The 57,671-nt window shown below is 42.3% G+C and carries 50 protein-coding genes and 5 tRNA genes (1 of these 55 running past the window's edge); 27 read left to right on the plus strand and 28 right to left on the minus strand.

From position 1 onward, the window contains the following. Together cas1 and cas9 are read right to left on the minus strand one after the other, a co-directional pair. Positions 1 to 622, minus strand: a 622-nt coding sequence (gene cas1, locus BKH46_RS03260; RefSeq protein WP_095225412.1) for a type II CRISPR-associated endonuclease Cas1, incomplete at its 3' end; no start/stop codon positions are given. Positions 623 to 628: 6 nt separating this feature from the next. Next, entirely contained in the window at positions 629 to 3,835 is a 3,207-nt protein-coding gene (gene cas9 / locus BKH46_RS03265) for a type II CRISPR RNA-guided endonuclease Cas9 (RefSeq protein WP_172402544.1), read from the minus strand. Positions 3,836 to 4,058: 223 nt separating this feature from the next. On the opposite strand from cas9, the gene BKH46_RS09450 reads away from it, so the two are divergent. The 3 genes from BKH46_RS09450 to BKH46_RS03275 all read left to right on the plus strand — a co-directional run bounded on the left by BKH46_RS09450 (position 4,059) and on the right by BKH46_RS03275 (position 7,342). After that, the gene (locus tag BKH46_RS09450) at positions 4,059 to 4,217 is read left to right on the plus strand and encodes a hypothetical protein (protein WP_172402545.1); all 159 of its coding nucleotides are present in this window, start codon (positions 4,059 to 4,061) and stop codon (positions 4,215 to 4,217) included. A 737-nt stretch (positions 4,218 to 4,954) separates the two neighbouring features. Continuing rightward, positions 4,955 to 6,559, plus strand: a complete 1,605-nt coding sequence (locus BKH46_RS03270) for an ATP-binding cassette domain-containing protein (protein ID WP_095225414.1) — start codon at positions 4,955 to 4,957, stop codon at positions 6,557 to 6,559. A 24-nt stretch (positions 6,560 to 6,583) separates the two neighbouring features. Next, positions 6,584 to 7,342, plus strand: a complete 759-nt coding sequence (locus BKH46_RS03275) for a DUF815 domain-containing protein (protein ID WP_095225415.1) — start codon at positions 6,584 to 6,586, stop codon at positions 7,340 to 7,342. A 23-nt stretch (positions 7,343 to 7,365) separates the two neighbouring features. On the opposite strand, the gene BKH46_RS03280 is transcribed toward BKH46_RS03275, so the two are convergent. The 5 genes from BKH46_RS03280 to BKH46_RS03305 form a co-directional block, all read right to left on the minus strand. Next, positions 7,366 to 8,412, minus strand: coding sequence for a hypothetical protein (locus BKH46_RS03280; RefSeq protein WP_095225416.1), 1,047 nt, complete (start codon positions 8,410 to 8,412; stop codon positions 7,366 to 7,368). Further along, a complete protein-coding gene (selB, locus tag BKH46_RS03285; protein WP_095225417.1) occupies positions 8,403 to 10,331 on the minus strand; it encodes a selenocysteine-specific translation elongation factor in 1,929 nt (642 codons plus the stop codon). Before selB ends, BKH46_RS03280 begins: the two co-directional genes overlap by 10 nt. Continuing rightward, positions 10,321 to 11,670: an L-seryl-tRNA(Sec) selenium transferase gene (selA, locus tag BKH46_RS03290; protein WP_253248285.1), complete on the minus strand. Its 1,350-nt coding sequence runs from the start codon at positions 11,668 to 11,670 to the stop codon at positions 10,321 to 10,323. Before selA ends, selB begins: the two co-directional genes overlap by 11 nt. A gap of 324 nt (positions 11,671 to 11,994) precedes the next feature. Next, positions 11,995 to 12,071, minus strand: a tRNA-Ile gene (locus BKH46_RS03300). Next, positions 12,033 to 13,181, minus strand: a complete 1,149-nt coding sequence (locus BKH46_RS03305; RefSeq protein ID WP_095225535.1) for an FtsW/RodA/SpoVE family cell cycle protein — start codon at positions 13,179 to 13,181, stop codon at positions 12,033 to 12,035. Before BKH46_RS03305 ends, BKH46_RS03300 begins: the two co-directional genes overlap by 39 nt. 57 nt (positions 13,182 to 13,238) lie before the next feature. On the opposite strand from BKH46_RS03305, the gene BKH46_RS03310 reads away from it, so the two are divergent. From BKH46_RS03310 to BKH46_RS03355, 10 genes are all read left to right on the plus strand, one after another. After that, positions 13,239 to 14,222 (plus strand): RluA family pseudouridine synthase, encoded by a 984-nt coding sequence (locus tag BKH46_RS03310; RefSeq protein WP_095225419.1) that lies wholly within the window; start codon positions 13,239 to 13,241, stop codon positions 14,220 to 14,222. Next, complete coding sequence (locus tag BKH46_RS03315) at positions 14,173 to 15,426, plus strand: fibronectin type III domain-containing protein (protein WP_095225420.1); 1,254 nt, start codon at positions 14,173 to 14,175, stop codon at positions 15,424 to 15,426. Before BKH46_RS03310 ends, BKH46_RS03315 begins: the two co-directional genes overlap by 50 nt. Positions 15,427 to 15,429: 3 nt before the next feature. Then, on the plus strand, positions 15,430 to 16,605 hold the full coding sequence (trmB, locus tag BKH46_RS03320; protein WP_095225421.1) for a tRNA (guanosine(46)-N7)-methyltransferase TrmB: 1,176 nt from the start codon (positions 15,430 to 15,432) through the stop codon (positions 16,603 to 16,605). Then, positions 16,602 to 17,273, plus strand: coding sequence for an ABC transporter ATP-binding protein (locus BKH46_RS03325; protein WP_095225422.1), 672 nt, complete (start codon positions 16,602 to 16,604; stop codon positions 17,271 to 17,273). Before trmB ends, BKH46_RS03325 begins: the two co-directional genes overlap by 4 nt. Next, the gene (locus BKH46_RS03330) at positions 17,260 to 18,069 is read left to right on the plus strand and encodes a cell division protein FtsX (RefSeq protein ID WP_095225423.1); all 810 of its coding nucleotides are present in this window, start codon (positions 17,260 to 17,262) and stop codon (positions 18,067 to 18,069) included. Before BKH46_RS03325 ends, BKH46_RS03330 begins: the two co-directional genes overlap by 14 nt. A gap of 1 nt (position 18,070) precedes the next feature. Continuing rightward, positions 18,071 to 19,336, plus strand: coding sequence for a peptidoglycan DD-metalloendopeptidase family protein (locus tag BKH46_RS03335; RefSeq protein ID WP_253248286.1), 1,266 nt, complete (start codon positions 18,071 to 18,073; stop codon positions 19,334 to 19,336). 75 nt (positions 19,337 to 19,411) lie between these two features. Continuing rightward, complete coding sequence (locus BKH46_RS03340) at positions 19,412 to 19,804, plus strand: FlaG family protein (protein WP_095225424.1); 393 nt, start codon at positions 19,412 to 19,414, stop codon at positions 19,802 to 19,804. Positions 19,805 to 19,820: 16 nt separating this feature from the next. After that, a complete protein-coding gene (gene fliD / locus BKH46_RS03345) occupies positions 19,821 to 21,860 on the plus strand; it encodes a flagellar filament capping protein FliD (RefSeq protein ID WP_095225425.1) in 2,040 nt (679 codons plus the stop codon). Between the two features lie 18 nt (positions 21,861 to 21,878). Then, positions 21,879 to 22,262, plus strand: coding sequence for a flagellar export chaperone FliS (gene fliS / locus BKH46_RS03350; RefSeq protein WP_095225426.1), 384 nt, complete (start codon positions 21,879 to 21,881; stop codon positions 22,260 to 22,262). Beyond that, entirely contained in the window at positions 22,246 to 22,467 is a 222-nt protein-coding gene (locus BKH46_RS03355; protein WP_095225427.1) for a hypothetical protein, read from the plus strand. The genes fliS and BKH46_RS03355 overlap by 17 nt, the downstream gene beginning before the upstream one ends. Here the strand turns inward: BKH46_RS03355 and BKH46_RS03360 are convergent, their stop codons facing one another. The 3 genes from BKH46_RS03360 to BKH46_RS03370 form a co-directional block, all read right to left on the minus strand. Then, entirely contained in the window at positions 22,468 to 23,151 is a 684-nt protein-coding gene (locus BKH46_RS03360) for a YggS family pyridoxal phosphate-dependent enzyme (protein WP_095225428.1), read from the minus strand. A 12-nt stretch (positions 23,152 to 23,163) separates the two neighbouring features. Next, positions 23,164 to 25,002, minus strand: coding sequence for a menaquinone biosynthesis decarboxylase (locus BKH46_RS03365; RefSeq protein WP_095225429.1), 1,839 nt, complete (start codon positions 25,000 to 25,002; stop codon positions 23,164 to 23,166). Positions 25,003 to 25,071: 69 nt separating this feature from the next. Beyond that, positions 25,072 to 25,575: a hypothetical protein gene (locus BKH46_RS03370; RefSeq protein ID WP_095225430.1), complete on the minus strand. Its 504-nt coding sequence runs from the start codon at positions 25,573 to 25,575 to the stop codon at positions 25,072 to 25,074. Between the two features lie 654 nt (positions 25,576 to 26,229). Here BKH46_RS03370 and ccoG point away from each other — a divergent pair. The 3 genes from ccoG (at position 26,230) to BKH46_RS03390 (ending at position 34,332) form a co-directional block, all read left to right on the plus strand. After that, positions 26,230 to 27,633 (plus strand): cytochrome c oxidase accessory protein CcoG, encoded by a 1,404-nt coding sequence (gene ccoG / locus BKH46_RS03380; protein WP_095225432.1) that lies wholly within the window; start codon positions 26,230 to 26,232, stop codon positions 27,631 to 27,633. Between the two features lie 293 nt (positions 27,634 to 27,926). Beyond that, the gene (locus BKH46_RS03385) at positions 27,927 to 32,936 is read left to right on the plus strand and encodes a vacuolating cyotoxin family protein (protein ID WP_095225433.1); all 5,010 of its coding nucleotides are present in this window, start codon (positions 27,927 to 27,929) and stop codon (positions 32,934 to 32,936) included. A gap of 79 nt (positions 32,937 to 33,015) precedes the next feature. Beyond that, the gene (locus BKH46_RS03390) at positions 33,016 to 34,332 is read left to right on the plus strand and encodes an MFS transporter (protein WP_095225434.1); all 1,317 of its coding nucleotides are present in this window, start codon (positions 33,016 to 33,018) and stop codon (positions 34,330 to 34,332) included. Positions 34,333 to 34,428: 96 nt separating this feature from the next. Here the strand turns inward: BKH46_RS03390 and nusB are convergent, their stop codons facing one another. The 4 genes from nusB to BKH46_RS03410 are packed head-to-tail and all read right to left on the minus strand — an operon-like array spanning position 34,429 to position 36,794. After that, a complete protein-coding gene (nusB, locus tag BKH46_RS03395) occupies positions 34,429 to 34,875 on the minus strand; it encodes a transcription antitermination factor NusB (RefSeq protein WP_095225435.1) in 447 nt (148 codons plus the stop codon). Between the two features lies 1 nt (position 34,876). Further along, entirely contained in the window at positions 34,877 to 35,344 is a 468-nt protein-coding gene (gene ribH / locus BKH46_RS03400; protein WP_095225436.1) for a 6,7-dimethyl-8-ribityllumazine synthase, read from the minus strand. Continuing rightward, positions 35,341 to 36,147 (minus strand): 3-deoxy-8-phosphooctulonate synthase, encoded by an 807-nt coding sequence (kdsA, locus tag BKH46_RS03405; RefSeq protein WP_095225437.1) that lies wholly within the window; start codon positions 36,145 to 36,147, stop codon positions 35,341 to 35,343. The genes ribH and kdsA overlap by 4 nt, the downstream gene beginning before the upstream one ends. Further along, positions 36,144 to 36,794, minus strand: coding sequence for a carbonic anhydrase (locus BKH46_RS03410; protein ID WP_095225438.1), 651 nt, complete (start codon positions 36,792 to 36,794; stop codon positions 36,144 to 36,146). Before BKH46_RS03410 ends, kdsA begins: the two co-directional genes overlap by 4 nt. Positions 36,795 to 36,915: 121 nt before the next feature. Between BKH46_RS03410 and BKH46_RS03415 the strand changes: the two genes are divergently transcribed. The 10 genes from BKH46_RS03415 to BKH46_RS03460 all read left to right on the plus strand — a co-directional run bounded on the left by BKH46_RS03415 (position 36,916) and on the right by BKH46_RS03460 (position 43,546). Next, complete coding sequence (locus tag BKH46_RS03415) at positions 36,916 to 37,581, plus strand: DedA family protein (RefSeq protein ID WP_253248287.1); 666 nt, start codon at positions 36,916 to 36,918, stop codon at positions 37,579 to 37,581. Beyond that, on the plus strand, positions 37,582 to 38,295 hold the full coding sequence (pyrF, locus tag BKH46_RS03420) for an orotidine-5'-phosphate decarboxylase (protein ID WP_095225439.1): 714 nt from the start codon (positions 37,582 to 37,584) through the stop codon (positions 38,293 to 38,295). Then, positions 38,276 to 39,112 (plus strand): pantoate--beta-alanine ligase, encoded by an 837-nt coding sequence (gene panC, locus BKH46_RS03425; protein ID WP_095225440.1) that lies wholly within the window; start codon positions 38,276 to 38,278, stop codon positions 39,110 to 39,112. The genes pyrF and panC overlap by 20 nt, the downstream gene beginning before the upstream one ends. A 4-nt stretch (positions 39,113 to 39,116) precedes the next feature. After that, positions 39,117 to 40,352 (plus strand): Opr family porin, encoded by a 1,236-nt coding sequence (locus BKH46_RS03430; RefSeq protein ID WP_095225441.1) that lies wholly within the window; start codon positions 39,117 to 39,119, stop codon positions 40,350 to 40,352. A 72-nt stretch (positions 40,353 to 40,424) separates the two neighbouring features. Continuing rightward, entirely contained in the window at positions 40,425 to 42,593 is a 2,169-nt protein-coding gene (gene feoB / locus BKH46_RS03435) for a ferrous iron transport protein B (protein WP_095225442.1), read from the plus strand. Between the two features lie 113 nt (positions 42,594 to 42,706). Beyond that, positions 42,707 to 42,784, plus strand: a tRNA-Pro gene (locus BKH46_RS03440). 19 nt (positions 42,785 to 42,803) lie between these two features. After that, positions 42,804 to 42,880, plus strand: a tRNA-His gene (locus BKH46_RS03445). A gap of 28 nt (positions 42,881 to 42,908) precedes the next feature. Further along, positions 42,909 to 42,985, plus strand: a tRNA-Arg gene (locus BKH46_RS03450). 17 nt (positions 42,986 to 43,002) lie between these two features. Then, a tRNA-Arg gene (locus BKH46_RS03455) sits at positions 43,003 to 43,079 on the plus strand. Between the two features lie 173 nt (positions 43,080 to 43,252). Further along, positions 43,253 to 43,546 carry a hypothetical protein gene (locus tag BKH46_RS03460; RefSeq protein ID WP_095225443.1) on the plus strand — a complete coding sequence of 98 codons (294 nt, stop codon included), beginning with the start codon at positions 43,253 to 43,255 and terminating at the stop codon, positions 43,544 to 43,546. A gap of 16 nt (positions 43,547 to 43,562) precedes the next feature. On the opposite strand, the gene BKH46_RS03465 is transcribed toward BKH46_RS03460, so the two are convergent. The 5 genes from BKH46_RS03465 to BKH46_RS03485 are packed head-to-tail and all read right to left on the minus strand — an operon-like array spanning position 43,563 to position 48,113. Further along, positions 43,563 to 44,981: an MATE family efflux transporter gene (locus BKH46_RS03465; protein WP_253248288.1), complete on the minus strand. Its 1,419-nt coding sequence runs from the start codon at positions 44,979 to 44,981 to the stop codon at positions 43,563 to 43,565. A 30-nt stretch (positions 44,982 to 45,011) separates the two neighbouring features. Beyond that, the gene (locus BKH46_RS03470) at positions 45,012 to 46,328 is read right to left on the minus strand and encodes a Na+/H+ antiporter NhaC family protein (protein WP_095225444.1); all 1,317 of its coding nucleotides are present in this window, start codon (positions 46,326 to 46,328) and stop codon (positions 45,012 to 45,014) included. Between the two features lie 60 nt (positions 46,329 to 46,388). Then, positions 46,389 to 47,258, minus strand: a complete 870-nt coding sequence (locus BKH46_RS03475; protein WP_095225539.1) for a carbon-nitrogen hydrolase — start codon at positions 47,256 to 47,258, stop codon at positions 46,389 to 46,391. A gap of 13 nt (positions 47,259 to 47,271) precedes the next feature. Further along, positions 47,272 to 47,454, minus strand: a complete 183-nt coding sequence (locus BKH46_RS03480; protein WP_095225445.1) for a hypothetical protein — start codon at positions 47,452 to 47,454, stop codon at positions 47,272 to 47,274. Beyond that, positions 47,448 to 48,113, minus strand: a complete 666-nt coding sequence (locus BKH46_RS03485; protein WP_095225446.1) for a ThiF family adenylyltransferase — start codon at positions 48,111 to 48,113, stop codon at positions 47,448 to 47,450. Before BKH46_RS03485 ends, BKH46_RS03480 begins: the two co-directional genes overlap by 7 nt. Before the next feature lie 73 nt (positions 48,114 to 48,186). On the opposite strand from BKH46_RS03485, the gene BKH46_RS03490 reads away from it, so the two are divergent. Next, positions 48,187 to 49,194: an ABC transporter substrate-binding protein gene (locus tag BKH46_RS03490; protein ID WP_095225447.1), complete on the plus strand. Its 1,008-nt coding sequence runs from the start codon at positions 48,187 to 48,189 to the stop codon at positions 49,192 to 49,194. Positions 49,195 to 49,207: 13 nt separating this feature from the next. Here BKH46_RS03490 and BKH46_RS03495 read toward each other — a convergent pair whose 3' ends face one another. The 9 genes from BKH46_RS03495 to BKH46_RS03535 form a co-directional block, all read right to left on the minus strand. Beyond that, positions 49,208 to 50,545 (minus strand): (Fe-S)-binding protein, encoded by a 1,338-nt coding sequence (locus tag BKH46_RS03495; protein ID WP_095225448.1) that lies wholly within the window; start codon positions 50,543 to 50,545, stop codon positions 49,208 to 49,210. A gap of 3 nt (positions 50,546 to 50,548) precedes the next feature. Further along, positions 50,549 to 51,931, minus strand: coding sequence for an oxygen-independent coproporphyrinogen III oxidase (hemN, locus tag BKH46_RS03500; RefSeq protein WP_095225449.1), 1,383 nt, complete (start codon positions 51,929 to 51,931; stop codon positions 50,549 to 50,551). Positions 51,932 to 51,950: 19 nt separating this feature from the next. Further along, complete coding sequence (locus tag BKH46_RS03505) at positions 51,951 to 52,436, minus strand: DUF2603 domain-containing protein (protein WP_253248289.1); 486 nt, start codon at positions 52,434 to 52,436, stop codon at positions 51,951 to 51,953. Next, positions 52,412 to 53,374: an ornithine carbamoyltransferase gene (gene argF / locus BKH46_RS03510; RefSeq protein WP_095225450.1), complete on the minus strand. Its 963-nt coding sequence runs from the start codon at positions 53,372 to 53,374 to the stop codon at positions 52,412 to 52,414. The genes BKH46_RS03505 and argF overlap by 25 nt, the downstream gene beginning before the upstream one ends. Before the next feature lie 298 nt (positions 53,375 to 53,672). Beyond that, positions 53,673 to 54,764, minus strand: coding sequence for a chorismate synthase (aroC, locus tag BKH46_RS03515; protein WP_095225451.1), 1,092 nt, complete (start codon positions 54,762 to 54,764; stop codon positions 53,673 to 53,675). Further along, positions 54,761 to 55,483 (minus strand): ribonuclease III, encoded by a 723-nt coding sequence (gene rnc, locus BKH46_RS03520; RefSeq protein ID WP_095225541.1) that lies wholly within the window; start codon positions 55,481 to 55,483, stop codon positions 54,761 to 54,763. The genes aroC and rnc overlap by 4 nt, the downstream gene beginning before the upstream one ends. Positions 55,484 to 55,495: 12 nt before the next feature. After that, positions 55,496 to 55,921, minus strand: a complete 426-nt coding sequence (gene rnhA, locus BKH46_RS03525) for a ribonuclease HI (RefSeq protein ID WP_095225452.1) — start codon at positions 55,919 to 55,921, stop codon at positions 55,496 to 55,498. Continuing rightward, positions 55,908 to 56,969: a tetratricopeptide repeat protein gene (locus BKH46_RS03530; RefSeq protein WP_095225453.1), complete on the minus strand. Its 1,062-nt coding sequence runs from the start codon at positions 56,967 to 56,969 to the stop codon at positions 55,908 to 55,910. Before BKH46_RS03530 ends, rnhA begins: the two co-directional genes overlap by 14 nt. A 1-nt stretch (position 56,970) precedes the next feature. Then, positions 56,971 to 57,671, minus strand: the 3' portion of a protein-coding gene (locus BKH46_RS03535) for a SurA N-terminal domain-containing protein (protein ID WP_095225454.1). 283 nt of this gene lie beyond the right edge of the window; the window shows 701 of its 984 coding nt (coding positions 284-984); its start codon lies off the right edge, out of view; it ends in the stop codon at positions 56,971 to 56,973.

Genomic DNA, 57,671 nt, shown 5'->3' on the forward strand with positions numbered 1-57,671 from the left:
GAAAAATCCCCAAAGTAGGCAAAAGCCCACTACTCACTAGACTCCTTGCTATAGAACCTCTGATGATTGCATAACCATAGTTGAGGGCAGCATTGATGGGGGTGGGCTCTTTGCGAGTAAATCCCCTGCCAAAAAGAGTCTGAAAATAAATAATCGCCCCTTGTGCTTCGAGATTTTTAGAATCATTGAGTGTGACTTTTTTAGAGAGTTCGAGGATTTTTTGTGCATCTTGAGGACAGAAATCTTGTGCTAGCATTGCTTGATTGTAGAGCTTTTGCTTGATAATTTCCTGCCATAAAATCGCTTGAGTCTGCTTGGATACCTTGAGCTGAAACTGCAACATTTCAGATGCCTTGTAATACCCTAGATAAGGGGTAAATACTCCATTTGGGGTGTGCGATGCATCGCAGGTAAAAAGTGCAATCTTACAATCAGCAAGCCTACTGAGCAAACTTGCTGTGATACTCACTTGAGGGCTTTCACAAATGATTGTTGCAATATCCCTTAAGGGTAAGGTGATGTCTTTGCCTCCTTGAGTGATACAAAAATTATCGTTTTTAAGACTCAATTGAGCAGGATTGGCAATAAAGATACTCCGATAAGCCTCATCGAATCCTGCCATCAGGGGCTACCTTTTTGTTGTTTTCAGACAGATACCTTTTCTGGGTTCAAACTCTGCTTGAGTGATCTCTCCTAGTGCAAATACAATATATCTTTTGAATACCTTAAGATTTTGGATACCACTTCCAATTATCGCTCCTGATTTATCGGATTTGAAAAAACCTTTCTCCTCCTCTTTGAGATGATTGCTATGGTGTTTGGCTGTTAAGCTAGCAGTGCTTGAATCTATCCCTGCATAGTAGGCATAAACACTATGGGGCATTTCTTTTTTCTGGATCTCTATGAGATCGTCTTTAAATAAACTAAAACAAAACTCATAGTTCCCATCCATCTCCAGCCAATCTTTAATTACATTTTCTTTATTCTTTCCACTCACCACTGCCTTATTGGGTAGCTTACCCACTGCAACATCATAGGTATAGATCGGCACGACATAATATTTGCCCTCATCTTTTGACTTAAAAATATCTGCTCGCACCATTTCACCATTATCTACAATCCCTCCATTAACACTTCGTATCTTCCCTAGCTTCAAGGCTCTATTCACACCCTCTTGCCCTCCATATGCTTTAAAATATGCCTCTGGCTTGCGTATAGTTGCTTCATGGAGTGCCCCAGAAACTTTCCTCCTAGATGCCCAAGAAACAAATATTTTTTCTACTGCCTGATTGACTTGATCGCGGAATTTGTCCATAGGTATCGCAAGCTGTTTTTTTGTCTTATAATCACTACTTTGCCTCAAAGTTTCTGCTTCTTCTTTGGCTTTCTGATACCCCTTTTCTCTAAGACTCATATAATCTGCAAATGCCTTGATATTTCTAGGGGTCGCAAACGCTATAATCAGAGCATCTTCTGCGTGATGGAGATGGGTATCTCTGTCTTTGCTCCCTAGTCCCCAGTAATGTCTGAGCATACTTGTCAAACTCCCTGATAGCACGATGATATGCCTCTTTGAGCCCTTGCTCCCAGCTTTTAGTGTCATATCCTCATCTTCGCTCAAGGGCAAAAATTTTAAATATTTGCTTGTATATCCCACAACAAGGCGATTGATATGGGCTGTGTCATTGAGATTGCGTTCTAAAAAGCCCATGCGATCTCCAATATTCCTATCCTTAAAGTTCGTATTCAAAATCTTTTTTTTCACAGCCTCTGGGAGAGTTTTTATCGCGCAGATTCTCTTATACAAAGTATCCCATTTGTCTTTATCATCACCGATCCACTCATACACAGTGCGATTCTTTTTGTCTTGATTTTGTTTTGCAAACACCAAGACCTTATTACCCAAAGAATCATCAAAGCTCCTTGAAAGCGGATAGATGTGATCGATTTGTAAAAGTTTGGGGTCTTTAAAATGCTCAATTTTAATTTTCTCACCACTATAAAGGCAAAACTCTCCTTGCAAAAGCCATAGTTTCACCTTCAAAAGATTGCTCTTATTGGGTTCTAATCCCATCTCTTGACATCGCTTTTGGGCTTCTTGATTGCGCTTATCGTTTTGCTCTTGCTGCTTATTGATCTTATCTCTTTCTTCAAAGCTCTTGCCCACTTCACGAGTAAATTCTATATGGATTTTATGTATATACCCGTGCTTTTTGATAATGGCTTTGAGAACCTTGCGGTATTGGGCAATCGCACGATTGACAACAGGATTGAGGCTATTGGCAAACTCAGTGTGCTCAAGTGCAGGCAACTCTTCTTGATCTTTTTCTAGGTCCTGAGTGCTATGATGGTCCAAAGGAGCTTCTTTGATAGCTTCATCATAGCGCTTGCCCTCTAACATCAAAGGCAAAATCTCCCCCAATGCCTTTAGGCTCAAATTGATTGTTTCTTTGAAATTCAATGGATTAAAAACGAGCTTTTCTCGCATACCTTCAGAGATAGGGAGGTCTTGGAGCTCTTGTTTGAGGATATTTTGGGATCTATTGGATGCTATAATATTTGCAATCCTATCAACAACATCTCGCTGTAATGACTCAAATTCCTCTGCAAAGTCACTCAAATAATCCTTGAGTTTATGGTATTTTTCAAATTTGATAAAAATCTTATTTTCTGGATCTTTCTTAGTATAATCTAGCCCTCTTGCTTGAAACTTCACCCTTTCATCAAGCTCTAAGATTTTACGCAATTTTTTATAACTCAAGCCCGTTTTAGTGGCCTTAGCCTCTTGTAAGATTTGCCCTATCAGCTCAGGAGATACATCAAATCGACACTCACCTGTAGTATTCTTGAGCTTTTTTAAGAGATTGATAATGCTAGTAGTATTGATAAATTCTTCAGCACTATAGCAGCATTTTGAGGCTCGATTTTCTTCTTTGAAAAATGTACATTTCCCTACGACAAAGCCCTTGGGCTCTCGCACAAAAAAGGCAATTTTTTCAAACTCATCTTGCAAGGCTTGCGTTGCTTTTTGATTGCCAAGCTCTCTTTGTGTGGCAAATAAAATCCTAACTTCGTCTTGAAGCTCTCTCCTGCCAATGGAGCACATGAACTTATCTTGATTCTTTTTCTTGTCTTTCTTTTTTCCCTCTTGCTCCTCGCTCCCGCCTTTGTTGCGGACATTTTGGTAGTGGCCCTTAGAGATTTCCTTGCCATAAAATTCCTTGCACATCATCTCACCAATTGTTCGATAGCCTGAGTTTTGCATATACTCTTGATTCTTCCTGATGGAAGCAAGCATAGCCTGCTCTTCTTGCTTCTTTTTCTTTTCTTCTTCGTTTTTTTCTTTATCTTGTGAGTCCTCTGATTCTTCTGGCTCAATCATCTGTAAGTCGTTATAACCCCGTCTTTTTGCGATATGGATTAGCACCCTTGCAAATTCCACATCTCCCAACACCCTCTCAAGCCCCAAAGCCCTCAATTCCCAAGGGGAAAGGAAATTTTTATTTGTTGTAAAGAGCTTGGGGAGATGGTTGCCTTGGGGCAAAAAATCCTGAGCATTGATACCAAGACTTTTGGCTAGTAGATTCTTGAGTTGTGCTATTCTGGCCCTTTTTCGTTTGAAGATCTTGCGCACATTTCTTGCATTTCTCCTGGGCAACGCCAAAGATGCTCCTTTATCGCCCTCTGCTTTTTTGAATAATCTCACTCCACAATCAATAATCTTCCCTGAGTCCCTATTCTGCCCATCTTTACGCACACCATCTTCTACTTCAATCAATCCCCAACCTATCGAAGTGATACCGATATCAAACCCTAGAATCTTGATAGTCCCCATCAAAACCTCCATCAAATTTTTTACGACAAAAAATAGAAACTCTTTGCACTCAAATCCCCTACAATATATAGATATTAGGTAGTTATAACGGGAAAGAATATCGGTGTCAAGATTTCGTTTAACACTGAAACAGGCAAATTAAACGACCTAAACAACACACTAGTTCAAACCCAAAAACACACCCAAAAAGCATCTAATGGTCTTTTTAAAATAAAAGAAGCCCTTGATAGCTATGCACACCCTCTACAATCTATTAGTATTGGCCAGACAGGTATCTCTAAGGCAAAATGTCAATTCCCTAGGGCACGCCATCAATGCGAGTGATAAATGGGCTTTGTCTATGCAAAAGGCAAATGCTGAAAACACAAATACAAAATGCTGAAAACCTTTATTTTCTGTGCCTTTGCTCGCCCTTGCTTTTCTTTTAACAAAATAAAAAAGGCTTTTGTTTCCTCTTTTTCAAAAAAGGGGTTTATCCACCCCTAACCCCTCCTTAGCCCCGAAAAAACTCTTTTTTCGGCAAATAAGGAGGGGAAGCTCGCAACCTCCTTGCTAGTTAAAAGAGGGGAAAAGCACTACTGCAATCTTGTATCCCTCTTTTAACACCACGCAAGGGCGAGCCAATAGAGCCATCCGAGGTTTTCGCCTTTCTGCCCTTACCTTTCTGCATTTGCCTTTGCGTGCAGGGGTAAAGGGGGTTTAGGGGGCGCTTCGCTAAGTCAGCCCCCTTTAGCCCCTTAATGCGTAAGCAAAAGGATTTTGCAATCCAAAAGAGTTTTTTCGGGGCTAAGGTCTTAACCCACCCATTGTGTTAGGGGTGGTTAAACCCCTTTTTGAAAGAAAAGAATAAAAAAGTTTTTTTGAAAAAGTCTCCAAACTCTTAAGCAAATAAAACAATCAATCAAATCCAAAAATACTTTTAAAACTCTTTTCTTAGGAGGGGATAGTTAGTTTCAGTTAAGTTTAAGTCATGATTTGCCACATAAAACAAAAGCAGAGCGTGTCACTTTGATTTTAAGTGTCAACTCACTTTGATTTTATATGGCGTTTTATAATATATTCTGGGAGGAGTTTGGGTAAAATAGGATAAAAAAATCAATACTCTAAAGGAATTATCCAATGCTACAAACCATCAATCTCACAATGCGATATGCGACTAAAAAGTTATTTGAAAATGTCAATATCAAGCTAGATAAAAACAAACGTTATGGTCTCATCGGGGCTAATGGAGCGGGCAAAAGCACATTTTTGAAAATACTCAGTGGTATGTATGAGCCTAGCAGTGGGGAGGTGGTGATAGAATCAGGTTTGCGATTGGGGGTGCTTGGGCAAGATCAATATGCTTTTGAAGATTTGAGCTTAAAAGATGCTGTTTTGCTAGGGAATCAACGACTTTATAAAGCCATCAAAGAAAAAGAGCAACTCTATGCAAATGGGGATTTGAGCGATACAAAGGTCAATGAGCGGCTTGGGGAGTTAGAGATTATCTGTGCTGAAGAAGACCCGATGTATGAATACGAAGTGGTGATTGAAAAGATTTTAGAAGATTTAGGATTTGAACAAGAAAGGCATTATGATTTGATGCGCTCACTCACCGGAGGGGATAAGTTTAAGATTTTGCTCGCGCAAGTGCTTTTCCCTAAGCCCGATATTTTGCTGCTTGATGAACCGACAAATAACTTGGATCTGCACTCGATTGCTTGGCTTGAAGAAAATCTCAAGCGCCACGAGGGGACAATGGTCGTCATCAGCCACGATAGGCATTTTTTGAACGCAGTGTGCACGCATATTTTGGATATGGATTTTCACACAGTGCGAGAGTTTAGCGGGAATTATGATGATTGGTATATCGCCTCAACACTCCTTAGCAAGCGCCAAGAAGCTGAGCGCAACAAAAAACTCAAGGAAAAAGAAGAGCTAGAAACTTTTATCGCACGATTTTCTGCTAATGCTAGCAAAGCCAAGCAAGCGACCTCTCGGCAAAAGCAGCTTGAGAAACTCAATATAGAGAGTTTGGCAGTTTCAAGCAGGCGCGATCCGAGCATTGTATTCAAGCCCAAACGCACGATCGGTAATGAAGCCTTAGAGTGTGAGGGGATATCTAAGGGCTATGATGGGGTGTGTGTGCTCCAAAATGTCAGCCTTAAGGTAATGCCTGGGGATAAAATCGCCTTGATAGGCCCTAATGGCGTGGGTAAAAGCACATTGTGTAAGATACTCATAGAAGAGCTGAGTGCAGATAGCGGGCGTGTGTCTTGGGGGGCGACTGTGCAAAGGGGATATTTCCCTCAAAATGTGAGCGAAGAGATCAAGGGCAAGGAGAGCTTGTATGAGTGGTTGCGCGGGTTTGATAAGAAAATCGAGCCCTCAGAAATCCGTAATAGTCTTGGTCGTATGCTTTTTAGCGGGGAGGAGCAAGAAAAAAATATCGATGCTTTGAGTGGGGGAGAAAAACATCGTATGGTGCTATCAAAGCTAATGCTTGAGGGGGGGAATTTTTTGGTGCTTGATGAGCCAACGAATCATTTAGATCTTGAATCTATCATTGCGTTAGGCGAGGCGCTTTATAAATTTAGTGGTTGTGTGATTTGTGTGAGTCATGATAGAGAGCTCATCGATGCGTATGCTAATCGTATCATCGAGCTAGTCCCTAGCCCAGAGGGTGCAAAAATCATCGATTTTAAAGGTAGTTATGAAGAATATCTCCAAAGAGGGGCGCATTGAGATTAAAAGCATAGGAGTGGTGCGATGAATTTTGAATATGATTGGAGTATTAGCAAGGCTTGTATATTCCGTAATTACAATGGAGGTTACCTGCACAAAATCACTGATTTTGACAGAGTGGATGCTAAAAAGCTCTTGGGGCTAGACAAAGAAATTGCTACTTTGGAGAAAAATACCGAAGCGTTTTGCCGCAGAAAGGCTGCGTCAAATGCCCTTATCTGGGGAGCTAGGGGATGTGGTAAAAGCTCAATGGTCAAAGCAGTTTTTACGCGCTATCTCTATGAGCTCGATACGCCTTTGCGTGTGGTGGAGATAGACAAGGGGGATTTATGGGTCTTGCCTTTTTTGATTGATGATTTGCGCACGCATGCTTTTTGTTTTGTGGTGTATTGTGATGATCTTTCTTTTGAAGCAAGAGATCAGAGCTATAAACCTCTCAAAAGTATCTTAGAAGGGTCTTTAGAAAAGAAGCCCGATAATGTGCTGGTGTATGCGACTTCTAATCGGCGCCATCTTGTGGCTGAATATGAAAATACGCAAGAAATCCATCAAAATGATGTGTGGGACGAATTGCTCTCTTTGAGTGATCGCTTTGGGCTTTCTATGGGCGTGTATGCCTTGGGGGCAGAGGAGTATCTTTCTATCCTTGCAAGTATGTGTGCTAGCGTAGAGGAGTTTGAAGCCCTTAAAATGCCAGCGCTTAATTATGCAGGTATCAAGGGGAATCGGAGCGGTCGGAGTGCGCAGGAATTTTATCGGCTGTATCAAAATGGCTTGATTTAGGCTCTCAAGACTTTAAATACCCCTTAAATCCCTAGCACTCTGAGTTGGGAATAGCAGTATGCTATGGTTTTGCAGAGTTTGTCAAAATCGGGAGTTTGTGTGTAGCTCACGCTGAGGAGCTCTCGAGATTCTAGCTCGCTATAGCCCATTTCTTGGAGGACAAAAGAGGGAGCAAACAAGCCATAAAGGCATTGTGCGCCATTGATACCATAGATATTTTCTAAAAGCAGGGCTTGCAAGAGGTTTCTGGCCTTGATAGAAGAAAATCTTAAAGGCAGGGCATTAGGCAGTGTATGGGCTAGAGGGGCAAAAAGCCCTATGTCTGTTTTGATGAGGGATTGGAGTGTGGTGTAAAAAATCTCTTTGGTGTCTTGGGGGCTTGGGGCTAGGGAGCGAATACTTGTTTGGAGAGCGGCAAATAGCTTGGGGGTGCTGAGTGTTTTGGGGAATATTTCAGGTGCGATGAAATCTTTAGCAATCAAAGCCCCATGAGAGCGCAAAAGCCCTAGGGATTCCCCATTGATAAGCAGCAATGTGTGGGAGTCGATGATATCAGGGATAGGGAGATTCAAACTCAAGGCATAGCTGATATCAGTGATGAAAATAGCATTTTTTGTGTGCTTTTGGAGGGTGGCTTTGAGGTCTTTGATGGGGTTTTGGGTGAGAATATCTTCATTGACAAAGGGGACAATCAAGCAAGTGCAGCCTTGCGCGATAGCTTCTAAGAGGGATTTGGAGGTGATGAGCCCACTTTGTTTATCAGGGATTAGCTTATAAATGGGCTTATCAAGAAGCTTGATAGCTGCATAGCCTTGCTGGTGGGAGGAGATTGCATAAGCGATTTTATGGGTTTTGCTGATACGCGTGAGTAGCTCTAGCCAATGTGCGCACAAAAATCCAAATGGCACGCTCATATCCCCACCAAAGAGGGCAGCTAGGGCTTTAGAATCATTTTGCAAGCTAGCAAGCTCGCTCGGATTGATGGGCGAGGGATTGGGATAGGAGGGTGCGATGAGTAGTTGGTTGGGGTGTTTTTGTGTGGGGGGATTTTGTAAAAAGTCTAATCGCATACTTTTCCTTTGTATTTGAAAGTCCTTTTGCCTTGAGTGTTTTGGATATCATCAAAGGCGTCTAGGCTATCCAAATAAGCAATGAGATATTTTCGGCTCAAAGGCAGATGATTTTTAAGCACTCCCATATCGATATAGCCATAAGTTTGTATCCACTCCCGCATTTGGGTATGCAGGCTTTTGAGAATAGATTGCGCGATGAATAGATTGTGCTGGAGGCGTATGAGCTTTTTGTTTCCACAGAGGGCTTTGAGGGCTTTATCAGCACTTTTGGTATCAATAGCCAGCATATCATAGATATTATACGGGGCTAGGGGGGTGAGCCCTTGGGATAGAATCGTTTGATAGAGCGTGTCTTGCAAATATTCATCGATGTTTTTGATATTGTTTTGCTTGGAGAGATAGAGATTATCCTTTTTGCTGATGAAACCTTCATATTCTAGGGAATCTAGGGCTTTTTGAATCAAGTTGATCGAAGCCCATTTGAGCTTTTGGTGGATACTATGGCTTGAGAGCAGTGCGTTTTTATTTTTGCTGAAAGTCTTGAGTATGTCATCTTTGATATTTTCAAAAGTTTGGGGGTGGTAGATGACTAATTCTTGGGTGTCTAGGTAAATATCAGGGATATTTTGCGCGATTTGGATAGCTTCTTTTTGTGTGAGACTGAAACGTTGCGCAGAGCTGATGAGACCAAAGCCTTTTTTATGCACGCAAGCACAAAAGTAAAAAGCGCTTTTAAAATCCCTTTGGAGCAAGAAGTTGCAATAAGTGTATTTTTGCTTTTTTTTCATCACTTCAGTGATAGGGTTTAGCACTTCCCCACCGCCGATTGTTTTATCTTGTATCCTGAGGATAAATCTTTCACCAAAAATGCTGAATATTTTTTCATCTGTTTTGAGGCTTGCGAGTATGTAGGGTCTGTTGGGTTGGGGCGTGTGGGATTTTTGCGCGAGTTCAAGGAGGGGTTGGAGGGAGGAGATTTTAGCATTGCAGCGCTTCGTGCCGATAAAAAACTGCACAACTAGATTGTGTAAAGACATTTCTACCAAAGGATAGATGACAACATCAATTTCATCAAATCCCCTGATATAGCCCTTTTGACTCAGCAAATACCCACGCTTGAGCACAGAAGCACTCACGCCTTTGAGATTGAGGGCAATGCGATGGCTTGGCGTGGCTGTATCGATAAATGTGTGATGGTTTTCGATACTTTTAATACCTGCTTGTGTATCAAGCTCGCAGATATATACAGAGTCATTTTTATTCATTGTCCCACTCAGCACGCTTCCAGTGGTGATAGTCCCTGCTCCTGTAATGCTAAAAGCCCGATCGATGTAATAGCGAAAGAAAGGGGCTAGGGGTCTTTGGACTTTAGGGAGGGCATAGAGTAAATCAATGAGTTTTGCGTGCGTAGCAGGCTCATAGACACTAAAAGGAGAGATGGCAAATAGCTTAATATGATGGAGTTTTTCAAACTCTTTTTGGATATCGTTTTGGAGTTTTGCTAGCACAGATGGTGTGTTTTGGAGGTCGATTTTAGTGATGACTACGATGGCTAAGGGGATAGCTAGCATATCAGCGATTTGGAGATGTTCGATACTTTGGGGTTTCAAACCCTCATTTGCTCCCACTACAAGCAGCAAAGCATCGATTCCAAAAGAGCCCGCGATCATATTTTTGATGAGTTTATCGTGCCCTGGGACATCGATCAATGCGATATTTCTAGCATTTTTGTTTTCTGTTTTGTCTTCTGTTTGTTTGGGAGGGAGGTAGAGATGGGAAAAGCTAATATCTAGGGTGATACCTCTTTGTTTTTCTTCAGGTTTTTCATCGCCATCAAAGCCATTGAGCGCCTTGATAAGGCTAGTTTTGCCGTGGTCGATATGCCCGCCTAGACCGATGATGAGATCATTTTGCATTAAGAACCTCAAGAAAAATCTGTTTGATTGCGTTAAGATGATGGGGCTCTAAGCAGCGCATATCAAGGAGGATTTTGTCATTTTGGATTCTAGCGATCAGGCCATTTTGCCGTATTTTTTCATTGAGGGCTTGGGTTTTGATATGCATATGACTCAAAGCAATCCCATATGATGGGAATTCTTCTTGTGGCAAAGCCCCTCCACCTGCCATAGATCCCAAAGGTGTCAGCACACATTGCATGCCAGAGAGCGTATTGAGCGATTGGGCTAGTTGCTCTGCTTTTTGGCGCAGGCTCTCTAAGGGCTCATGGAGCATGCGCTGGGTGGGTATCATCTCCAAATCGCCCTCTATGTAGGCTTGCAAGGTAGCGCTGAGTGCGAAAATAGTGAATTTATCCACACGCAAAGCGCGCAAAAGATGGTTTTTTTTGAGTTGGTCGATGAGATGTTTTTTACCAAAGATAATCCCTGCTTGAGGCCCCCCTAAGAGCTTATCCCCGCTAAAGCTCACCAAACTAGGATTTTTAGCAGCAATTGCAATCAAAGAGGCTTCATTGACACCATCAATGGGGGTGATATAGCCACTACCAACATCATAATAATCAATCAAATGGTGTGCTTGGGCTAGCTTGCTTAGATCCTCAAAACAGACTTCTTGCACAAAACCGATTTGCTTGAAATTGCTTTGATGGGCTTTGATGATGAGGGCAGAGTCTTGTGTGATGGCGTTTTGATAGTCGCGCAGATAAGTTTTATTGGTCGTGCCAACTTCTTTAAGGTGCGCACCTGCAGAAATAATCACTTCAGGAATACGAAAGCTCCCGCCGATTTCAATCAGCTCCCCCCGAGAGATGATGACTTCTTTGTCTTTGGCAAAGGTATTGGTGATGAGTAAGACAGCGCTTGCGTTGTTATTGACAACAAGCACATCTTCACAGCCCAGTAACGCGCACAAGAGCTTTTGGATACTCGCATACCTCTCTCCGCGCTCGCCTGTGGCTAGATTGTATTCAAGGTTGTTGTATCCACTCAAAAGGGGCGTGATTTTCTCTAATAGCTTGGGGGAGAATATGCTGCGCCCTAGGTTGGTCTGGAGGATAATCCCTGTGGCGTTGATAAGGGGTTTAGAGCTTGGGGTCAAAAGAGCGCAATAAGCACGATCTATTTTTGCTAGGATTTCTGCATATGATGGGAGGGGCTGGCCTTGGCACAGACCTTGGCGCAGGCTTTCTATGAGCTCTTGGGCAAGTCTTTTGAGTAAAGAGGGGTTTTTGTTTTGGAATCTTGGCTCTTTGAGGAGCTTGTCGATTTTGGGGAGTTGGGATAGGGCTTCTCTCAAAGCAAGTGTCCTTTTAAGGGAATTTAAAATAAATGCAATTATAATACAAGGGCTTTTAAGTTTTGTCAAATGGGGGGCAAGCATAGCTGGTGCGTGCCTTGGACTTCAAATCCAAAGAGCGTCTAGGTGTCTGGATGCTGGAAAGTTCGATTCTTTCGCCCTCTCGCCTCTTTAGATACTCTAAAATACTGCATAAATTTTATAAAATCTAAGCAAAACCCCACAAATATCCCAACACATTAAAATAGCTTTGGAGTTTTTGTGCCTTGTTTTATTGGATAAAAATCTAAATATACAAGAAAAATTGAGAAAAGATTTAAGGAGTGGTGGACCTTGCAGGACTCGAACCTGCGACCGATCGGTTATGAGCCGAGCGCTCTAACCAGCTGAGCTAAGGGTCCTTTTTTGTTGATATTTCTGAAGGGATTGGAATTGTAGCGAAAATTAAACCTAAAGGCAAGCAGGTTTTCAAGGATTGCAAACAACACAACAAAGGTGATAAAACTACTCCCCCCATAGCTAAATACAGGCAGAGGTATGCCCACAACAGGGGCAAGACCTATAGTCATAGCGATATTGACCCCCACATACACAAAAATCAAAATCGCAATCCCCCCTGCAATGACTTTCAAGCGATAGTCCTTAGAATCGAGCAATGAAAATGAAAGGATATGCAAAATCAGCCCGATATAAAGCCCAATCAAGACAATCGCACCCATAAAGCCAAAGCGCTCCACATAATAAGCAAATATAAAATCGCTTGTAGCGATGGGGAGGAATTTGAGCTGTGTTTGGGTGGAGTTTTTCTTGGATTTGCCTAGCAGCCCCCCTGAGCCGATAGTGATGATGGATTGCTGCACATGGTAGCTGGGCTTTTCAGCCACAAAGTCGTGTATGCGTTTGCGTTGATAATCGTGCAAAGAGCTATAAATCAATGGCGAGGCCACTAAAATGGTGATCAAAATCGAAAGCCAAATTTTATAATTCACTCCCACTAAAAACAAAATCCCAAATCCCATGATGACAACAACCAAAGCTGTGCCTAAATCAGGCTGTTTGAGTATGAGCAAAAAGGGCAGGAGGATATAAAAGCTAATTTTTAAAAAATCTTTCCAGCCATAGCCCCATCTTGGCGGCGGGTTGTGGTAGATGATATTAGCTAACATCAATAAAATAGCGATTTTCACAGGCTCACTAGGCTGCAAAGACACTCCGATACCTGGGATCGTGATCCATCGCTGTGCACCTAGCTTGGTTGTTCCATAAAAATCTGTAATCAAAAGCAATAAAATACAAATCCAATAAAACACCCCCACGCTCTTAGAAAGACTCCTAAAAGGGATAAAAAACACAATCCAAAACAGAAAAAATCCCGATATGATATAAATCAGCTGCTTGAAACTCAAGGCTTCATTGGCTTCGTGGATCAGAAAAAACGAAATACCAATGATAGGCAAGATCAGAAAAAGGAGTAAAAAATCAAAATGTGTTAAAATCCGCCTATCAATCATTGGGTCTTGCCTTTTTGGTATTTGGGAATTTTATCAAATTTTAGACGGATATGCTGTATGAAAAAAACATTTCAAATCAAAGATTTTTATCCGCGCCTAGACGGGTTTTTATCTCAAGAGCTTGAGATTTCTAAGAGTCAAGTGCTTGGCTGGATCAAAAGTTCTTTAGTCACTTTAAATGGTCAAATCGTCCAAAAAGGTGGGCTGAAGCTCAAAAATGGCGATTGTATCACTCTATTGCCCCCACCTCCCCTCACACAGCAGCACACACCGCCCATACCTCAAATGGATATCGATATTATCTATGAAGATACCGATATTTTACTCCTCAACAAACCCCCCCATCTCATTATCCACAAAGCCCCTAGCGTCAAAGAAGCGACTTTAGTTGATTGGCTCAAATCCAAGGGCTTTGCCCTCTCTGATATCAGCCATCAAGAGCGTTATGGGATTGTCCATAGGCTCGATAAAGACACGAGTGGGGCTATCTTGATTGCTAAAAACAACCACGCCCATATCCGGCTATCTGAGCAGCTTAAAAATCGCGTGATGGGGCGGTATTATCTGTGCGTCATCACCCCACCACTTTTGCGCCCAAGCACCATAGAATGCCAACTAGGGCGCCACCCAAACAATCGCTTGAAAATGACTAATCTTGATAGACTCAAGCTCTCTTTAAGCAGCGCACGATACTCCAAAAGCCAGTTTGTGCCCTTGCTCTCAAGCAAAAACGGGGCTTTGAGCTTGCTTTGTGCGAAGCTTTTTACAGGCAGAACCCATCAGATCCGCGCACATTTAGAGAGCATTTCTCGGCATATCATCGGCGATAAACTCTATGGCACACAAGATACATATGATGTGCGTATGCTTTTGCACGCATATTTGATTTATTTTTCTCACCCCAGAACTGGCAAAAAAATGTTTTTTAAAGTTCCTGTTTTTGATGATATGCTAGAATTTTTGGTTAAAAATTTTGATAAGGTAGGTTTGGATGCAGCTATCAGAGAAGATCAAATTCTTCGTAGCTTTGATACTTTTTAGTTTGCTTGCAGGCTGTGCTTCGATGCAAAATAATATGCTCTCACTCTTTGGCAGAGAAGATAAAATCGATACAGGTTTGCCTATCATCAAAGATGTCAAGACTATCAATGATGTGCGTTCTGTGGGGTTTGAGTGGGGGAGTATCGATGACACTTCCTTGGTAGCAGGATTTGTGCTCTATCGTATCGAAAAAGATGGTGTGCTCAAAAAAATTGCCACAATCAAAAATCCCCTAGCAACGCATTATTATGATAATGGTCTGACCCCTTTGAGTGCGTATTCTTATCAGATTTCTACACTCGGTAAAGATGGCGCAGTATCCCCGCGCTCACCGATTATTCACATCAAGACTTCTTTTATCGATGCTGTTGAAAGCGTGTTTGCCTCTGAGGGCTATCCTAAAGAAATCAAGCTCATCTGGAGCCCCCACCCCAATCCAAGCATATCCAAATACATTATCCAGCGCCTTGATGATCGTGGCGTTTTTCTCAATATCGGTGCGGTCAAAAATAGGCTATATGTAGAATATTTTGATAAAAATCTCCAAGATGGCAAGGAATATAAATATCGTGTGATTGCTGAGAGCTTTGAGGGGGCAAAATCCTTGCCTAGCCCGATTGCAGTAGGCAAGACAAAAGCGCAGCCCAGCCCGATTACCCATCTTTTAGCAAGCAACAATCTCCCGCGAGCCATCAAGCTAGATTGGGATCTCTCCCCTCAAGAAGATGTGGTTGCTTATAGAGTCTATAGTGCAGGGTCGATCAAAGATCATTTTAAAATGATTGCCCAAACTAAAGAAAATCACTACACAGATAAAATCCCCCAAGATGGCGTTGAAAGATTTTATAAAGTTATCCCCCTCGATAGCACAGGACTGCAAGGAGAGCTACCGATAGGAGCAGTCAAAGGCATGACACTCACCCCTCCACCTACCCCTATCATCATCAAAGGCGTGATCCAAAACAATCAAGCTGTGATTTTATGGCAAAGTATCGATGATATGAGAGTGAAAAATTATGCAGTTTATCGCTATGAGGGGAGTTTCTCAAGCAAGCCTTTGCGGTTTGGAGATATTACAAAAAATGAATTCATTGACAAAGAAATGACAGCAGGCAAAAAATATCGCTATCAAGTCGTAAGCGTTGATGGCAATGGGATTGAATCTGCCCCAAGCAAAGAAGTTGAGCTTCTTATCAATAGGTAGTGTATGCCACATTTTTTAGCCAAAAAGACCCATTTCCCCAGCTATCCATTTACGCAAGATGGCTATGAATTCTGCTTTGAAGCCTCTAGCATACACAGCCAATCAGAAAGCCTGATTCATGTGCGTTTTTGTGGAGATGGAGGGGAAAAGACCTTTTTTGTCCGTAAAATCAACAGAGCCCAAGATATACTCTTTAAAGCCGAAAAAATCACCAAGCCACAGCCTATAGGTATCCTCAAAGGGGCTTTACGGGCGTTAGCCCAAAAGTGTGAAGTCATCGTGCACAATCTCAATAACGATTCAATGCGTCAAGTCATACAAAGCAAATTTTTACTCAGCCCTAAAGAACTCATCGCACGCACTCAAAAAGAGTTTTGTATTGAAATTGGCTTTGGCTCAGGGCGACACCTCCTCAAGCAAGCCCAGCTACACCCACAAACAGATTATATCGGGGTGGAGATCCACACGCCCTCTATCGAGCAAGTTTTAAGGCAGATTGAGCTTTTGGGACTGCAAAATGTGCTGATTGTGTGTATGGACGCAAGGATTTTGCTTGAGATCCTCCCCTCCAATCAATGCCAAGCAATCTATATCCACTTCCCTATCCCTTGGCACAAATCCCCCCACCGCCGTGTGATGAGTCAAAAGCTACTCACACAAGCCCTGCGAGTGCTTGCTCCCAATGCGCCCTTAGAGCTCCGAACAGATGATTTGGGATATTTCCAAGACAGCTTGAGCCTTGCTATGGAGCAAGAGGTGGCACGAATTCAAGCAGCAAAGAACCTTTCAAATGTGGTTGTGAGTAAGTATGAAGCAAGATGGCAAAGAAAGCAAAAAGATATTTTTGACCTAAAAATTTTCTCACTCCACCATCACGAAAGCGAAAAAATAGAGTATGATTTTGTGTTTGATTTTTCTCTCCCCAAGCACGCACTCACACATCGGTTTGAAAAAATCATCAAAAAAGACTATTTTTTGCATATTTGTGATGTTTTCCAATCGGATTGTTTTTGGATTGTATCGGTGAGTTTTGGGGACTTTGAGAGGCCTTTGAGCAAGCTAATCATTTTTGATATACTTGCTCAAAAAATCTATTATTTTGGTGGAGATCCCCTAGCAACAAGGGCAAATATCAAATCCCACCAAGAGCTTTTGCGCTTACTAATGGAGGAGAGATGAATAGCATCATTGAAGCAAGCAATTTATGTCTGGGATATAAAAAGGGAGAGCCTATCATCAAAGATGCGAATTTTGCCATCGAACACAAGGATTTTGTCTTTATATCAGGGGCGAGTGGGAGCGGGAAAAGCACTTTGCTGCGGTCTTTGTATGGGAATTTATCAATATTTGATGGGAGTTTGAGGGTCTGTGATATTGATATTGCCCACGCAAGCAAACGGCTCATCAATCAACTACGCCAAAATATCGGGATTGTTTTTCAAGACTATAAACTCATTGAAGAATGGACGGTGGAGAAAAATATTTGCTTACCGATGGTTATCTCTGGCTATAAAAAGGAAGTGTGTAACTCTCAAGTCGAAAAGCTGCTCTCCCATGTTGATTTGCTCTATAAATCCCACCACTACCCCCTAGAGCTCAGCGGGGGCGAACAGCAAAGAGTGGCAATGGCTCGAGCGATCGCCCATCGCCCTATGCTGATTTTAGCAGATGAACCCACTGGGAATTTAGACGATTACTCTAGCGATATGATTTGGAGTTTGCTCAAAAGTGCCAATGAGCAGCTTGATGTTACCATCGTTGTTGTCACCCATAGAATCCCCGATCGGCTCAATATCCCCTATAGAAAGCTCAACATCAAAGATGGAGAAGTGTATGAATACTCTTAAAAGGCATTTTTCATTGATCATTCCCCTGCTAGCACTATTATTTTCGCTAGAAAGCATTGTTTTGGTCAATCGCGCTATCTCTATGAAGGAAGACAGATTATCGCAGAGCTATTCTATCTTGCTTGCTAGTCAGCAGAAGCTAAGCCTTGAAACCATCAGCCAAACTATCGCCCAAGCCAAAAGTCTCACCCCCATCAATCCTGATTTTTTGCTCGAACGGCTCAAGCAAAATATGAGCGAGGCCAATGTCAGTGCTATCAAAAAAGATTTACCATTTTTTTATTCACTCAAGCTTGCGATTTTCCCCAATCAAAAGCAGCTTGAAGCCATCAACCAAACATTGCTTAAAATACCCAGTATCCAAAAAGTCGAAGCCTTTAGCAAGACACACAATCAAGTCTATCGCCTATTGTTTTTAATCAAGCTCAATGTGTGGATATTTGCCTCTTTGATTGCATTGCTCTCTATCTTGCTTATCATCAGACAAATCCAGATTTGGCGCTTTGAACACAGCAAGCGTATGGAGATTATGGGATTTTTAGGTGCGCCGATGTGGATCAAAAACGGGATTTTATTCAGGCTAGCTATCATTGATTCTGTCATCACAAGTATTTGTATCCTTGGGGGGACTTTTTACCTCTCGACTCTCTCAAGTTTCCAAGAACTCATAGAAGCGCTTGAAATCCAAGGGAGTATTTTTGAGTTTGGGACAGATTTTTTAATGCTTTTGGGGACTTCAGTGGGGATTTCAGTCTTTTCTGTGCTCGTTGTCATCATCTCTCAGAGGAGATCTTGAAGTGTATGGGAAAAATCTTTTTCTGATTTTTTTACTTTTGCTGCCGTTGTTGTCTGCAGATATTGCAGATATTGATAAAAACATCAACACCAACAAATCCAAGCTCCAAAAAAAGAATAAAGAAAAAATCCAAATCAACAATCTCTTAAACACACTAGGCGATACAATCAATCGCAAACACAAGCAAATCAGGGAGCTAGACACCCAAATCACAAATATCCAAAGAAATATCAACAAAAACCAATCCGAAAATACAGCGCAACTCAAAGCACTCAGAGAATACAAAGAGCTTTTAGCCAAGCTAGAGGGCAAAAAGAGCAAAATCCAAAGCGATATTGCTAATATACTCATCAAAGATATGGCTTTTATTATGGTGCTCAACCATCAAAGCCCTATTTCTCCCGATGATATTATCTTGCAAGAGATTTTTAAAAGCCTGAATAAAAACTCTAAAACCCAGATTGAAACCTTAAGCCAAGAAGAAGACACCATCAACGCACAAATTGCCCAAATCAATAACAATATCAACAAAATCAATGTCTTCATCGATAATCAAAAGGACAAAAAACAAAAATTACAAGCAATGATCAATGAGCAAAAAAAGCTAGTGAAAAATCTGCAATCTGAATTGAGCGCTTATAATAAAAAGCTCAAAGACATTGATAGTGAGCGCAAAAGCTTGGATAAAATCCTAGCAAACTTAAATATCTTAAAACAGACCAAAGAAAAAGAACTCCTAGAAAAACAAGCCAGAGAAGAAGCCCAAAGGCAAAAACAAGCAGCCAACTCCCAACCACAAGATAGCAAAGACCTCCAAGCTCCCTTAGATGTCAAGCAAGTAGCCAGCTCTTATCGGAGTATCTCAACGACCCACTACAAAGGCCCTAAGACCATTTCGCCTTTAGAGAGTTACCAAGTCGAGCAGAAATTTGGCCCGTATTTTGACCCTGTCTATAAACTCAAAGTATTCAATGAATCTGTCACACTCATCTCCAAAACTCGCAATGCTGTAGTCAGAAATATCTTTGATGGAAAAGTCGTCTATGCCAAAGAAGTCCCTATTCTCAAAAAGGTCATCATTATCGAGCATAAAAATCAAATGCATACCATCTACTCACAACTCGATAAAATCGCCCCCACCATCAAGCCGGGTTTGCGTATCCAAAAGGGCTATGTCATCGGCAGAGTCGATCAAAGGCTAGGCTTTGAAGTCACACAAAAAGACAAACATATCGATCCATTAGAAATCATCTCTCAAAGTAAATAAAAAAATCTTTCTAATGGTCGATGTTAAAAGATGTAGTTCTGATTTTATGCTAAAAAATCAAGGAGGAAATCAATAATGATGGACAAGATACAAGGAAGTTCGTTTTCATCATTGCAAGATAGGCTTGTTAGTTTGGTCCATAACGCAGGAAGACCCGCAGCACAGACAAGAGATGTCCCAACCACACAAGCAGACACAGCAGAAGAAATCTCTGCTTACCACGAAGACAAGCAAAAAGATGCGCTCAAGCAGGAATTATTGTTGCTTAGTAGTGCATTGAATCAAGAAATGAAAAGAATCAACACCGATATCAACTTCAACTACAATGATGACATCAGAGGACTTGTCGTAACGGTCAAAGAAGAAAATGGGGATAAGATTATCCGTGAGATCCCCTCTAAAGAAGCTATTGAACTGATGAAAAAAATGCACGATATTGTGGGTCTGATATTTGACAAAAAGGGTTGATTTTAAGGAGTAGTTCGTGGCAATGGGCAAACTAAGCTCTCTAGGGATTGGGAGCAATGTTTTAAATTATGATGTCATTGATAAGCTCAAAAAAGCCGATGAAAAGACGATGGTCGCTCCTATTGATAAAAAGATGGAAACCAATGTCGAAAAACAAAAAGAGCTCGTTGAAGTCAAAACACTCTTGAGTGCGCTCAAAACTCCCATCAAAACACTCGCTGATTACTCGACTTATATCGCTAGGACTAGCAATGTCACTAGCAATGCTATCAAAGCCACCGTTGGGGCGGGCGTCCCTATACAGGATATAAAAATCGATGTTGAAAGTCTTGCGCAAGGGGATATCAACGAAGTGGGGACAAAATTCTCCTCCCGCGATGATGTATTCAGCAAAGAAGATGTGAAGTTGCGATTTTTCACATTGGGGCGAGAATATGTAGTCAATATCAAAGCAGGAATGACATTAGGCGATGTCGCGCAAGCTATCACAGATACAACCAAAGGTGAAGTATCGGGTATTGTGATGAAAACAGGGGGTGCTAAACCCTATCAGCTGATGATTAACTCCAAAAACACAGGCGAAAATAGCCGCATTTACTTTGGCTCTACCATCACTTCCAATCCAATTCCTGAAACCCCAATCAAGCTAGAAGCAGGGGATTTTACCCTCACTATCAAAGACAAAAATGGCAATGATACGACGATTGATATCACTTCAGATACGCAAGAAAATATGTCTGCGCAAGACAGGGCTCAAGCCCTCCTTGACGCGCTTAAAAACGCTATTCAAGCAAATCCTGATACCAAAGACTTGCTTGATGATGCTATCAATGTTGGATTGAGTGATGATGGCAAATCTTTAGTGATCAATGACAAAAGGGGCTATGCAATCAAGCTAGGCGGCAACAAACTAGCGCAACTGGGCTTTGAACAGAGTCAATCTCAAAAAGATGACTTGCTCCAAAGCAGCACACCTATCAAATCTGGACTGCTTCAAGGCGTGATCCAAATCGGTTCGGTGCCTTTAGACCTCTCTAAAATGACTAAAAAGCACAACACAAGCGAAGAAAACGCCCAAGTGATCGCTGCAGCGATTGAAAATATCGCGGGTATGCACGCTACAACTGATGGCAATGGCAAGCTCATCTTGAACTCTGAAGTCGGAGAAATCAAAATCACAGCCACAGATGATGCAGGCAAGGCTGCTATCAAAGAGCTAGGGCTTAAAGAGGGTATGATACAAGATTACTCCAAGCTCGAAAGTGAAATTTTTAAGTTCAAAAACCTCCAACGCGCTTCTGATGCGAAGTTTGCTTATAATGGCGTGAGTGTCAGACGACCTAGCAATGAAATCAATGATGTCATCAATGGCGTGTCCTTGACTCTGCAAGAAACCACAGAGCCGGGCAAACCTGCTATTATCAGCGTAGGGAGAGACAATCAAGTCATTATCGATAATATCAAAGAATTTCTCAAAGCCTATAATGAGTTAATCCCCAAGCTCGATGAAGTCACGCGCTATGACCCTGATACCAAAATCGCAGGGATTTTCAATGGCGTGAGTGATATTCGTATGATTCGGTCGAGTATCAATAATATTTTTTCCTATGCAATCCCCTCACCCGATGGTATGCAGAGCTTAATGCGCTATGGCTTGAGTATTGATGATAAGAGCAAGATGAGTTTAGATGAAGCTGCGCTGAGCAATGCCCTCAATCAAGACCCGCAGAAAACACAGGATTTTTTTTATGGCACAGATAAGAAAAATTTTGAGGGCAAAGAAGTGCATCAAGATGGAATATTCATAAAATTCAATAAAGTTTTATCCGATTTGGTCGATGGTAGTAATGCAAAACTAAAGATTTATGAGGATTCATTAGACAAAGATGCTAGAAATCTTAAAAAAGACAAAGAGAGTGCTATGGATCTTTTGAAAACGAGGTATGACATTATGGCTGATAGGTTTGCTGCTTATGATGGGCAGATTGCTAAGGCAAATAATTCCTTCAATGCTGTGCAGATGATGATAGACCAATCAGTTGCCAAGAAAAAATAAGGGGAGATAAGAAAGACTATGCGGAGTGCAAATGCTTATTATTTATACCAGCAAAATTCGATTTCAGTCGAATCGCCTGCTAAGCTCATTGAAATGCTTTATGAGGGGATTTTGAGATTTGCTGCGCAAGCTCGCAGACACACAGAGCTCCAAGATATTGAAAAAAAGATTTATTACATCAACAAGGTCACAGATATTTTCACAGAGCTGCTCAATATCCTTGATTATGAAAAGGGCGGGGAGGTTGCTGTCTATCTCACGGGGCTTTATACCCATCAGATCAAGCTACTCACGCAAGCAAATATTGAGAATAATTCTGAAAAAATTGATATTGTCATCAATGTAGCCAAAGGCTTGCTAGAAGCTTGGCGAGAGATACACCAACATGAACTGGGCAGATAGTCTTAAAATCGCTATCTTAGAGGGGGACACACAAAAAGCCTATGAACTCATCATCAATGTTCCCACGACTTCCCTCAATGAACTCGAAGACTTACTGATTGCTCAAGAGCTCATCGCTCAAGGCATTGAAATGCTTGAAAAAGACCAAGAAAAGGTCAAAAAACAAATGTTGCAACTCAAGCTAGCAAAGAAATTTTTAGAATAATCACGACTCAAATAACGCCGATCCGATCCGAACCATATTAGCCCCATAAGCAATCGCGATTTCAAAATCCCCACTCATACCCATGGATAGAATCTCTGCCCCTTGGGTTTTGAGCGTATCAAAGATATTTTTTGTCTTCTCAAAAGAAGCTTCAATCTGCTTAATCTCTGGAGTGTTTGCCCCGATACTCATCACGCCTTTGAGCTCTATATGCGGGCATTCTTTGCGTATTGTGAGGTAGGTTTCTTGGGCTTCTTGAGGGGGTAAGCCACTTTTAGTTGGCTCATACGAGGCATTGATTTGCAAAAGTGCATTGAGTGTGATATTTTCTCTCGCACACCTTGCTTCTAACGCCCTTGCTAGCTCTAAAGAATCCAAAGAATGCACTAAAGTGGGCTTAAGCGCAAGCAAGGTATTGATTTTATTTGTTTGCAAAGTCCCTAACATATGCCATTGCAAAGGGAGCTCATCTAAGACTTGGGATTTGGCCTTGAAATCTTGGACTTTATTTTCGCCAAAAGCCCTCTGCCCGCAAGCATACAGAGCTTCTATCTCTTGGATAGTGGCATATTTAGACACAGCAACAAGTTGGATCACTTGATGTCTGGAGTAGGCAATGCGAGCTTTTTCTATTTTGTTGATAATGGTGTCGAGGTTTTTTCGCAAACGATATGTGTGATCCATTTTGATATTCCTTTAAGTCCTAGGTGATGTGCAGATATGGAATCTCTTCAAAAAGCCCGCACTCACGCCCTCTAAAAGCCCCTTTTGCTTGAGCGTTTCTATCACAGCTATCGAGCAGTCTGTTTCTAGGGGCCACTCTCTGTGGTAGCCATCAAGGCTGTTTTTATCTGTCGCGTCGATAAAAAGTGTGTTTTTGTGTATATGCAAATCGCGCTGGGCGTCGATATTGTTTGTGATTCTCCAAAGCAGCATATAAGGATTATTCAAATCATTTTTACTCGCATCAACAAACACAACAATCGCAAGAGAATTCTCCAGCAAAGCAAGCGCTTGACACGCACGCATTATGCTCCGATCTGACTTTTCTACCCCTATGATACAGATGGGATTTTGGGTATGGGTATAGTATTGCTTGAGGATAGTGGCTTCTTGCATTAGGGGCTTGATTTTTTGCAAAAGCTCCCCATCGCTATAGAGCTCAAAATCTTTTTCTATGCTTTCTTGTGTCGCATCAAGCCCTAGCTTCCCTCCAAGCCCATAAGAGGGCGAGGAGTGATCGAGCGCGTCGCAAATCCCCTCTGTGATGGTGAGATTTTGGACACAGAAACGATTGAGTATGTATTCAGTGATTGCTGTGGTATCTGTAAGCTCAGGCGCTTTATCATCAACAAAAATAATATGCTTGACAAAGCTCATCTGTCCCACACCCCAAAAACTATGCATCATCTGCTTGGCGTGGGCAGGGTATTGGGGCGCAATCTTTGCTAATATCAGATTATGAAACACGCCATTTTCAGGCATATAATAATCCAACAGCCCTTGGGCGCTTGTCTGCAAAAGCGGTAAGAAAACGCGCTCAGTCAAATACCCCATATATTTATCCTCCAAAGGAGGCTTGCCTACGACTGTAGCAAGGTAGATAGGGGATTTTTGGTGTGTGATCGCACTCACTTCTAGCACAGGATAAGGCTCAATCGGTGTATAAAAGCCCGTATGATCGCCAAATGGCCCCTCAAGCACCATTTTATCGGGATCTACCCAGCCCTCTATGGTGATATCACAATCATAAGGCAAGGACAGTGGATTACTCAGACATCGAGCAAGCTTAGGTCTTTGCCCTCTGATGAAGCCATAGAGCATGAGCTCATAGATCCCATAAGGCAAGGGAGCTTGCCCACACCAAGTATAAAGAGGATCGCCACCTATGCCGATACTCACAGGCATTTTTTTGCCCGCTTTTTTGTATTCGTGGAAAAAATGGTTAGCGTCTTTATGTATCTGCCAGTGCAAGCCTAAGTGGTTTTTGTCATAGACTTGCAAGCGATACATACCGAGGTTTTTTTTCTTGCCATCTAGGCTTTGGGTATAGACCTGCCCCATCGTGATGAAAGGCCCACCATCTTTTTCCCAAGTTGTCAAAATCGGCAAATCATAGAGATTGACTGCCTGACCTTGATAGACACACATCTGAGATGGGGCTTTAGAGCGGATAGTTTTAGGGAATATGTGGCGTAAGAAAAAGAGGTCTTTGAGTTGGGTAAATGCCCCTAAAATCCCCTTTGGTGGGGTGAAATGTATCAGTTGTTTGATATGGTTGGCAATATCAGAGATGGGCTTTTGTGTGATGAGCTCTAAGCGAGTGTATGAGCCAAAAATATTCATCAACACAGGGATATCAAATGTTTTACCAGATTTTTGATCGATAGGTTTGGTGAAAAGCAGCGCCTTGCCCCCGTGGGGCTTTTTGGCTTCTAGGTATGCTAGATGGGGGATTTCTAAATAAATATCTAAAGGCATATCAATGACACGAAGTTCATTGTGCTGCTCTAGCAGTTTGATAAATTGCTGCATTTTAGCTCATTTTGTTTGTATTTTCTAGCTTTTGTGTATCTAAAAGATGACACTCAAGCCAGATAAAGACTAAAAAGCCAAACCAATGGTCGCACCGATACGATTGAACTCAAAACGCGCACCATTACTGCCAAATATTTTGGGCTTTTGGTAAGTCCCATCAATACCGATAGTCAAAAATGGAATCAAAGGCACATCGATTTTGATACCATAGTTAAAGGAAGCTGTGTCGTGTAAGCCGATATTGCTGAAGTGTGAATAGCTCGCACCAATGTAGGGCGTGAGTGGGAGGATAGGGATCTCAAAGCCCACAAGCCCACCCCACTGCGTATTGCTATAAGAGCTTTTATCAGATTTGCCTACGCTTGAAGCCACATCATATTTGAATTGTGGAGCAAAAACCACGCGAGATACACCCAACCATACGCGCGCATAGCCCCCATAGGTGAATCGATTATCATTGTTCTGATAGCTCAGATTTGCACCGATTTCAGGGGTAATCTGATAGTTCCCCAGACCGATACCAAACAAGCTCGCACCACTCATCATTACAGCCAACGCCATTTTTTTCATTGTTTCTCCTTTGGGATTTGAATCTTGGAAGTATATCGGATTTAATGGGGTATTTATAAAATTTCCTCCCATCATTGGGTCAAAATTCCCCCTCAAACTCCCCCTTACCCCTGCCACGCTTAAAGGCAGAAATGCAAATACAAAAAGGCAAAATACAAAGGTTTTCTTTTCTTAGGAGGGGGAGGGTTCTACTTAGCGAAGCGTCGCCCTCCCCCTTCCTAAAACCTACCCCCACCCACTGCACGCAAAGGCAAATACAAAAAGGCTTGGATAGCTATATTCGCTCGCCCTTGCGTGGTGCAAAAAGACAGAGAAAAGACTACAGAAGTGTAGTCGCTGGCTTTTTGCTAGCAAGGAGGTTGCGAGCTTCCCCTCCTTGTTTGCCGAAAAAAAGAGTTTTTTCGGGGCTAAGGAGGGGTTAGGGGTGGATAAACCCCTTTTTTGAAAAGAAAGCATTTGATTTTTATTTTGTCAAAGCTTATTTTTCAATCCAAAAGCTCTTTTTCTATTTTTTCTCTCACTTCTATATTTAGTATGAAACCATATATATTGAGAAAATAATTTTCATTTTAAGATAAAAGTTATACAATGATTACGAAACAAACCGATCACATAACTCACAACAACACCAAACACGCAATGAAAGGATAACCTATGGATCCACTCAAAAATGGTATTTTTTATCGCAAAAAACGTTATGTCATTTATGCACTCATCACACTCATTGCCATCGGTCTGCCCTTTATCAAAATCAATGGCAACCATATATTCTTGCTCTCATTTGACCATATGGAACTCCATCTAGTTGGAATTGTTTTCAATGTTCAAGAGCTATATTTAATGCCCTTTTTGCTCATTATTTTATTTGTAGGGATATTTTTTATGACCACAATCGGAGGGCGCATATGGTGTGGTTGGGGCTGTCCGCAGACAATTTTTCGTGTGATCCATCGAGATCTCATCGAAACTATGATCCTCAAACTCCGCAGAAAAATCTCCAACAAGCAGCAAAAGCCCGATTTTAGCATATGGAGCAATGATGTCAAAAAACTGATTGGTATTTTGCTCTTTAGTGTCATCGCTTTTATGGCTTCAGCTGTGTTTTTGTTTTATTTTGTTCCTCCTGAAGATTTCTTCTCTTATCTAGCTTCGCCCTTAGACCATATGGTCTTGCTAGGCTTTTGGCTCATCATTGCACTTGTGCTGATTTTTGATATTGTCGTGCTAGCAGAGAATTTCTGTATTTATATGTGCCCTTATGCGCGGGTGCAGTCTGTGCTCTATGATGATGATACGATCATGGCGATTTATGATGAGGGGCGAGGAGGGGCTGTGTATGCCCCACAAGGAGAGAAAATCCCCCTCCCACCTCAAAAGCGAGATACACAAGCTGAATGTATCAACTGCGAAAAATGCGTCCGTGTCTGCCCCACGCATATCGATATCCGCAAAGGCATGCAGCTTGAATGTATCAACTGCTTAGAGTGCGTCGATGCCTGCACAACCGTGATGGGCAATCTCGGCAAGCCCTCTTTGATTAGCTGGAGCTCCCCTAATGCCATCAAGACAAAAAACAAAGTCCGTTATTTTAGGTTCAAAACAATCGGCTATATCGTCGTGCTAGCCCTTGTCTTTGCCCTGCTTTTAATCATCGGGGGCAAGAAAGAGCAAATGCTCTTAAACATCGCGCGCACCACAGAACTCTATGAAATCAGAGGTATGCACGCAGTGGATAATGACTATGTGTTTTTGTTCCAAAACACAGACAAAGCAAACCATCGCTATGGCTTCCTCATCAAGGACAATCCCAACATAGAAATCATCAGACCCAAAAGTGATATCCCTTTGAGTGCGGGGAATAAAATCAAAGAAGTTGTGATATTGCGTGCTAAAAAGCCCTTGGGGGATAATGCAGACAAAGATGTGACGATTCCAATCACAATTGAGGCCTTTGCTACAGATGAGCCCGACAAAATTCGTATCCAAAGAAAAACCGTTTTTGTCTATCCGCGCCAAGATGTTCTCAATCGCTATCAAAATACCCACCAGTCCCAATAACACAATCACAGGGCAAGCAAGAGAAAGACAAAGAAAGACAAAGAAAAGGCAAAAACAAGAGGCGTGTGAGGTGTGTGATGGAGACAAGAGCGAGGGAGCAACGGGCTCTCAAAGATGAGAGCAAAGGGGCTATAAAGAGCGAGGGCAACGATTAAGGAGAGGGGGTAAGCCCCCAGTTGCTTGGGTTGATGGGATACAATCTTTCATTTGGGATTTTATGATATATTAGGCAATTATGTTATAATTTTAGTTGCATAAACAACAAACACCATAAAAGGGCAAAAGAAGCAGTGATGGCAAGGAATCTATCAAGGATCAAAACATACTTTTTGTTTTCTGCAATTCTTGCTACGACAATTATGCCCATTGATATCAATGCGAGTGATATCACTAGCGATGTATATAACTTAAGCAATAAATCAAATACATCTTCGGGTGACTTTTATGTCAAAAATACACAGACTTGGTATGGTGGTGGTTGGACGGGAAAAACCTCTTTTACGCAAAGCTACAACAATGGAACACTCATCTTTGGCAACAATAGTCAATCTGCAAGCAATGGTGTTGTGCGTTTTGGGAGTCTTGGGTATACTGGCTATATCATAGCAAATTTCAATGCCAAAGATATCTATATCACAGGCACACTCGAATCAGGAAATGCTTGGAAAACAGGGGGTGGGGCGGCTTTCAATTTCAAAGCCACAAATAATATCACGCTTGATGGGGCAACCATACGAATGATCAATGCTGGGGCTCAAAACTCATCGGCTCGCTTTGAAGCCACTCAAAAAATCTCGTTTAAAAACACCACTCTCATCAATGACAACTCAGGTAGCAGCAACTTTTCTATCTCAGGGGATCAGATCACTTTCACTCAAGTCAATGTCAGCTTGAATCAAGGCGGCTCACTCACACTAGAAAGCAAACAAAAATCCTCCGTTGATATTGCAAAATTTAGCGCCAACACAGGGAGTATCACAGCAAAAAATATCGACCTCAAAGTCACTGATACCACCTCTAACATTTATGTAGGGAATTTAGGCACTTTCAGTGTGAGCGCAAGTTCTTTTAATTTTGGGGGGACAATAGAGCTTAGAGGTATCTTGACTGCAGGGGGTAATTCGACCCTTAATGTTTCTGGAGTCACAGGACAAACCACTATCCACGACCTCAAAATGACAACTGCAAGTGTCTATGGGGGTAATTTCAATATCACCACGCTCACAGCCCATAAAGGGGCTTCGCGCTCGGTGTTTTATAGCAATATCGGCAAAAGCACGATCGATACTCTCTATGTCGCTGATAATGGCACAAGCAATGCCGATAATAGTATTTTAGAGTTCAGAGGAGGGGGGGATTCCTTGAGTGTCAAAACGCTCAAGACCGATAAATGGGCGATTTTAGACGCTTCTAAAATCAATCAACTTACCATCACCACCCTAGAATCCAACTACTCCACCATCAAAGCTAAAAGCCTTGCCCTCAATAACGGCACTTTCAGCTCAGGAGCGACCTATCTCTACGCAGATAATACCACCTCAAGTGGCACGATCTCTTTGGATAATCAAGCTGAGCTTTGGCTCAAAAGTGGTCAGACTTTCCACGCTGCTACCTTGGATATGAAAAATGGCTCTAAACTCTATGCTGCAAGCGATCACGGGGGTATGAGTGGAACGACAACTATCGACCATATCAACTTCGATAACTCCCAAATCTATGCCAATAACCTCATCACAAAAGACATCACAATCAAAAACAACGCCAATGTGTTTTTAAGCAAAGGGAGCACATACACCAACCAGGGCGATCTCAATATCGCTGATGGGAGTTATCTGCAAATCCATAATGGCGACTTTACCAACCAAGGCCAGCTCAATATCACCCTAGGGGCTGACCCAAGCAAAAACGCCCAAACTCTTATCAATGTGCTTGATGGGTCTTTTACTTTTGATATGACTAAAATTTCAAGTGGCAAGACAGATACCTATAAAGACGCTAATGGTATCCCACTCGTTTTTACCAAAGGAAGCACTGCAGACAACCCCATAAACCCATATTATGCGACCTTTGAAGCTACTTCTAAAGACGCTAATGGCAAGACTATCACCCTTGAGAGAAGCCAAATCGATCTATCAAAAATCCAGCACGATGACAAAGGGCATTACTACATCACTCAAACCAATAACGGGCAAAGCACAAACTATTACCTCCAGTTTATCAATGCTAAGGGAGAAAAAATCGCCACTGATGACACAGGGCATTTCAGCAAGACTAAAGCAGAAACTGAGGGCTACACCAAACTCACAGGCGATATCAAAATCCCAAAAGCCACCATCAATGTCAAGCTCGACCTAGCGGGCTTGAGCGTGGGGAATACTTATAATCTCCTCACAACAAAAAATGGTATTTTATTCAAAGATGGCACAACCTCTTATAATTCAACACAAGAGCAATACGCAACTTATAAAGCCGAGCTCAATCAAAGAATGTTTTTTACCTCTACAGATGGGAGCGCTATCGGGGTCGATTATTGGATCAGTGATGACAATAAAAGCATTGGATTCAAATACAACACAGGCAAGCACTACACAGACGCAGCGCCCTTTATCAAGCCAGGGACTTGGGTCTTTGGTATCGGTAGTGGCGCAGCAGCCTTTGGCTCGATGGGCGGGATACCCGGGGCGAGTGGTCTTGCTAAAAGCTATACTCTCAAACTCCAAGCCCAAAAATACCACAACGCTATCAGCAATCAAGATGAAAACATTGTCTATTATCTCAAAAACCTTGATTACAACAACTACGGCACGACCACAGCTGTCTTTACTATCGACGCAAAGGGCAGCGACTTTGCTTTAGGCAAAGACCAAGATATCGGCGGGAGCAGTGGGGTGATTAATATCGGGCCTTACAACGCTAAATCCACAATGGTGCTCCAAGCAGATAATATCTACCTAGGGGGCACAATCAATCTGGGCGATGGAGCGCTTATCAGCGGGCATTTGGACTTACAGGCCAAAACGACTGATGGCACATTAGGCAAGATTGTAGGCGATGATAAAAACGCGACTATCTATGTCAAAAACCACTCTAGCCTAAAAGCCATCGGCTCAAGCTTTGATTACAAAGGCACGATCCATCTCTATGCCAACAGCTCTGTAAGCGATGAAGTCGGATTGGATTTGAGCGGTGTTACAGGAAAAATCACTATCGGTGCGATGAGTGCGTGGGCTGCCAGACCCAATGGTGTAGATAAAAACGCTGGTATCAAGATGAAAGATTTCGATATCGGCACGCTCACTATCGGCAAAGGCAATGGCTTTTCTATCAACAACTATTACTCTGAATTCACCACAAACATTGGGACCTCTACCATCGGCACGCTCACGCTAGCCCAAGGGACAAGTGGCACAGACCAATCGGGGCTAAAATTCAGTGGTGGAGGGACTAGCCTCACGATTGATACGCTCAATGTCGGGTCTTGGAGCTTCTTGGATGCGAGCAAAATCAATGATGTATATATCGGTAAAACTCTCAATCTCCCCTACTCCCCGCAAATCACCTTTGATGGAGGGGTTCATGGCGTGATGTTTAATAACCTCACGCTCAACGAGGGCTCTGTAATGCACTATGGCGGGCAGACTGACTTGACAATCAAGGGCAATTTCACCAACAAATATGGCTTGATGGATATCACACCCAATGGCAGTGCCATACAAACTATCAATATCACAGGCAATGCTTCATTTTACTTCAACGACAACAAAACATCAGACACAGGGATTGCCACCCCGCTCATTAAAATCAGCGATGTCAAAGGCCTCAAACTCAATCAAAAATACACCCTTTTCAAAGCAGGAGGGACAATCACTTATTACTATAAAAATAAAGAAGGCAATGAAATTGTATCGAGTGATAAAACCAAAGCCGAGGGGCTTTATAATGAAATGGCCGATCGGATCGCCCTAATCAACAGCGATGGCTCTGCGGCTAAAGGCGTAGAAAAAGTTGTCAATGACAAAGAAATTGCCTTTACTATCAATGAATCTGATGCCACAAACCCCTATGACCCCAATGATATCCGTTATTGGTTTTACAAAAGAGGGGGGCAAAACTGGCTCCAAGACATTGAAAACACAGGCAATAGCGTGATGGATTGGCTCCAAGTGCTGATGATAGACAAACACAATGGTCTATGGGCAAAAGATCGGGTGCTTAGCAATAATTTGGATTATTTTATCCGTATTGGCAAGCAGCTTGATAGCACGATGGGGCAGCTCTCCTCAGTCAATCGCAAAAACAACTCCACAGCAGCGACTAGGCTTGCTACAGATGTCAGTCGCACCAATCGCCTTGTCAAGCTCTCTAACACGAGGGCAAATACACCAAGCTTTGCAGATATGCTCCGAGGTTTAGAAAACAAGCGCTTTGCTGATACAAGCTCGCCAACAGCAATGCTCTATAAATATGCCAACAGAAATACATACAAAAACAATATTTGGGCTACAGCCATTGGGACTGCGAGCTTTGTGCAAGGGGGGAACAGCACGCTTTATGGTATCAACGCAGGCTATGATCGACTCATTGGTAATGTCATTATCGGGGGCTATGTAGCTTATGCACAAGGGCAATACACAGGAGATATTATCCGCAACCACTCTTATAATGTCAATGCAGGGCTCTATTCTAGAGCTTATCTCGATAATGCAGAATTTGACCTATCTGTAAGCCAAACGACGGGATTCAACAAAGAAGCTATCAGCTCACAAGATCTGATTTTAAATAATATCAACCAAAGCTACAGCTACTACACCTATACGACCAATCTCAATGTCAATTATGGCTATCTCTTTGCTATCAACAACAAATCCATTATCCTCAAACCCCAAATCGGACTGAGCTACTACTATATCGCTGCTACTAAGATACTCGGTCAAGTAGCCAACCCCCAAAATAGGGATTTAGCCATAGAGGCTGACCCCGATCAAAAGCAAAATGTCACCCTCAATCTCGCCATCGAAACGCGCCAATATTTCAACAATCTATCGTATTGGTATTTCATCGCTGGAGTCAATAAAGACATATTCCTCACCTCCAAAGGCGATCAAGAAGTCCGATTCATAGGCAACAACACCTTGAGCTATAAAAAAGGCGATCAACTCAATACATACGCTTCTTTGATGGCAGGAGGAGAGATGGGTATGTCTAAAAGACTCTATGTCAATCTAGGCTTAGGGGCTAAAGCAGGGATTGTCTATAAAGACATCAATATCAGTGGCAATATCGGAATGCGCTATGTGTTCTGACCCATTAAGCACACCAAATCTCTCACCAATCTTTTGATGGTTTTGCAAACAAATTTATATCAATTTTCAAAGGCAACAAATGGATTCTAGCACCAAATGCCCTGATGCACCAACATCTCAAATATCCCACACGCGCACACCTAAAACATTACGCAAGCAAGATATCAAGACCCTAGCGCTCTCTTCGCTTGGAGGGACATTAGAATTTTATGATTTTATTATTTTTATCTTTTTTGCCTCTGTGATTGCGCATTTATTTTTCCCTGCCTCACTCGATCCATTTTGGAGCACCCTCAATACCTATGGCACATTTGCAGCAGGCTATTTTGCACGGCCTTTAGGCGGGGTGATCATGGCGCATTTTGGGGATAGAAATGGCCGCAAAAATATGTTCATGCTCTCGATTTTGCTGATGGTGATCCCGACTTTTGTTGTGGGGATCTTGCCTACTTATGAAAGCATTGGCTATCTAGCACCCATCATCTTGCTCTTAGTGCGTATCTTGCAAGGGATTGCCATCGGTGGGGAGCTGCCTGGGGCGTGGGTCTTTATCAGCGAGCATGTTCCCAAAAAACATCTAGGCTTTGCCATTGGGATACTCACAGGCTGCGTGGTCGGAGGGATTTTGCTAGGGTCTATTGTCGCATTTTTTATCAATCTTTTCTTCACACCCGCACAAATCACTGCCTTTGCTTGGCGGGGGCCTTTCATCTTAGGGGGCGTGTTTGGTGTGATTTCAATTTTTTTGAGATCTTATCTCAAAGAAACGCCCATTTTCAAGGAAATGAAAGCCTCTAATGCCTTAGTCAAACTCCCCATCAAACAAGTATTTTACAAAAACAAAACAGCTATTTTTATCTCTGCTATCCTCACTTGGATACTCACAGGCTGCATTATCGTGCTGCTCCTCTTGATACCAAACTTCATGACCCAAACTCTCCAAGTCCCCCAAACTCATATTATCCTCGCTCAAATGTTTGCAATCTTTGCTGTCGCAATCGGTTGTGTGCTTTCAGGGACTTTGAGCGATCTTTTGGGGCTTAGGAAAATGCTTTTTATCTTTTCGGTGGGATTTAGTATCTCTTGTGTTGTCTATCTCTATCTCTTGAGCCATCAAGGGAGCGTGGTAGCTGTTTTTAGCTGGTATATTATCGCAGGACTTTTTGCGGGCGTGATGAATTTCACACCACTTGTGATGGTTTCAATCTTCCCTCCTAATGTGCGTTTTAGTGGTATCTCTTTTTCCTATAACCTCGCTTATGCAGTCTTTGGGGGATTAGCGCCGATTTTTGTCGTGAGCCTATTTGCGCATGCACCAATGTGGGTGGGATATTATCTAGGATTTTTGGGCGTGCTGGGGATATTGGTGAGCTTACTTTGGCACAAAAGAGCATAGCCTCTAATTTTATAGCCCCATGCAGAGCCTTTTATATTCTTCTATAAAGTTTTCTATAACCCCTAATCTTCATAGCCCTATTTGTGACCTCTAATTTTAGCCTTGGAGAGAGTTTTTAGAGAATTTAGAATAGCTATTTGGGATTTTAGGGATTTTTGAGAGTGCGTCTAAAACTCCATTGATAAATTTAGGTGCATTATCCCCGCCATATGCTTTGCCAAGCTCTACAGCTTCATTGATAATCACAGGGGCGTCTGTAGCTGTGTATAAGATCTCATACGCACCCAAACGCAAAATTGCCCTTTCCATACCCCCCAATCGCTCAAAATCCCAGTCTTTTAAATGCTCCTTGAGGGCATCATCAAGTGCTTTGAGATGATCCAATACCCCATCAAAAAGCCCCAATGCAAACTCTTGCTGCTTGTTTTTGATCTTTTTTTCTTCTAAGATACTTTTAGCAAAGCTCTTGATTTCTGTATTGCCACTATCATAGGCATACAACAGCCCTATGATAGCCTCTCTGGCCTGTGTCCTTGTTGCCATATCAGACTAGCTTTTTATAGAGATTGATGAGCTCAATGAGTGTATTCATCGCTTCAAAGCCCTTGTTCCCTGCCTTGCTCCCTGCCCTCTCAATAGCTTGTTCGATACTATCTGTAGTCAAAACACCAAAGCTTACAGGCGTGGTATATTTGAGCGTGGTATTTGCAATCCCCTTGGTCGCTTCAGCGCTGACATAATCAAAATGTGGTGTCCCTCCGCGGATAATAGCCCCCAAAGTGCACACACCATTATAACGCCCCAAAGCCAAAGCCCGATCGAGCGCAAAAGGCAGTTCATAAGCCCCCGGCACTAAAATCAAATCCAACTTTTTCTCATCGCCATTATGGCGCAAAAAGCTGTCCTTAGCCCCCTCTATGAGTCGATCGGTAATGATGTGATTGAATCGAGAGGCAATGATTGCGATTTTTTCATCACCTCCGAGTGCGATTTTGCCTTCTATGGTATTCATTTCAAAACTCCTTGTATTGCTAAAATTTGATCAATCAGCCCTGCGAGCTTGTCTGTAGGCACCATATTAGGTCCATCACTGAGGGCGTTTTTAGGATCGGGGTGCGTTTCCATAAAAAACCCATCGACTCCAACAGCTGCTGCCCCCCGCGCTAAATAGGGGACAAAAGAACTATCCCCGCTGCTCTTGCCCCCACCACCTCCGGGCATTTGCACGCTATGGGTCGCATCAAAAATCACGGGGGCAAATGCGCGCATGATTACCAAGCTACGCATATCCACAACAAGATTCCCATAACCAAAGCTAGCCCCCCTCTCACAGAGCCAAACACCATATTTTTCTGCTTGCTCATAGCTTGCCTGTGTCCCTCCCCTTGTCTTGATGGCTTTAAGCACAGAATACTGCATATCAGCAGGGTTCATGAACTGCCCCTTTTTGATATTGACAATCTTATCTGTCTTTGCCACAGCAACGATGAGATCTGTCTGTCGGCACAAAAACGCTGGAATCTGGATAATATCAGCCACTTTGGCTATCGTGTCTGCTTGGAAGCTCTCGTGGATATCGGTGATGATTTTATAGCCAAACTCTTTTTTGATAGCCCCAAGCATTTCCATCCCCTCTTCTAGGCCTGGCCCTCGATAGCTCTCAAGGCTTGTGCGATTGGCCTTATCAAAGCTTGCTTTGAAATAAAAGTCAATCGCAGGGTGGGCGTGGAGAGCTTTGAGTTTTGTAGCTATCATATGCAAATTTTCATAACTTTCTATCACACAAGGGCCGCTCAAAAGTATAGTCTTTTTCATTGTTTTTTCTCTTTATTGATGGGTTTGAATTCACGAGTGATCATATTATAGTTAAGTATCTCACCTGTTTCGATAATATAATACCAACCATAAATATGCAACTCACCACGATCAAATGACTCCTCGACAAAAGGATAAGTCATCAGATTTTCAAGCTGGTGTTCGATATTGATCTGTTCTGTAAGCCAAATCTGCCTAGACTTACTCGATGGTTTTAAGGCTGCGACCTTTTTTTTCACAGGGTCTAAAAGCTCAATCCATTTTTTGACATAAGGTGCATTTTCTAGCTGCTCGCTGGGCTCATAGATAGCACTGCACGCACCACAATTGCTATGCCCGCAGATGATGATATTTTTGATTTTTAAGATATTGAGTGCATATTCGATAGAAGCTGTAGTCGCCAAATAGCCCGCACGCATCATATTTGGATTTTCTCTGTATGGGGGGATAATATTACCCATATTTCTGACAACAAACAAATCCCCTGGCAAGGTATTGGTGATAAGATTAGGCACAACCCGAGAATCCACACAAGTGATAAAAAGCGTATGGGGTGCTTGATAGGCTTGCAAGCTCTCATAAAGCTCTTTGTATTTCATAAAATCATCTTCTTGGAATTTCAGCGCACCCTCAAATAACTCTCTCAAAACTTGCACCTTTTGTCTAAATGTATAAAAAGTCTTGAATTATACCAAAGTAATAGCATATAATACCAAACTTGTAACTGCACCCTCTGTGCCTAAAATCTTTTAGTCTAAAAGGATAAGCTTGTCAGAAATCATCACTTTTATTATCGATGGTGTGGGAAGTCTGGGATATTTTGGGATTTTTATTATGATGTTTTTGGAGTCAAGCTTTTTCCCTTTCCCCTCTGAGGTGGTGATGATACCTGCTGGCTACTTGGCATATCAAGGGCAAATGAATATCTATATCGCTATTTTGTTTGGGATTTTAGGGAGTCTTTGCGGGGCTTTGTTTAATTATTATATCGCTTGGAAATTTGGCAGAGGTATCATTTTGACCTATGGCAAATATTTTCTTTTCACCGAAAAATCAATGCTAAAAATGGAAAATTACTTCAAAAAACACGGCGAAATCAGCACCTTTTTAGGCAGGCTTATCCCTGGTGTGCGTCAATATATCTCCTTGCCTGCTGGGCTAGCAAAAATGGGATTGGTAAAATTCTGCTTTTATAGTGCGCTAGGGGCTGGGATTTGGGTGGGGATTTTAAGTATCTTTGGTTATTATATCGGCGTGTGGTTGGGGACAGATATCAGCACTCAAAATATCATCGAAACTTTTACAGCTAAATCCCTAAACAACGATGAGAAAAGTATCAAGACCTCTTTGCATTTGATTGTCTTTTCTACATTGATTGTTGTAGTCATAATAGCCTTAGCTTATATTTTATACCAAAAAAGAAAGAGGAAATAAATGCAGCTTTGCATTGCTTTAGACCTAGAGAGTCAGTCAAAAAATCTATCTTTACTCCAAGAAGTGAAAGACTTTGATGTGTGGATAAAAATCGGTCTTAGGTCTTATATCCGCGATGGTGTGGGGCTTTTAGAAAAGGCTAAAAAGCTCAACCCTGATTTTAAAATATTCTTAGATCTCAAACTCTATGATATTCCCAACACAATGGCTGATGCAGCCTTTGAATGTGCACAAGTAGGTGCTGATATGCTCACCTTGCATACAAGCAGTGGGAAAATAGCTATGCAGAGTGTGATGGAACGATTAGACAAACTCGCACAACGCCCCCTTGTGATGGGCGTGAGTGCATTGACAAGTTTTGAAAACGTTAGCTTTGAGCCCATTTACAATGCCCCCCTAGACACACACGCCCCTTTTTTAGCAAGATTGGGCTATGAAAGTGGTATCGATGGGGCTGTATGCTCTGTGTATGAAAGTCTTGCAATCAAAGCCAGCACAAACCCAACTTTCCTCACACTCACACCAGCCATACGCCCCTTTGAGCCTAGCAGTGATGACCAAAAGCGCGTGAGCGATCTTATGGGGGCAAAACAGGCTTTAGCTGATTTTATCGTTATTGGCAGACCTATCTATCACGCCCCACAACCTGCTGTGCTTGTCGCAAAAATCCTCCAAACAATTCAGGAAATGGAAAATGAAAACCCAACTCATTGACACAATCCAAGCACTCCACGACTATAAAACCACTCTCAAGCCAGAAGATAGTATCGGGCTTGTGCCGACTATGGGGGCTTTGCATGCAGGGCATTTGAGCTTGATACAAAAGTCCAAAGCCCAAAATACCCATACCATTGTTTCTATTTTTGTCAATCCTACGCAGTTTGGCCCCAAAGAAGATTTCAATCAATACCCCAGAGATTTGCAAAAAGACCTCTTTCTTTGTAGCACAAATGGTGTCGATGCAGTCTTTGCTCCCACGATCGCACAAATGTATCCCCATAGCGATACAATCACGCTCGCCCCACCCAAAAACTTAGGCTATGTATTTGAGGGCTTTATCCGTGAGGGGCATTTCAGTGGTGTGCTCACGATTGTCTTAAAACTCCTCCATCTCATCGCCCCCAATCGGGCATATTTTGGTCAAAAAGACGCACAACAGCTATTATTGATCCAAAGACTCTCTCATGACCTATTCTTGCCTGTCCAAATTATCCCCTGCCCCACCCAAAGGGACACAGACGGACTGGCTTTGAGCTCTCGGAATATCTACTTAAGCCCCCAAGAAAGGCAAATAGCCCTAAAAATCCCTGCCACACTAGAAGCCATCAAACAAAAAATCCAAGAAGGGCAAACACAAAGCGCAGCTCTTTTAGCCATAGGCAAGCAAATGCTCCAGGGGCTAGATATTGAGTATTTTGCTATCTGTGACCACCATCTAAGCCCTTTAGATACAATCCAAAAAGATGGCACGATTGTCTTAGTCGCAGCAAAAGTCGGCAAGACCCGATTGATCGATAATCTATGGATATAAAACAATGCAAGCAACTCAAAAAATATTTTTGAAAACCACCCTTTGGCTCATAGTTTCTCTTGGAGGGCTTTATGGCTATGATAGTATCGATGAAGCCTTGAAAAATGGAGTTTCTAAGGGCGATGTGATTTTTTATGGGGATTATCAAGGTCTGCACCAAGGCAGTGCGATGAGTGTAGGGAAAAATCTCGCTACCTATAGCTACATAGGGAACACAAGCTATCTTTTAGGGAGCGTGGGGCTGGGCTATACTTCTGGTTTTTATAAAAATATCCGCGCTGCTATTGGCTTTAGGGCAGCTATGCCTTTTTGGAACGCACATAAAAATCTGATTTTACCCGTGCAAGCTGGTATCAGGGACATAGGCAAAGGCGATGGGGCTAAGGATTTTTTCAACCACAATCAAGCCGCGCTCGCTGAATCATTTTTTGAATATTTTGATGGAGATACCAACATCAAAGCAGGGCGATTTGTGATCCCCAATGAATGGATCAATACAATGAGCGATGGTGTCTGGATACGCAACCGATCGATTGAAAACTTAATGCTTGAGGGCTTTTGGGTCAATGACTACGGACGCATAGCCTATTATCAAATGACTGGATTTGAAAAAATCAACCCCCACTCAGATTTTGGACTTTTAAACCTCGCACTCAAATATTACATCACCCCCACACTCACCATCAAAGCCTACACTTTTTTCACACCTAAGGTATTTACAGCACTTGGGGCTAGGGTCTATGGACGTTTTGATATTTCAAAGTTTTTTATCGGTGGAGATGTCGGCTATGCCTATAGTATCGAGGGAGCAGAGCGTTATAGCGGCTTTTTGCATAATGGAGCAGCACTCGATGCAAAGGTATTTTTTGGAATGAAATTTTTTGAACTCGCTGCAGGCTATATCCACACAAGCAAAGCTTCTGGGTGGGGAAATTTAGACATTATGGGCGATAACATTGATCCGTTTTTTGTCTGGGGAGGTAAGGCTATTAAAACCCAGAGAAATGGCAACCTCATCTATGCAACCATCAGTGCAAATGTCGAACGATTCAAATTTTCCCTCACTTATGGCAGCACTTCTTATAACATCGCCTCACGACAAAATGAAGTCAATTTTTCTACAGAAATTGGCTTCACGCACAATGTCTTTGGTGTATTCAATCTCCTCAACACACACAAAAGCACCGACAATATCCCCACCACCACACAAATCAATGGCGGTATCAGATTGTCTTTTTAAAACCTTATAATAATAATTAATCTTAGTTAGTTATAATCTTTATCCAATAAACCCAACATTTAAGATAAACAAATGCAAACAATTACCGTAGCACTCGTTGGACAGCCTAATGTAGGAAAAAGCTCCTTGATAAATAGCATCTCTGGGGCACATCTCAAAGTGGGAAATTTCACAGGCGTAACCGTTGAAAAAGCCGAAGCCTCGTTGTATTATGATGGCTTTAAAATCACGATTATCGACTTACCTGGCACCTATTCACTCAACAATTTCACCATCGAAGAAAAAGTCACCAAAGATTTTTTAGAAAATGGATCTTATGACATCATCTTAAATGTCCTTGATGCGACAAATCTTGAACGCAATCTCGCCTTGAGCGCACAAGTCCTAGAGCTCAACAAAAAAACCTTAGTCGCGCTCAATATGTGGGACGAAGCCCAAAAAGAACATATCAACATCGATGCAAAGCTCCTTTCAGAAATACTCGGTGTGGTGTGTATCCCCACTTCAGCAAACAAACACTTAAACATCGAACTCTTGCTCCAAACCATCATCAAAATCTATCAAAACAAATTCTCCCCCCCTAAGAGAATCTATGCAGATTTTATCGAAACACAAATCCAAGCACTAGAGCAGTTTTTGACACAAAAAGCATACCCTGAAGTCACAAACTTCCTCACGCACTCTCAAAGCAAAGAACCCCTCTCGCTCAGGCAAGTAGCCATCATGCTCCTCTCCCAGCAAACCTCTGTATATACCTATCTCCACGACAAGGCTTGCTACCCTGAGCTTTCTCCTGTCATACGCACTGCTATCAATGAGCTTTATAAAGCCTCTGGAGAGCAAAACACGCAAAATATTTTTGCCTCTGATGCCCTCGCTTTTAGCAAAGGAGCTACCCACGAAGTCTTATCTTTACCCAAAAAATCCCAACTCTACTCGCAAAAAATCGATAATATTTTGCTCGATAAATTCTTTGGTCTGCCAATTTTTTTGCTGTTTATGTTTATTATTTTTTATCTGAGCTTTATCATCGGCGGGACACTGCAGACTTATGCTGAAGATGGGATTGAGTGGCTGGGTGCGTGGGTCAAGCTAAGCATACCCAACGCAGATTTTGCCTCTTTGATAGGTGATGGGGTCATCGGAGGAGTGGGGGCTGTGATTTCATTTTTGCCTTTGATTGTGATTTTGTATTTTGGTATCTCGCTCCTAGAAGCCACAGGCTATATGTCACGTGTAGCGTTTTTGCTTGATGGGATTTTCCATAAATTTGGCTTGCACGGCAAGAGTTTTATCCCACTTGTTACGGGCTTTGGCTGTAGTGTGCCTGCTTATATGGCCACACGCACCTTGCAGAATAAAAACGAACGTCTGATCACTTTATTCATCATTGGTTTCATGAGCTGTAGCGCAAGGCTGCCAATTTATGTGCTTTTTATTGGGGCATTTTTTCCTGACAAATACGCAGGGATCGTGCTTTTTGCTATCTATATGCTTGGGGCTTTGGTCGCACTTTTGATGGCTAAGCTCCTCAAGCTCAGTGTTTTCAAGGGCAAAAATGAACCTTTTGTGATGGAAATGCCAAAATACCGACTCCCTAGCTGGCGTATTGTCTGGTTTAGTATCTATACTAAATCTTTGATGTATCTCAAAAAAGCAGGGACTTTTATCTTAGTGGGCTCTATGGTCGTGTGGTTTGCCTCCCAATACCCTAAAAATCATAGCTTAGAAGCCCAATATCAAGACAAAATCACAGCGCTCAAAGCCACCCCCCTCCCTAAAGACCAAAAAGATGAAAATATCCTTGAGCTTGAAAATGAACTCGAAGAGCTTTTAATGCAGCAAAGCTATGCAGGGCGCATAGGGATATTTTTACAGCCGATTTTTTCACCGATGAATTTTGACTGGCGCTTATCCATCTCATTAGTCACAGGTTTTGCAGCTAAAGAAGTGGTCGTATCCACTCTGGGCGTCCTCTATGCCTTAGGCGATACTCAAGATGAGAGTTCTGAGAGCTTTAGAGATGTATTACACAAAAATATTGGTATCCCCTCAGCGATTGCCTTCATTATTTTTATTATGTTTTATATCCCTTGTTTTGCTGCTACAATCACCTTTGGCAGGGAAGCAGGGGGTGCGAGATTTGTCTTGTATCTCTTTGTATTCACCACAGCTGTGGCTTATATTTTTTCTTTACTGGGCTTTTGGGCGACAAAATATGTAATGCTCTGGCTTGCTTGAAATATCAGACTTCAAGCAATCTAGCAAGCCCGTTTTACTTAGGCTTTGAGAGGTTTATGCGTGTCTTGACAAAAACAACGCACTTTGAGTATAATAATGCCTTGCAAATTTGTCGGGGCGTAGCGCAGTCTGGTTAGCGCACTTGGTTTGGGACCAAGGGGTCGAAGGTTCGAATCCTTTCGCCCCGACCATTTTGGCTTGATTCTTATGGTGGGTGTAGCTCAGTTGGTTAGAGCATCAGGTTGTGGCTCTGAGGGTCGTGGGTTCGAGCCCCATCTCCCACCCCATATTTACTTTTTATTCCATACATTTTTTGCGTTCGTAGCTCAATTGGATAGAGCACCAGACTTCGGATCTGGGGGTTAGGGGTTCGACTCCCTTCGGGCGTACCACCCCTTTTAGTGATATTGCGCTCGTAGCTCAGTTGGATAGAGCAACAGCCTTCTAAGCCGTAGGTCGCAGGTTCGAATCCTGCCGGGCGCACCACTTTTGTTTTTCTATCTTTTATCTATCTTTGACCTCTGCTTTTTGATAGATTTTTTCAATCGCTAGTATGCCCCCCTTGAGTTTAAAATAGAGCGTTTGCGTTTGGTTCAAATGGATTGGTTTAAAAATTTTAGAGAAAATGCAAATTTTAAATCCTAGCTAAAGGCTTTTGTATGAAAAAAATCTTATTTGGAGCTATGGGCGCACTGACCCTAGCACTGCAAGTCAATGGAGCGAGCAAAACCACACAAACGCCCAAATCCCCCACTTTCCCTGCGTATATAGATAGCTGTATCGATGGGTATGTGTATCGCGTATTTATCGATAGCCACAATCAGATCATTCCCACATCTATCCATCAAGTGATGATAAAAAGCGTGCTGCACGAAAAAATCCTACCCAAACAATGCACCCAAGGGGCAAAATCCGACAATCAAGCAAGACATCAAGAGTTTGATAGCAAATAACTCCAAACAAAGCCCATCAAACTAGTCTTCTAGGCTGCTTCCAAGCACCCCTTTGGAACACCAGCCAAAAAATCCCTGCACGGATATAAGTTTCTAAAAAAATCATCAGAAAAATCCACGCCACACCAAACCCAAAATGTATCAGCAGCCACATAGGCAAGATACGAAAAGTCCAGATACTCCCTGCGTTGATCCATAAAGAAATTTTAGTGATACCTGCTCCTCTGAGTGCGCCATCAAGCACAAAAATCACAATCAAAGGGACTTGAGAAAACCCCACGGCCAAAAGATAGAGCCTAGAAATATGCAAGACCTCTGACTCTGTGGTGAAAATAGAAGAAAAATCGTGTGCAAAAATCGCCATCAAAATACCCAAAACACCCATCAAGATTGAAGCGATTTTGAGAATAGTGGCAATAAAATCACTGGCTAAATCGATACGATTTGCCCCCAAAGACTGCCCCATCAAAGCCATTGCTGCGACCATAAACCCAAAGCCAGGCATGAACGAAAATGCCTCAATGCGACTGCCAATCTGCGCACCTGCTAGGACACTATCGCCATATTCAGAGAGGAATTTGGTCGTAAGAACTAGGGAAAATAAAGTCAAAAGCCGCTCAAGCCCTGCTGGGATACCAATCCTTAGGGCATTAGCAAAAAATCGGTAGCAAAATCGCAATTCAAAATGCAAATATGCCTTAGGCAAAAACATCAAAGCAAGCAAAATCGCAAGCTCCAAATAAGCAATCCCAACATTAGCATAAGCTGCACCGATAATCTCAAGCCTCGGGAAACCAAAAGCGCCAAAAATCAGTATGTAGTTCAAGAGGACACAAAAACTTGTGGTAAAAATGCGTATCATGAAAGGCGTGAGTGTATCGCCAATAGCTGCGAGGGCTGAGATGACAATATTTTTTAAAAACATCGCAGGGAGAGAATAAATCATGATTTGCAGATAAGTATCAGCAAGCTCTCTAGCATTAGCACTGAGCGTGATCCAATCCAAAAAATAACGATAACTATAAAACCCTAGCCCCAATATGGGGATACAAGCAAGGAAAGCACCGCAGGTAAGAGTCGAAAACACAAGAATAGCATTGTCCCTGTCCTTTGCACCAAAAAATCGCGAGATTTGGGCGTTGGTGCCGATATAAAGGATAGCATTAAAGGTATAAAAAAGCATAAAAAAATTTAAAGACACGCCAACTGCTACGATATGGGCATCAGAGAGCTTACCCATAAAAAACATAGAAATAGCAATAACAAAAATATCCAAAAAGGAATTAGCCCCTGAGGGGAGCGCGATTGTAAAGATTTTTTTGAGTTTCTGGGCTAAAGGGGGCATATCAGTATGGGGCATGTGTTGATTGGGTATGGGGGCTTGTGATGGGGTTTGGAGCATTGCAATCAATCTTTTGAGTGTTTTTAGTATCATACACTATTTTGGCTAAATAAGCCCATACCCTCAGCCCAAAAGCATTGCACCCACAACACCAAAGACAAACAAAGGGATATTATAAGCAATAAAAGTAGGGACACAAGTATCCCAGATATGGTTATGCTGTCCATCGGCATTGAGCCCTGCAGTAGGTCCCATCGTGCTCGAAGATGCCGGTGAGCCCGCATCACCGAGTGCGCCTGCAATACCGAGCAATAAAATTGTCGCACTCTTATCAAAGCCCAATGCCACACACAAGGGGCAATAAAAGGCCGCAATCACAGGGATAGTCCCAAATGAAGTGCCGATACCAAGCGTGATGAGAAGACCGATGACTAACATCAAGATCGCCCCACCAAGCTTGCCCCCCACTGAGGCAGCTGTGATTTCTACTAGCTCTTGGATCGCCCCTGATTCTTTGAGCACTTCACCAAACCCAGCAGCAATGAGCATGACAAAGGCAATGAAAGCCATCATTTTCATGCCCTCATCAATCACCATATCCATTTCACCCCATTTGATGACCTTGCCTGCTAACATCACAACAAGCCCCACAAAAGCCCCAAGAGGGAGCGAGCCTGTGATAATCTGCACACCAAAGGCACAAAAAGCACCCAAAAGCATAAAATAATCACTCACACCCAACTTAAGATTTTCTAGCTTATGCTCTTGGCTAGCTAGTATTGTATCCCGATAGACTCTGGGCTTAGCATAAAGTATCAAAATCGCAATCACAAGCCCAACAAACATACTCACGCCCCCAATCCACATCACCGAAGCAATATCTGAAAGATTAACCATAATGCCATTTTGGATCATTTGATCACGCAAGATCGTATGGAATATCAGACCAAATCCCACAGGGATACACACATAAGGGGCTTCTAAACCAAAAGTCAAAGCACAAGCAATCGCGCGACGATCGATTTTCAAACGATTCAAAAGACCTAGGAGTGGTGGGATTAAAATCGGTATAAAAGCAATATGCACAGGGATAAGGTTTTGAGAAAAACAAGCGATAAAAGCGATAAAAAAGCACAGAAAAATTGCTCTGCCATCGATGAGCTTAGCCATTTTAAAAATCAAGATTTTAGTCAGATTCCCCCGTGAAATCGCCACAGCCAAAGCCCCTAAAAGTATATAACTCAAGGCAGTTTCTAAATTGCCCCTCATGCCTGCAATCATCACTGACATCGTTTCCATCACTCCAAGTCCTGAAACAAGCCCAGCGACCAAAGAGGCTGCGATGATAGAAAGTAAGACATTGAAACGGAGCAAGCACAACAAGCACATCACAAACACAGCAATCACAACAGGATTGAATACAACCAAACTCACGCCCATCACGCATTTCTCTCCATAGCTAAGACACTCTTACCACTGATTTGCCCCACTCTTGCCCCATTAATCGCAAAATCTCTTCAAAATATCTCCATAAGCATCAATGCGCCTATCCCGCAAAAAAGGCCATATGCGTCGGAGTTCTTCAGATCTTTGGAGATCAAGATCAGCTAGGAGTATCTCATCTGCTTGTGTGCTTGCTTGGGCTAAAAGCTCTCCTTGTGGGCCAAAGATAAAACTAGAACCCCAAAACTCAATCCCCAAAGCAGTGGCAGGAGAGCACTCAAAGCCTGTGCGATTGATGGTGATTACAGGGAGGGAATTTGCGATACTATGGCCTCTTTGGATAGCGATCCAAGCCTCTCTTTGGCGGGCTTGTTCAAGCGATGGATCTTCTTGAGAAAAGCCAATAGCAGTGGGATAAATAAGCATATCAGCACCTTTAAGCGCCATAATCCTAGCGGCCTCGGGATACCACTGATCCCAGCATATCAGCACACCTAGCTTGCCTATGCTTGTAGCAATGGGCTCAAAGCCCAAATCACCGGGTGTGAAATAAAATTTCTCATAAAACCCTGGATCATCAGGGATATGCATCTTGCGATATTTGCCTGCGATAGAGCCATCTTTTTCAAAGACAACAGCAGTGTTGTGATAAAGCCCTGTTGCACGTTTTTCAAACAACGAACTCACCAAAACAACTTCAAATTCTTTAGCAATTTGTGCAAAAAATGCCTGGTCGCTTCCATAAGTATCGCCATAATCAAAACAACCCACATCTTCAGTCTGACAAAAATACTCCCGCGTATGCAGTTCTTGGAGTGCGATCAGTTGTGCGCCTTGCTCTTTGGCTTGAGCAATCATCGTGCGTGTATGGGCGATAGTCTGTGCGTGGGTATGTTTGAAACTATGCTGGATTGCAGCGACTTTGATATGTTTTCTCAATTCAATCACCCTCATATTCATCATCAGAGCTTTGATAATCATCATCATCATAGCCACTATAAAAACCACTCCCCCCATCACTATCTAAGTCTTCATCTGACCCCTCATCAAAATCAGGCTCTTCTGTATAATCCACATCTTCTTCATCATCTCCATACATTTTGTAAACATAGGGATCTAACATTGCGTTCTCCTCTTCAAAATATCACAAATCACCTCAGATCCCATCTGCAATCCAAAGCTCCCTGTAACAGCACTGAAGCTCCCTAATGGTTTGCATTTGGGGTTTTCGGGACTAAATATTACCTTAAAATCACCACAAAAGCCCTCTTTTTTTAGCAATTCTCTGAATTTTCTAGCGAATTTATCCCCATAACTTTTCCAAATAGAATCCACCTTGATTTCTAAAGGATTGAGCTTTTTAGCACTGCCTGTAGAGCTGATATAACGCCCATAAGGTATCGATGCACACAGCTTGGCTAAGGCGACTTTAGCAGGAATATCATCAATGGCATCAATGATATAATCATATTTTTGATACATAAAATTCTCTAAAAATTCCCCATCAACACGCACATCAATAGGCTCTATGCCCGGATATATGCGTGCTAGGGCTTTTACTTTGCTCTCGCCAATATGCTCAGAACCTATTTGCCTATTTTGGTTGGTGATATCAAAAGTATCTTTATCAACGATACTAATATGCCCAATCCCCACACGATAAAGACAATCAAGTGCAAAGCCCCCCACACCTCCTACGCCAAAAATAATGACCTTTTTGTCCCTAAAGCGCTCAAAATCCTCACCAAACAAAAATCTCGTGCGCGTGAATCGATCCTCCATTTGTTTCCCTTAAAATTTTGTTATTATTTTATCATAGGTTGTAAGACTCTTGAAGGGTCAGAAAGGATTGATAATGAGAAAAGTATTTTTTATAGGATTTTTGGTATTTTCTAGCCTTTTATGGGCACAAACAACACAAAGCAACGCCGCAGCAGCCAATGATTCCTTGCCCATAACCATCAAGGATTATTTTGGCCCACAGACTTTCACAAAGCCCATCAATCGGGTGATCTATCTGGGGAGCTATGCAGAAGTGCCTGCAATGCTAGGGATCTGGGATAAGGTCGTAGGAATGGCAGATTATGGATTCAAGAGCGATATTGTCAAAGCGACAGCGACAAATCTCTCCCAAATACAAAAATTGAGTGATGACCATTATGCAGCCTTGAATATCGAAGCCCTCAAAAAGCTCTCCCCTGACCTCATCATCACCTATGTAGGCAACCCCCAAAGTATCGAATTTGCCAAAAAATTTGGTATCAAATTTTTATCTTTCCAAGACAGAAGTGTGCGGGGGGTCATCAAAGATATTAGCTTGCAAGCACAAGTCTTTCAAAAGCAAGCCCAAGCAGCGCCCAAAATCGCTAAAATGGAAGAAATTTTGACATTGATTGCAGACAGAACAAAACATATCTCCTCTAAAAAACGAGTGATTGAAATCTTCCATAAGCCCAACCAAGTCAGTGGCAAAGAAAGCCTAGATTCTGATATTATGGCTCTAGCAGATGTGGATAATCTGGGATTGAAGCTTGTAGATCACGGACGGAGTGAAGTCAGCTTAGAAAGAATCATCTCTGCAAATCCTGAAATCATCTTTATCTGGTGGCTGAGCCCTTATACCCCTAAAGATTTGCTAGAAAATCCACAATTCTCCACAATCACAGCTATCAAAAACAGGCAAGTCTATAAGCTCCCTCCTATCGATATTGGCGGGCCTAGAACCCCACTCATATCGCTATTTATCGCCACAAAGGCTTATCCTGAAGCGTTCAAAGATATTGACATCAATGGAGTTTTACTCAATTATTATCAAAGTATCTTTGGTCTGACAAAAGCACAAATCCAACCCTTTCTATGGTGAGCCAAACGCCCTCCTAAACTCTGCCTAAAGCCTTAGCGACTAATTCAAGGGGGTGGGCAAACTCTGCTTTGACACCAGCTTGATCCATCGCATTATCAATCTGCATGTGGCACGCACTGCATTCAGCGCTCACAATCTCTGCCCCACTCGCAGCTATCATTGCAGCCTTTGGGCGCCCTGCTTGGAGCACGAGGTCGTATTTATCACTCTGCATACTCACGCCCCCAAAACCACAGCAACGACTCGGATCGCTCATCTCCACTAAAGTATAGTTGTTTTGCAAGAGGGTGCGGGGCTCTTTGTGGATATGCAGCACTTTTTTGGCGTGGCAAGGGTCGTGATAAGTGATTTTACTAGCAAGGAGCGAGGATTTAGGGGCTTGGGCTAGCAAGGCATTGAGTGGGGTGTGCTTCTCAAGCCAATAGCTTGCCATTGCCATTTTGGGCGTGAGGGCTTTGAGGCGCTCTAGCCAAGGAGTGGGATTGTCATCTTGGAGGAGTGCGTGCTTCCAATCTTCGATCAACATCGCTGCACAAGTCGCTTCAGGGATTAAAATCGCATCCACTCTATCGATAAAGCTCTCAAAATATGCGATATTTTTTTTGATCAAATGCAAAACGGTTTTAATATCCCCTGTGAAATAAGCAGGAGCGCCACAACACTCTTGTTTGGGGACAAGGGCTGTGATACCTAAACGATCAAGGATAAACAACAAACTCTCCCCCACGCCTATGTAGTTATAATTACTCAAACAACCGATGAAAATACCCACTCTGTTGTGCTTGAGGGCTTTGTTTGACTGATTGGTAGAGATTTTAGAGGGTTCTAGGGAAGGGTTTGAGGGAGGTATCTCGCCTTGAAAAGATTGCAAAAAACTCTTAGACACAAAAGGAAAAATCGTCCTCTTACCCATTTTTGGGAGGCGAAAACGGAGGCGATTTTTTGTTTTTGCTGTATTGGGCTTAAATAAACAAGGAGAGATAAAATACACAAACGAAAAAACAAAATCCATCAAAGCCCGATTTTTCAGCAGATAAAAATATGCTCTTTTATACCAAGCAATCCCGTATTTTTGCGCGATTTCTACACGAATTTTCTCAATCATCACATCTACAGGCAAGCTATTGGGGCAGACTTGCACGCAAGTTGTGCATAAAAAGCAAGATTCAAAGATATTTTTAGCGTTCGTATCTAAAGGAAGTTCATTGCGATCATAAGCCCCCAAAAGGTCTAAAAATCCCCTTGGTGATGTGCTTTCATCGCGATTGACCTGATAGATCGTGCAGCTAGGGATACATTTGCCACATTTAACGCAGTCTTGGGCGACAGAGCTATAATCAAGGGGGTGCATATGCTAGACCGTTTTACTGAATTTGTGTTGGTCTGTGGGGAGCTTGGTGAGATAAGCATCAAAAGCCATAGCAATATTGCGTATCAGCATACCCCCTGTAGGAGTGGTATAAATCCCCTTGTTATCGACCAACACCAAATCAGCCTCGATATACTCACCCAAAGAGGCCAACTCTGTTTTAAAATATTCTTTAAAATCAATACCAAATCGCTCTTCTATAGGGGCAAACTCTAGCTTGAGATTATTCATCAAGCCCATAATCACTTCTTTACGCAATATATCCTCATCACTCAAACGCACCCCTCTCTCAACGGGCAAAACACCCGCATCAAGGGCTGATTCATAGCTCTGCATATCTTTGTAATTTTGCGTATAATAATCACGCCCCTCCCCGATACTTGTCAGCCCAATGCCGATAGTCTGGGAAAATCCTCGTGTCGTATAGCCTTGGAAATTTCTCCGCAGCTCGCCTTTTTGACTAGCTAGATAGAGTTCATCAGTCTTTTTAGCAAAATGATCCATACCAATCATCGCATAGCCTTGCGTGGCTAAAAATGCAATGGTATGCTCTAAAATAGCGAGCTTTTTATCTGGAGTGGGGAGCGTGGTTTCATCGATTTTACGCATTGTTTTTTTCAACCAAGGCACATGTGCATAGTTGAATATCGCCAATCGATCTGGAGAGAGGGTCATGACCTTTTTGAGCGTTGTATCAAAGGTCTGCTTATCTTGGAAAGGCAATCCATAAATCAGATCAAAATTCACAGATGGTATGCCAAATTCACGCGCAAGCCCAATAGCCTTTTGGACGCTCTCAAAGGGCTGGATACGATGGATCGCTGTTTGGACTTGAGGGTCAAAATCTTGCACACCAAAGCTTAGGCGATTGAAACCATTGCGTTTGAGGACTTCCATCTGCTCGTATTGGAAATGTCGAGGGTCGATCTCACAGCTCACTTCAGCATCGGGCGCAAAATGAGGAAAAGTTTCTTTGATAAGCCCCATCACCATATCTAGCTGGGCTGCATCAAAAAATGTCGGTGTCCCCCCGCCAAAATGGAATTGTATCACTTCGCGTTGGGTATCCATTGAGTCTTTGAGTAGTTTGAGTTCTTTTTTGAGATAAGCAATATAGCGATCTTTTTTGTCTTCTTTGCTCGTATAAATCACATTGCACCCACAAAAATAGCACGCACTCCTGCAAAATGGTAAATGCACATACAAAGAAAGTGGGAGTCTTTGGGTGCGAGCAAGAGAGTCATTGCGCGCTAGAGAGTCCTTGAGCGTGGTCGCATTGAAATCTTGATGGAACTCTATGGCTGTGGGGTAGCTGGTGTATCTAGGGCCTGATTTGGAGTATTTGACGAATTTTTTAAAATCTATCACCGAGGGCTCCTCTTAAAATCTATTGGTCAAGGGATTTTTGTTTGCGGAAATAATCATCAAGATCAAAAAACAAATTGGGATATTCTTTTTTGATCTGCTTGACAAATGATCGCGTATCAATGCGTGGCAAGCTCCCATCACTGCGTCGATAGCTCTCTAATCTCTTAAATGCTACAGCGAGCACATCATCAAAATCAATGGGGGTTTGTGTGGCAATATCTCTTTCAAGCTCGACTTTTAGCTTGTCTTCATAGGCCTTTTTGATTGTCTGGATAATGCTATTGAGGAGGTTTTGGGGGAGAACGATATATTCTTGATTGTCCTCATCTTTGAGAAACCACGCCTCTTGAGTATTGAACTCCCCTGATTGGAGCTCTAAGAGGATTTTATCTGCATCAATCCTGCTGGCCTTAGCTTGATTAGCTCCTGTTTCTAAACTCGCATAAAGCGTTTCGGGCTTTTGTGAAGAAGCCAAATATTTTAATCTCTGTTTCTGTGTAGCCACGCCATAATCCCCTTTTGTGCATGTAGTCGGTTTTGTGCTTCTTTGAAAACCTTACTTTGTGGCCCCTCTAAGACAGCTTCGCTGACTTCTTGCCCCCTATAAGCAGGGAAACAATGCAAAAATATTGCATTTTTATCAGCAAGACCCATCAATGCTTCATCGACGCAATATTCTTTGAATATTTTTTGTCGTTTTTCTTTTTCATCTTCTTGCCCCATACTCGCCCAAGTATCTGTTGTGATGACATTTGCCCCAAGGACAGCTTCTTTGGGGGAGTGGAGCAGAGAAATTTTTGCCCCACTTTCTGCAGCAAACTCCAAGGCTTGTGCTGTGATTGTTGCATCGGGCATATAGCCCTCAGGAGAGGCGATAGAGAGTTCAAAGCCCATCTTAGAAGCCAACATCAGCCATGAATTTGCCATATTATTCCCATCACCGATATAAGCGACTTTTGGATTAGCGATATGCACACAAGGGGCTTTCAGATAGGGATTGGGGATATAGATACCACACTCAATCATCGTAAGATAATCGCTCAAAAGCTGCGTAGGGTGGAACAAATCACTCAAGCCATTGATAATAGGCACAGGAGAGTAATGGGCGAACTCCTCAAGGCGCTCTTGCGCATAAGTGCGTAGCATGATCATATCCACCATCGAGCCAATTGCTCTGGCTGTGTCTTTGATGGGCTCTCCTCTGCCTAGCTGGATATCCTTGCTAGAGAGAAACATTCCCATACCACCAAGTTGATAGATCCCTGCTTCAAAGCTCACTCTTGTGCGTGTGGAGTTTTTTTCAAAAATCATCGCCAAAATCTTATCTTTCATCAACGCAGTAGAGAGATTTTGGAGGAAGTGTTTCTTGATAGCAATCGCCAAATCCAAAATCTCTATAATCTCATATTGACTCAGATCTCTCAATGTTAAAAAATGTTTCATACAAACAGCCTTTGCTAAGAATTCCAACCAAACCCAACAAATAAAAAGCTTTAATATACTTCAAATAAGATAATAAAATCCTTAGACGCCTTAGCTTGCTTGATCCAATCACTTTTTATGTTTCAGCAAACATCCGATCACAAAACCTAAACGATAAAAACAAAAAAATCACAAAACCTAAACGATAAGATCACAAAACTAAAGTCCTCACAAAAAACCTGAATAATTTGAGGTCTAAATGATTTGAGGTCTAGTATCAATACAAATAGCAAACAGCCATCAATTCTAAATTTAAGGCTTATATTTGTGTATAGACTTTTTTGATATTTTCTATCCTAGCACTCATTCCTAGCAACAGCATATCAGCCAAAACCAAAGCCAGCATACTCTCACACACCACACTCCCGCGCACTGCAATGCAAGGATCGTGCCTGCCTTTGAGCTTACAAGAGGCAGGATTGCCCTGTATATCGATTGTTTGCTGCTCTAAGAAAATGCTAGGCGTGGGCTTGAAATAAACCTTAACAGCAATCATTGCCCCACTACTCATACCCCCTAAAATCCCCCCTGCGTGATTACTCAAAAAGCCATTGGTATCCATAGGGTCATTATTCTGATCCCCATAGACCCTTGAAGCCTCTATCCCATCACCAATTTCTACAGCCTTAACGCCATTAAGCCCCATCATCATTGCTGCAATCGCCCCATCAAGTTTATAATACAAAGGCTCTCCCAATCCAGCAATCAACTTGCCATTTTGACCCTTTGCACACACAAGCCCCACCCCGCCAATACTATTATGCGCGATTTTAGCTTGCTTGATGAGGGTTTTTTGTGCAGCTTCTTGCAGAGGATCTAGGGCAAAAATCTCACTATGCTTGGCGTGATTGAAATCAATCGTTTTTGCCTCCACTCCCCCGATAGCATAGATACCACTCTGACAGATAATCCCTGCTTCTTTGAGGATCATTTTAGCAATCGCCCCACTAGCCACCCTAGCGACACTCTCGCGTGCAGAGCTTCTGCCACCCCCGCGATAATCCCTAATGCCATATTTTTGATAATAAGTCCAATCAGCGTGCCCAGGGCGAAAAATCGATTTGATATTTTCATAGTCCTTGCTTTTAGCATCATGATTCCTCACTAGCAAGGCAATCGGAGCGCCTGTGCTGACCCCCTCAAACACCCCGCTCAAAATCTCAACACTATCGGCTTCTTTGCGCCCTGTCGCATAGATACTCTTCCCTCCTTGACGCCTTTGCATTTCAGTAGCCAATAGCTCCTCATCAATCTGCAATCCCGATGGCACACCATCAATCACGCACCCCAACGCACTGCCATGGGATTCGCCAAAAGTTGTTACTCTGAGTTTTTCTCCAAATGTATTCATTTTTGCGTCCTTTTGAGCTCCATATAAGCGATTTTGGCACAATTTTGCTGCGCATCTTTCTTGCTCGCACCTTTTGCGCGAGCATATTCTTTGCCCTGAATACGCAAGATCATTTCAAATTCCTTATGATGGTCTGGGCCACTTTCATTGACCAAGACATATTCAGGCACTTGAAAAAACCTCGCTTGCGTGAGCTCTTGGAGGGCTGTTTTGAAATCAACAAAAAGATTTTCAAAATCCATATTCGGGTAAGCCTTTTCCAAAAGCCCACAAACAATCACACGCACCTTTTCTAGCCCCCCCTCTAAATACACTGCCCCAATGAGTGCTTCAAAAGCATTAGAGAGAATTGAGGGCTTGAGTCTGCCATTGTTGGATTCTTCGCTCAAAGAAATATGCAAATACGCACCCAATGAAATGATCTGTGCTAGCTGCATGAAACCCTTTTCATTGACAATAGCTGCACGCATTTTAGAGAGATTGCCCTCTGCACTATTTGGAAACTTTTGGAACAAAAACTCCCCCACCACCAAATCCAAAACAGCATCGCCCAAAAACTCCAAACGCTCGTTGTTGGGAGTTTTCTTGCAGCTTTTATGCGTGAGTGCTTCAAGCAAGAGTGCTTGATTGTTAAAAACATAGCCGATTTCTTGCTCGAGCAAAGCTGTGTCTGTTACTTGTGCTGTCTGTGTTGGTTTTGACTTATCTGTTGTATGCATTATTTTGCCCAATTATCCCTCCTTGTATTTGAGTGCTTCTGCTTTAGCAATCTGATCACAGCGCTCATTTTCGTGGTGTCCACTATGGCCTTTGATCCAATGTGTCTGCACACTATGGGAAGCAGAAAGGCTCAAAAACTCCCTCCATAAATCAGGGTTTTTCACTCGCAAAAAATCCTTTTTCACCCAGCCCTCTAGCCAAAGTGCGATACCATCACACACATATTTTGAATCACTATAAAGATCGATTGCGCAAGGCTCTTTGAGAGATTTTAAGGCTTCATTGACGGCTTTGAGTTCCATGCGATTATTGGTCGTGTGGAACTCGCCCCCACTGATGATCTTTTCATATTTGCCATATCTCAAAATCGCACAATACCCCCCAGCGCCGGGATTACCCAAAGAAGAGCCATCACAAAAGATTTCAATGGATTTCATTGTTTTTTGCCCTACGAAGTTTTAAAATCACATCCATTGTCCCTAATTCTGAGCAAGCCCCGCAGCGATAAGAATCAAAAGGAAAAATACTCTTGCAGCTATGGCAACGGTATTCAAAATCAATCCCACCACGCAAATTCCCCCCTTCTAGCTCCAATACCCGCAATACTTCAAGCTCAAAAATATCGCATTCTTTGCCATCACGCACATAGCCTTTAGCGCGATAAATATCAAGGACACTCGGAGCATTTTGGAGTAAATCAAAAGGAATCGCCTCTTTAGGAAACCCCCAAAGCAAATCGATAAAATTTTGCACATCGCCAAGAAGTGCGACTTGCTGCCAAAACAAAGGCAAATTATAAGTTTTCAGATAGGTCAATACAAGCTTATGCAATGAAGGGGCTTGATAAAATAAAGCAATGATTTGATGTTCTTTTTGCTCCAAAGAAAGAAAATCTTCATCAATAACCATCATCAGATATAAATAATTTTTATGTGCAATGATTTCAGAGCTGATCGTATCACTCCCCACTTCTAGCTCATCAAGACAATCCAAAACCTCTAGCGCCTTTTTATACTCACCCATACTCTCATAAGTCCGCATCAAATAAGAAAGCACGCCTGAATTTCTCGGATAGCTTTTTAAGATTTCGATAAAAATATTTTTTGCCCTTTGCAAAAAGCCTGCGTCAAAATAAGTAACTCCCAAAGCCTCTAAAATGGGGATTTTGTCTTTGGATTCGCTGGTTTTTTCTAAAATACTCAAATAAATGCGGATAGCCTGCTCACTATCCCCGCTTTTAGCATAAGTCTGGGCTAAAAACATCAAAGTAGGCACAGGGTTATGCGCTAAGGACAAAAACTCCATGACCCCATCAGAAAGCCCTGTGTATTCATAGGATTTAGCGAGATTTTTTAGAGATTGGGAACGTTTTTTGGATCGATAGCGATTGCGGCTATAATCTGCTAAGGCTACAATAGCGATGATAGCGACTAAAATCGTGATACCAAATAATGGATCTCTGTAAATAAAAGCAATATCTTTCAATTTATTCTCTTATGATGTTGATTTTTGCCTTGATCCTTATCTTTTCAAAATACTCATCTAATATCCTTTCTTGGGAGCTTTCGACTAATTTTTGGGCGATAAAATTTTTGGCTTGCTCAAAAGGTATTTGAGCCTCTCCGACCTTGTCTTTGATGAAAAACGATACATAGCTCCCCTCCCCTGCGTTCAAAATGGGAGTAAAATTGCTTTTTGGGGTTTGGATAAAGACTTGAGCGACTTGAGGGTTTAGGGAATCTAAAGAGATTTTTTCTTCTCCAGTATCCACTCCTGTGATTTTCATCATCGGATTTTGGATTGCCTTCTTGAGGGCTTCGGGGTCTTTGGATACATAGCGGATTGTATGGACTTCTTTGGGGATAGTGAATTCTTCTTTGTGCTTGTCATAATAAGTGCGCATCTCGCTCTCGCCTGCTGTATTCACACTTGAAAGCAAGACATTTCTTAAAAGCTCTTGTGTTTCTATTTGTTCTTTGAGATCATCTTTGTATTTTGTGTAGTTGATACCTTGATTCATCAAAGCACTCATAAAACTATCACGATCCATGCCATTATGCTTGGCGATATTTTCTATTTCTTGCTCGACTCTAGCATCATCGACTTGGATATGCAGACGCTTGATTTCTTGGGCTTTGAGGGCTTGTGCAATCAAAATATCAATGGCTTTTTGCTTAGAAACTTTAG

Source organism: Helicobacter sp. 12S02634-8 (assembly GCF_002272865.1).
In the GTDB taxonomy this organism is placed as follows: domain Bacteria; phylum Campylobacterota; class Campylobacteria; order Campylobacterales; family Helicobacteraceae; genus Helicobacter_J.

What these genes read in the sequence shown, in the direction of transcription:
- cas9 (WP_172402544.1), bottom strand. Translation starts at nt 3,835, where the DNA reads ATGGGGACTATCAAGATTCTAGGGTTTGATATCGGTATCACTTCGATA.
- BKH46_RS03270 (WP_095225414.1), top strand. Translation starts at nt 4,955, where the DNA reads ATGCTACAAACCATCAATCTCACAATGCGATATGCGACTAAAAAGTTA.
- BKH46_RS03275 (WP_095225415.1), top strand. Translation starts at nt 6,584, where the DNA reads ATGAATTTTGAATATGATTGGAGTATTAGCAAGGCTTGTATATTCCGT.
- BKH46_RS03280 (WP_095225416.1), bottom strand. Translation starts at nt 8,412, where the DNA reads ATGCGATTAGACTTTTTACAAAATCCCCCCACACAAAAACACCCCAAC.
- selB (WP_095225417.1), bottom strand. Translation starts at nt 10,331, where the DNA reads ATGCAAAATGATCTCATCATCGGTCTAGGCGGGCATATCGACCACGGC.
- BKH46_RS03305 (WP_095225535.1), bottom strand. Translation starts at nt 13,181, where the DNA reads ATGATTGATAGGCGGATTTTAACACATTTTGATTTTTTACTCCTTTTT.
- BKH46_RS03310 (WP_095225419.1), top strand. Translation starts at nt 13,239, where the DNA reads ATGAAAAAAACATTTCAAATCAAAGATTTTTATCCGCGCCTAGACGGG.
- BKH46_RS03315 (WP_095225420.1), top strand. Translation starts at nt 14,173, where the DNA reads ATGCAGCTATCAGAGAAGATCAAATTCTTCGTAGCTTTGATACTTTTT.
- trmB (WP_095225421.1), top strand. Translation starts at nt 15,430, where the DNA reads ATGCCACATTTTTTAGCCAAAAAGACCCATTTCCCCAGCTATCCATTT.
- BKH46_RS03325 (WP_095225422.1), top strand. Translation starts at nt 16,602, where the DNA reads ATGAATAGCATCATTGAAGCAAGCAATTTATGTCTGGGATATAAAAAG.
- BKH46_RS03330 (WP_095225423.1), top strand. Translation starts at nt 17,260, where the DNA reads ATGAATACTCTTAAAAGGCATTTTTCATTGATCATTCCCCTGCTAGCA.
- BKH46_RS03340 (WP_095225424.1), top strand. Translation starts at nt 19,412, where the DNA reads ATGATGGACAAGATACAAGGAAGTTCGTTTTCATCATTGCAAGATAGG.
- fliS (WP_095225426.1), top strand. Translation starts at nt 21,879, where the DNA reads ATGCGGAGTGCAAATGCTTATTATTTATACCAGCAAAATTCGATTTCA.
- BKH46_RS03355 (WP_095225427.1), top strand. Translation starts at nt 22,246, where the DNA reads ATGAACTGGGCAGATAGTCTTAAAATCGCTATCTTAGAGGGGGACACA.
- BKH46_RS03360 (WP_095225428.1), bottom strand. Translation starts at nt 23,151, where the DNA reads ATGGATCACACATATCGTTTGCGAAAAAACCTCGACACCATTATCAAC.
- BKH46_RS03365 (WP_095225429.1), bottom strand. Translation starts at nt 25,002, where the DNA reads ATGCAGCAATTTATCAAACTGCTAGAGCAGCACAATGAACTTCGTGTC.
- BKH46_RS03370 (WP_095225430.1), bottom strand. Translation starts at nt 25,575, where the DNA reads ATGAAAAAAATGGCGTTGGCTGTAATGATGAGTGGTGCGAGCTTGTTT.
- ccoG (WP_095225432.1), top strand. Translation starts at nt 26,230, where the DNA reads ATGGATCCACTCAAAAATGGTATTTTTTATCGCAAAAAACGTTATGTC.
- BKH46_RS03385 (WP_095225433.1), top strand. Translation starts at nt 27,927, where the DNA reads ATGGCAAGGAATCTATCAAGGATCAAAACATACTTTTTGTTTTCTGCA.
- BKH46_RS03390 (WP_095225434.1), top strand. Translation starts at nt 33,016, where the DNA reads ATGGATTCTAGCACCAAATGCCCTGATGCACCAACATCTCAAATATCC.
- nusB (WP_095225435.1), bottom strand. Translation starts at nt 34,875, where the DNA reads ATGGCAACAAGGACACAGGCCAGAGAGGCTATCATAGGGCTGTTGTAT.
- ribH (WP_095225436.1), bottom strand. Translation starts at nt 35,344, where the DNA reads ATGAATACCATAGAAGGCAAAATCGCACTCGGAGGTGATGAAAAAATC.
- kdsA (WP_095225437.1), bottom strand. Translation starts at nt 36,147, where the DNA reads ATGAAAAAGACTATACTTTTGAGCGGCCCTTGTGTGATAGAAAGTTAT.
- pyrF (WP_095225439.1), top strand. Translation starts at nt 37,582, where the DNA reads ATGCAGCTTTGCATTGCTTTAGACCTAGAGAGTCAGTCAAAAAATCTA.
- panC (WP_095225440.1), top strand. Translation starts at nt 38,276, where the DNA reads ATGAAAACCCAACTCATTGACACAATCCAAGCACTCCACGACTATAAA.
- BKH46_RS03430 (WP_095225441.1), top strand. Translation starts at nt 39,117, where the DNA reads ATGCAAGCAACTCAAAAAATATTTTTGAAAACCACCCTTTGGCTCATA.
- feoB (WP_095225442.1), top strand. Translation starts at nt 40,425, where the DNA reads ATGCAAACAATTACCGTAGCACTCGTTGGACAGCCTAATGTAGGAAAA.
- BKH46_RS03460 (WP_095225443.1), top strand. Translation starts at nt 43,253, where the DNA reads ATGAAAAAAATCTTATTTGGAGCTATGGGCGCACTGACCCTAGCACTG.
- BKH46_RS03465 (WP_253248288.1), bottom strand. Translation starts at nt 44,981, where the DNA reads ATGATACTAAAAACACTCAAAAGATTGATTGCAATGCTCCAAACCCCA.
- BKH46_RS03470 (WP_095225444.1), bottom strand. Translation starts at nt 46,328, where the DNA reads ATGGGCGTGAGTTTGGTTGTATTCAATCCTGTTGTGATTGCTGTGTTT.
- BKH46_RS03480 (WP_095225445.1), bottom strand. Translation starts at nt 47,454, where the DNA reads ATGTTAGATCCCTATGTTTACAAAATGTATGGAGATGATGAAGAAGAT.
- BKH46_RS03485 (WP_095225446.1), bottom strand. Translation starts at nt 48,113, where the DNA reads ATGGAGGATCGATTCACGCGCACGAGATTTTTGTTTGGTGAGGATTTT.
- BKH46_RS03490 (WP_095225447.1), top strand. Translation starts at nt 48,187, where the DNA reads ATGAGAAAAGTATTTTTTATAGGATTTTTGGTATTTTCTAGCCTTTTA.
- BKH46_RS03495 (WP_095225448.1), bottom strand. Translation starts at nt 50,545, where the DNA reads ATGCACCCCCTTGATTATAGCTCTGTCGCCCAAGACTGCGTTAAATGT.
- argF (WP_095225450.1), bottom strand. Translation starts at nt 53,374, where the DNA reads ATGAAACATTTTTTAACATTGAGAGATCTGAGTCAATATGAGATTATA.
- aroC (WP_095225451.1), bottom strand. Translation starts at nt 54,764, where the DNA reads ATGAATACATTTGGAGAAAAACTCAGAGTAACAACTTTTGGCGAATCC.
- rnc (WP_095225541.1), bottom strand. Translation starts at nt 55,483, where the DNA reads ATGCATACAACAGATAAGTCAAAACCAACACAGACAGCACAAGTAACA.
- rnhA (WP_095225452.1), bottom strand. Translation starts at nt 55,921, where the DNA reads ATGAAATCCATTGAAATCTTTTGTGATGGCTCTTCTTTGGGTAATCCC.